This window comes from Acinetobacter sp. AOR18_HL, assembly GCF_027855145.1.
GTDB classification, from domain to species: domain Bacteria; phylum Pseudomonadota; class Gammaproteobacteria; order Pseudomonadales; family Moraxellaceae; genus Acinetobacter; species Acinetobacter pittii.
In genome coordinates this window covers 57672-112004 of sequence record NZ_JAKTIG010000085.1, presented here as the reverse complement: position 1 = coordinate 112004, position 54333 = coordinate 57672, and the positions used below count along the sequence as shown (strand labels likewise).

Here is a 54333-nt window from a genome sequence, read left to right as displayed (position 1 = left end):
GGCAGAGTAAAACTTGAAGTGCGACATAAACCACCTAATTAATTTAAAGGGTTTATGGAGTATATAAAATTGTCATACCATCATCTTAACTTTGAAGATCGTACTGCATTAATGCTTGAGTCAAGAAAAGAAGGCTTTTCAGCCAGAAAATTTGCTGAACTCATTAAAAGACATCCTAGTACGATCTATCGTGAGCTTAAAAGAAATAGCATCAATGACGTTTATCAAGCTCGATATGCTTCTGATAACACCTTCGCTAGACGTAGACGTGGTCACAGAAAACTCAAAATCGATTCAATCCTCTGGAAATTTATTGTTGAAGCGATCCGTTGTTTATGGTCTCCTCAGCAAATAGCAAAGCGTTTAAAGACATTTCCTGATTTGGATCAAACAATGAATGTAAGCCATACAACGATTTATTCAACGATACGAGCATTACCCAAGGGTGAGTTGAAAAAAGACTTATTATCCTGTCTGCGTCATGAAAATAAAAAGCGAAAAGCTAACGGTGAACCTAAAAAAGATTCTATATTACAGGATATTAAAACTATTCATGAGCGCCCAGCCGAAGTTCAAGAAAGAAAAATACCGGGTCATTGGGAAGCTGATTTAATTAAAGGTAAAGACAATAAAAGTTCGATAGCAACACTTATTGAACGAAATACACGGCTCTGTATCTTGGCAACATTACCTGATGCAAAGGCAGAATCAGTGCGCAAGGCTTTAACTGAAGCTCTGAAATATTTACCTGCAGAACTGCGTAAAACGTTGACCTATGACCGTGGACGCGAGATGTCAGAACATAAAATACTCGAAGAAGATTTAGGCATAGATGTATATTTCTGTGACCCACATTCACCTTGGCAAAAAGGCACATGCGAAAATATGAATGGTTTAATTAGGCAATATTTACCTAAAGGGATTGATTTAAATCAGGCAGATCAGCATTATTTAAATCAAGTTGCCATGTCACTGAATACTCGTCCTAGAAAAGCGTTAGATTGGCTTACACCATTAGAGAAATTTGCTCAGCTTGTTGATTATCATAAGACTTTTCAAACTGTCGCACCTCATGTTTGAATTCGCCCTGCCTTTAATCATTATCGACGAATAATCATGCAGGTTGCTGTTGCATAGGCGTACAGTTTACCTTCCTCATCAATAATCTTTCCTTCAGAAATAGCTAAATTTTTACTTAAATTAATAATATTGCCTGTTGCAATTAAAGTCTGATTTTTGGGAATAGGGCGGCACATTTTTACGTTAAGGTCGATTGTGCCGTAACCTACACCGGCAGGTAACATCGTATGTACTGCACAGCCAGTCACTGAATCTAGAACTGTAGCAGCAAAACCGCCATGTACGCCACCGAGTGGATTTAAATGGTTATGATCTGCTTGAGCTTTAAAAGTAACAGATCCTTCTGAAATTTCAGTAGGTTGCATAGGTATTGTTTTACTAATGCTGGCAGGTGGAATATGGCCTTCTACCATTGCTTGTAAAAATTCAAGGCCAGTCATTTCCATCGGATTTTTCATTTTTGGGGTCCTTTAATTCTTAAAGTTCTAAAATGGAACTTGATATTAGCCTATTATTAAGTTATCGATAAGTCAATTCTATAGTTAAAGATTGAACTGATAAGTTGAATCTTAAAAACTTGTCCAATTAATATAAAGTTCCTTTATTATAAAAATTGAATTAAATGAGTTACATAATGAATTAGATAGATAAGCGGGTCTTCTTATACACTATAAAAAATAACAGGAGCATAAGGACAATGCTTTTTAAAATTGCACTAGCAATGATGGGTTTTGCAGCGAATTCTGTATTGTGTCGTTTGGCTTTGGCAGGCCAACATATTGACCCAATGACTTTTAGCCTCATACGAGTAGCAAGTGGTGCAGTTGTTTTATTAGGACTGTTTTTATATTCAAAATCGTCTCAAACCAAAGTCCAATGGAGTTTAAAAAACGCATTTTTTCTAGCGGTTTATATTTTGGCATTTTCATATGCTTATCTTCAAATCGACGCTGGGATTGGTGCTCTTTTATTGTTTGGAGTTGTACAGCTGACTATGGTGCTTTATGGCTATTGGCAGGGTGAGCAGATTGGCATGTACCGTGGTATAGGCCTATGTATTGCTTTAGCTGGAATCAGTGTTTTGTTATTACCCGGTACTCATGTGCCTGATTGGGGATATGCTCTAATTATGGTGATATCTGGTTTGGCATGGGCGGGATACAGCATCGCGGGTCGCAATATGACGCAGCCTATTGGTAGTACGTTGGCAAATTTTACGCTAGCTGTGCCAATGGTTTTGTTGGCGAATGTATTACTTGCCCAAGATCGCTACATTGACGTGCAAGGATGGATCTTAGCGATTTTGTCGGGTGGTGTCACTTCAAGCGGGGCTTATGTACTCTGGTATGCGATTTTGAAGCATATTGATAGAGTGACAGCGAGTACAGTACAGCTAAGTGTGCCATGTTTGGCGATTATAGGTGGAAGCCTATTTGTAAATGAGAGTGTGACAGGGCGAGTGATTTTATCGAGTTTTATGGTTTTATTTGGAATTTTATTAGTTATTTATGTAAGACCTCAAAAAGCTAAAAATGCATAAGTGAATGAAAAAAAAGGGTTCTCTCAAGAGAACCCCTTTTATGCAAAATGCAGATTATTTCGCAGCTTTTTCAGCTTCAATTGAAGCGATAGCAGCGTCTACACCTTCAATTGAGTCAGCAGCTTTTTTGATACGAGCTAACGCATCAACGAGTACTTCGTCAGCTGTTGCATATGAAATACGCATAAAACCGCCTAAACCAAATGCATCACCAGGAACAACTGCTACGCCAGTTTCTTCTAGTAACCATTCAGAGAACTCTGTGCAAGATTTTAAGCCTTTTGCACGAATAAGAGGACGAATGTTTGCATAGGCATAGAAAGCGCCATCAGCAGGTAAGCAAGAGATACCTTTAATATCATTTAAGCCATTTACAACTAAGTCATGACGGCGTTTAAACGCTTCAATCATAGGTTGTAAAACGTCTTGTGGACCATTCAATGCAGCTTCAGCAGCAACTTGCGAAATAGAAGTTGGGTTAGAAGTTGACTGTGATTGGATCTTTTTCATTGCACCAATGATTTTCGCTGGACCGGCTGCATAGCCAATACGCCAACCTGTCATTGCATATGCCTTAGAAACACCGTTTAAAACAATCGTGCGGTCATATAAATCAGGTGCAACAGTTGCGATGTTGTAGAACTCATCTTCCCAACGAATCGGTTCATACATATCGTCAGATGCAACAAATACTTGTGGATGACGACGTAAAACTTCAGCTAAAGCTTCTAATTCAGCTTTGCTATAAATCATGCCTGTTGGGTTAGATGGGCTGTTTAATACAACTAAACGAGTGTTAGGTGTAATAGCAGCTTCTAATTGTTCAGGAGTGATTTTGAAGCGTTGGTCTTCGCCACATTTCACAATGACTGGAGTACCTTCAGCAATAATGACCATATCTGGATAGCTTACCCAGAAAGGTGCTGGAATAATAACTTCATCGCCTTTGTTTAATAGAGCAAGTGCCAAGTTAAAGAAGCTTTGTTTACCACCACAAGAAACCAAGATCTGGTTCGCTTGATAATCAAGATTATTATCACGCTTGAACTTAGCAATAATTGCTTTTTTTAACCCAGGAGTACCATCTACAGCCGTATATTTGGTGAAACCATTATTAATCGCTTCAATTGCAGCATCTTTGATGTGTTGAGGGGTATCAAAATCTGGCTCGCCAGCACCTAAACCAATCACGTTCTTGCCAGCAGCTTTAAGTTCAGCAGCTTTGTTTGTTACAGCAAGTGTAGGGGACGGTTTGATAGCATTGACACGATCAGAAAGACGTACGTCCACGGCAATATTCCTCTTATGGGATTAAAAAATAAAAAGCATACTATCTTATCGCAAAAATTAAGCAATTTGCGGATACGGGTATTTTTAGATGTAAAAAAGTTTAATTTAAGAAGATTCTTGTTGCTGTTTTACTCAATTGAAGCTTTTTTGAAAAGAAATGATAAAAATCATTTATAATAGGTCGCAATCGAAATTTCGAGAATGAATCATGACTGAGCAACAGCCAAAACAGAAAAAGGCTTTGGTGAAATTGCCATTCCCAATGCCGAATGAAAGCAATCAAGCAGATGATGCGGTACACAACCAAGTGCGTCCAAAACCAGAGCAATATGCGGATAGAACATGGATGCCTCCACGTGGTACGCGTCGTTCTATGGGAAAACGCTAATTTTTGAAAAACAGGCAATATGCCTGTTTTTTATTGATTGAATAAAATTTCTTGATAATAACTTTTTTTCTTTTGATACATGTGATGGTCTGCTCGTTTTAACATGTCCTCAATCTGTTCATTTGTTTGAGTGGTTGCATGTCCAATTGCAATAATTACTGGATGGCTTGAATAATATTGATTGTCGATATTAAAAAGCTCCTGAATCGTTTGAAGCATGATTTGAACGTGCGCTTCATCTGCACCTGGCATTAAGATCACGAACTCATCACCACCGATTCTGGATGCAGTATAGGCTGTATTTGAAATAGCCTGACTTAAAATATTTCCAACACGGCGTAATAAACCATCTCCAATATCATGCCCAAACTGGTCATTTGTTTCTTTTAATCCATTCATATCTAAAAAAATTGAAGAAACTGGTCGAATAATACTTCGGTTTAAGCGATTAAGTTCCTCTGTAAAAAAAGCACGGTTATATAGTTTGGTAAGAACATCGTGTTGCCCTAAATATTCGAGATAGTTTTCCGCTTTTTTCCGTGCAGTAATATCTGTCAGTGCAACTTGTACTAATCCCCAAGTCTCTTCATATCCCGGAAAAACGGTAAATTGAAGCAAAACATTTCTTATTTGGCCATCTAAAGCGTAGTTAACGGCTTCACGTTTATGATGGATATTGCCTTGCCATAACTCGATGAGTTGTTCTCGAAAGGTTTCAACCATTTCTTCAGCAAAAATCTTATGTGTATTTCTTAAAAGTGTCGACTTATCAGGAGCTTTAAATAAATCTATCGTGGCCTGATTAACATCTAAAATTAAAATATCTTCTACACACTGGCGGACAAACTCAGGATGAACATCTAGAAAAGTTCTAAAATCTTCAATTCCCAATAGCCTAAGTTGATCAATTCTATTCTTTATACGGCTGAAATCCTCGACCCACAGTGAAGTAGGTGAGTAGATAAACATAGATTCAGCCAGTCGACGATTTTTTTCTTCCTGACGGAGTGCATTTTGATAAGGGGTAATATCTTCTGTAGTAATTAATACACGTTCAAAGGTAGATTCAGAACCAGGTAAAATAGACCCTCTTAACTGAACATCAATACGTTTGCCTGATAAGGTGTAATTCACGGTAGTGCTTGAAAAATGGGTTTTGCCATTCCATAACGCTTCAAGCTCATAAATATGTGATTCGAACATTTCCTTTTTAAAAATAAGATTCAAATTTGAATATAGTTCTTCGTGGGTTGTTGCTTCAAAAAGTTCTAAAGTTTTTTGATTAACACGAATAATTTTAATTTTATGAGCACATTCAATAACTAAGTGTTTATTTTGATTTAAAAATTCATGGAGGTTTTCAATTCCTTGCTTTCTCCATAAATCAAATTGTTGTTTAACTTCACTGAAATCCTCAATCCACATTGGAATTGGGCTAAGGTCAAAAATCGAAGAATCTAAAGTTTCCATATGTTTCTTTAAGTATTCAGTTTGCCTTAAAGTATAATGAGAAAAATTAAGATTTGGGAGGATAAAGAGTTTAAATATATTAGAATAATTAAAAATAAAAGGATTAAATGTAATTAAAAATAAAATAATGAGAAAGCAGAGATTATCTGCTTAACTCATAAATTCATAAGAAAACTTAACGATTAATAGGGTGATCAATGTTTTTTTCACCACGCCATAACTTAATAAAATCTTGCTCATCAAAATCGTAAAGTTCCATCAGTGCAACAACAGCACTCACAAAAATCATGGCACCTTCAGAGTTTCCATGAAGATTGAAAATTTTACCGTTTAACTTCCCTAAAATATCACTAAGCTCATGATCACGGCCTCGTCCATAACGATCTCGTGGGTACAACTCTTCATTTAAGACAATAAGAGCTATTGCTTTTTCAGCATCTGATAAATCAGTTTTATCTAAAGCTTCTTCAAATGATTCACTGCCATGATTAAAGTAAAAAATAACTTCATCATTAATGAAACTTTGTACCATCTTTTGAGTTAAAGTCGGAAATTGAGATACTGCATTATCTTCTACATAGGGTTTAAAAGATTCCGGAAAGATAACGTTGTGATAAATCCCTTTAAAAAGAGGAGCGATTTCAGAAACTTTATAGCCTGCGATGCCACAACCTAATGCAGTAATGAAATATTTCATTTTAGGATGATTTTTTGTGTATATCTTAAAGTCTTCAACATAATGCTGAATTTGTGAAAGTGGCATTTGTTGAATGTGTTCATTTAAAGTTGGAATTGCAAAGCTTTGACCAGCCCAGCCACGACCTACACCTTCAACTGCTCCGAAGTGCTGACTTGCAACGCGCGCTGCACCACTACCGTGTTGTCCAGCAAGATTACTTCCAAATACAAAAACTGTATCTTCGGGAAGTTCAGTTACAATACTTTCATCATGATATTGATAGGTCATGGTTATACTTTTTGTTTAATGGATAGCTTCATGTTGCAACCGATTAGGGTATTGGTCAAGTGTTAAGATGCTTAATCTTTTACATTGAATTTTCAGCTCAATTTAGACTTTAAATTAAGATAAAAATCCCCATTAAAAGGGGAGACGTTAAATTCAATTTTTCATAAAGAGAGATAACTTTGAACGAAAATCAACCTTTTGATTTGGTCACTCATTATCAGCCAGCAGGTGATCAGCCACAGGCCATTGAAAAGCTGGTAAATGGTATCGAGCATGGTTTTCGTAATCAGTTATTGCTGGGTGTAACTGGCTCGGGTAAAACCTATACCATGGCGAATGTGATCGCTCAAACACAGCGACCTACAATTGTGATGGCTCATAACAAAACTTTGGCTGCCCAGCTTTATGGAGAGTTTAAAGCGTTCTTCCCTAATAATGCAGTTGAGTATTTCGTAAGTTACTACGATTACTACCAGCCCGAGGCTTACGTTCCATCCTCAGATACTTTTATTGAAAAAGATGCTGCCATTAACGATCACATTGACCAGATGCGACTATCAGCAACACGTGCTTTATTAGAGCGTCGTGATGCAATTATTGTGGCCTCGGTTTCTGCAATTTATGGTTTGGGTGACCCAAATGCTTATATGCAAATGTTACTGCATGTGGTTGAGGGCGACCGTGTAAGTCGTGATGAAATTATCCGCCGTTTGGTTGAAATGCAATATACGCGTAATGAACTTGAGTTCTTACGTGGTACATATCGAATTCGCGGTGAAATTATTGATATTTTCCCTGCCGAATCTGATCAACATGCGATTCGTATTGAACTATTTGATGACGAGGTCGACTCGATCCGTTGGTTTGATCCGTTAACGGGTAAAATGGTTCGTAAAGTTCCACGTGTTACGATTTATCCAAAAAGCCACTATGTAACGCCGAAAGATCATCTAACTCGTGCTATTGATACAATTAAAGATGAGTTACAAGATCAACTTAAATTCTTCCGTGAACATGACAAATTGCTGGAAGCCCAGCGTATTGAGCAGCGTACCCGTTATGATTTAGAAATGATGCAACAGTTGGGCTATACCAATGGTATCGAAAACTATTCAAGACATTTGTCTGGTCGTCCAGCTGGTGAAGCGCCTCCAACTTTATTTGATTATGTACCAGAAGATGCATTGCTGATTATTGATGAGTCACATGTTACAGTTCCGCAAATTGGAGCAATGTATAAAGGTGACCGATCGCGTAAAGAAAATTTAGTGAATTACGGGTTCCGTTTACCAAGCGCACTTGATAATCGACCAATGAAATTTGAAGAGTGGGAACGCATTGTGCCGACGACCATTTTTGTCAGTGCAACACCTGCTAAATATGAGCTAGAAAAGTCTGACCAAGTGGTTGAACAGGTGGTACGTCCAACAGGACTAATCGATCCTGAAATTGAAGTTCGTCCTGTATTAACTCAAGTTGATGATGTTCTTTCTGAGATCAATATTCGTAAGAACCTAAATGAACGTGTGTTAGTGACTACTTTAACAAAGCGTATGGCGGAAGATCTGACTTCTTATTTAAAAGAATATGGGGTTAAAGTCGCTTATTTACACTCGGATATTGATACGGTTGAACGTGTCAAAATTATTCATGAGTTACGTACAGGTGTATTCGACGTTTTAGTCGGTATTAACTTGTTGCGTGAAGGTCTCGACATGCCAGAAGTTTCTTTAGTTGCTATTTTAGATGCAGATAAAGAAGGATTTTTACGTTCAGAACGCTCACTCATTCAGACAATTGGTCGTGCCGCGCGTAACGTGAAAGGTAAAGCAATTTTATATGCTGACCGAATTACTGATTCTATGCAAAAAGCAATAGATGAGACTGAACGCCGTAGAGCTAAACAAATTGAGTTCAACGAGTTGCATGGTATTACGCCACGTAGTGCTGTTCGTCAGGTCATCAAAGAAATTGATTCAGGCGAAGTGCTTTCAGACGACGAAATTGATGAGAAGGTGCTTGAACAAGCACAAGCTTTAAGTGCTGACGAAAGACATATTCTCTCTGATCCAAAATTGTTTAGTAAGCATATTACTAAGCTTGAAAAAGAGATGTTAAAAGCTTCGAAAGATTTACAGTTTGAGCAAGCAGCACGGATACGTGATGAAATCATTCGACTAAAAGCGCAAATGTTGCAATAAACGAATACATAACGCTACATAATGTGTTTAAAAAACAAGCTACTGTAGATATTTGAGTTCTTTTGTATTCACAACTAATCGTTGAGGGCAACAATGGCATTTCGAAATAATGTTCCGCAAGCCAGCTGGCGTTTGGCTAAAATTGCGTTGGGCGGTGTCGTTCTGGCTGGTTTGGCTGTTGGAACCTATGTCTATGCCCAGCCGAAACCCTTACAAACTGTCTATAAAGTTGAACTAGACCGATATTTAGGTGTTTGGTATGAAGTCGCGCGTAAGCCTGCATTTTTCCAGAAAAAATGTGCTTATAATGTATCTGCAACCTACACCTTAAACGAAAATGGAAATGTAGTAGTAGATAATCGCTGCTACGATAATAGAAAACAATTACAGCAATCTATCGGGGAGGCCTTTGTGGTTAACCCGCCATATAACACCAAATTGAAGGTAAGTTTTTTACCGGAAGCTGTAAGATGGATTCCGGTAATCCGTGGGGATTACTGGATTTTAAAGCTAGATGAAGACTATCAGACTGTTTTGGTTGGGGAACCTTCACGTAAATACCTTTGGGTGTTATCAAGAGACCCTCATCCAGAGCAAGAAGTGGTAGATGAATATTTAAATTATGCAAAAACATTAGGTTTTGATATTCGAGATATTATTCGTACAGAGCATAAAGAATAGTGGTATATGTCTGTTTAAGAAAAAACCATGTTTTTACATGGTTTTTTCTTTTTTATAGTGGATAAACCAAGTATTGTAGTGAGTTATTTTTACTAAAGTCTAAGAGGTTTATGATGTTTAAGGGCGTGATCTTCTCTGTCATGGCATCATTCACTTTTGGTGTACTTTATTTTTATACTCAATTATTAAGCCAGCTAGATAGTGAGCAAACTTTTGGATGGCGGATTATTGCAACACTACCGTTCCTTACTTTATTTATGTGGTGGAGTGGTGATTTAGCTTATATCAAAAATATCTATCAACGTATTTTGGCTAAACCTTCTTTACTATTATTGTTAATCACAACCTCTATTTTAACCTCAGTACAACTTTGGCTTTTTTTGTGGGGGCCGATGCATGGGCGTGGGTTACAAGTCTCTTTGGGATATTTCTTATTACCGCTGGTTCTTGTCTTAGCTGGAAGTGTGTTGTATGGCGAAAAAATATCAAAATTTCAATGGGTAGCAATTATTCTTGCAGTCATTGGTGTTAGCCATGAGATATGGCGTTTAGGAAGTATTGCGTGGGAAACTGCATTGGTAGCAGTTGGATATTCTGCCTACTTTTTATTACGTAAAAAAATTAAAACAGATAATTTAGGGGGCTTTTGGTGGGATTTGGTCATTATTATGCCCGTTGCGATTTATTTAACGCATACAGGTTTGCTGCCATACAGTAAATTTATAGACCAACCAAGTCTTTCTTTGATCATTATTGGGCTTGGAATTTTAAGTGCTATTGGTCTGGGAAGTTATATTCTGGCAAGTCGCTTTCTACCTTTAGTTGTGTTTGGACTCTTAGGATATTTGGAACCTGTATTACTTGCTTTAGCTTCTTTAGTTTTAGGGGAGAGCATTGGTCAAGAAGAATGGTTCACTTATATTCCGATTTGGTGTGCTGTTTTTGTACTCGTTTTAGAAGGGGCAATTCATCTTTATCAACAACGGCAAAAAGCCCAAAATCTGCAACTTAATATCACGAAATATCAAAAAAGATTAAAAAATGATGAGTTCAATTAGGTTGTCAGAACCTAAAAAGTAAGAAAAAGCAAAAATTTAGCTGCTTTAAACAATAAGATAATAAAAAATAATTATAGGTATTTTATGAATTTATGATGAATTTTAGGAAAATCTAGTCACTAACGTCAGCTTTTGATTCATTCTTGCCAATAATTCCATTACAATTACGGGGTTTTAAAAATCACGCCTAGATATAATTAATTAGAGGACGTATCTGTGAGCAAAGACACTATCATCGCCCTGCACGCTGAACACCAAGGCCGTTGGAAAAACCGTGAAGAAATCGCGGAACGTATGATTGCATTAATCGGTCAATTATACCGTGAAAAAAATATTGTCGTATCTGTTTACGGTCGCTCTTTAATTAACCGTTCTGTTATCCAAATTTTGAAAACTCACCGTCGTACACGTGTTGTAGACGTTGAACTTTCTGTTGTAAACACATTCCCAATTTTAGAAGCTTTAGCAAAAGTTGAAAATATTGGTTCTGCAGAAGTTGATATCGGTAAACTTGCTGTTGAATACAAAGAAAAAGGCGGTGATGTTGATGCTTTTGTTGCTCAATCAGTTGAGTCAATCAAAGGTAGCGCAACTTCTGAACAACCTAAAGATGTAGTTCTTTACGGTTTTGGTCGTATTGGTCGTATCTTGGCTCGTTTAATCATTAGCCAATCAGGTTTAGGTCGTGGTTTAAGCCTTAAAGCAATCGTTGTACGTAAGTCTTCGGACGGTGACTTGGCAAAACGTGCTTCTTTACTTCGTCGTGACTCTATTCACGGTACTTTCGCTGGTACAATTTCTGTTGATGAAGAAAACGAAGCAATCATTGCTAACGGTAACTTCATTAAAGTCATTTATGCGTCTAGCCCAAGTGAAGTTGACTATACTGAATACGGTATTGAAAACGCACTTTTAATCGACAACACTGGTAAATGGCGTGATGCTGAAGGTCTAAGCCAACACTTGAAATGCCCAGGCGTTGCACGTGTTGTATTGACTGCACCAAGTAAAGGCGAAATGAAAAACGTTGTATTTGGCGTAAACAACACAGATATCTTAGATGAAGACAAAATCATCTCTGCTGCAAGTTGTACAACAAATGCAATTACTCCAATTCTTAAAGTATTGGATGACAAATATAAAGTTCTTAACGGTCATGTTGAAACTGTTCACTCATTTACAAATGACCAGAACTTAATCGATAACTACCATAAAGCAGATCGTCGTGGCCGTGCTGCTACTTTGAACATGGTAATTACAGAGACTGGTGCAGCTAAAGCAGTTGCTAAAGCATTACCTGCATTGAAAGGTAAATTAACTGGTAACTCTGTACGTGTTCCTACACCAAACGTATCTCTTGCAATCTTGAACTTAACGCTTGATAAAGAAGTTGATCGTGAAGAAGTGAACGAATACATTCGTCAAATTTCGATTAACTCTAACCTTCAAGGTCAAATTGGTTATACCAACTCGACTGAAGTTGTATCGAGTGACTTTATCGGTTCTCGTACAGCAGGTGTATACGATGCTCAAGCAACGATTACTTCTGGTAACCGTTTAACTGCTTACGTTTGGTACGATAACGAAGTTGGTTATAGCTGTCAGGTATTACGTATTGCTGAACAAATGTGCGGCGTAAGCTACAAAAAAATCCCAGCAGAATTGAATGCTTAAGATCATTTAACGATCTATAAAATATTTTCACAAAAAGACCCAGTTTAGACTGGGTTTTTTTACAACCGTACAAAATATATGCTGACTATTTTTTGTAAATAAATGAGAATACAAATTAAGGAAAAAAAGAAAATAGTAAGGGATAGGAATTGTCGCAGTTTAAACGTTTGTTGGTCGTTTTTGTATTCATCATTATTGCCAATTTATGTGGTGTACTCATTGCAATATGGGTATTTAAGCACTTTAATATTTATATTCCACTGAAAAATCAGGCAGTTGCTATTGATTTACAAGAGCCTCTACAGGTTAAGGTTAAAGTACAAGATGCTTTAAATGTGGATGTAAAGGGGCGCGTAAATGCCAGTATTCCAATTGATGAGAAACTGAATATTCCTTTAACACAAACATTAACTCCGCGTGTTTACTTCGATAATATGGTGCCGATTAGCACAACCATCCCGGTCAAAGAAACATTAAAAGTTGAACAAAATCTACCAATTGATACTAAGGTTCAGGTGCGAGTTTTAGGCCGTGATATTACGTTGCCATTAAAAGGAACGATTCCATTAAAACTTGATGTGCCAATTGATATTAATGTCCCGCTTGAGCAAAAGGTTCATTTAAAATTTGATGCCCCAGTACGCACGGTATTAAAAGAAAATCTACATATTCCTTTAAAAGCAAGATTAGACACGAATATCCCAATCGAAGGGAATTTAAATGTACCTGTTAAAACTGCATTAAATGCTTCGGTTGATGTGAAAAATACTTTGCCTGTTAAGATTGCAAATGGTGAGTTAAAGATTCCTCTGTCCACTATGCGATTAAATCGAGTATTAGGTTCAGAAACATCACAAAAGACAGCTGATCAATAGGGTGGATGCTAATGTTCCGTTCACTCAAGAGTATGTTAATTAGTTTCTTTTTAATGATGATACTTGCCGCTATTATGTTTTGGGTGTATCTCAATATTCAAGCAAATTTAGTCGTTTCGGCTCATAATGCCGATATTAGTTTACCTGACTCTTTAGAAACAAAAATTCAAGTTGGTAATACTTTGCAGGTTCAGTCTATTGGTAAACTTGATACAACTTTAGATATAGATCGCCAATTAACTTTACCCCTAAAAGGGAAATATTTGGCAGATTTAAATTTTGCTGTAGAAACACCTATTACGGTAAGTGTCGATTATTCAACGACTCTAAAAATTGATCAGGTTATGCCTTTAGAAACCACCACAGATTTGGTTTATCAAAGTAAGTTTTTACCAAAATTTCCACTTAAATTAGATATCCCTATTAAATTAGATGTGCCTTTTAATTTAAAACGTAGTTATACCGTTCCCGTTAAAATTGTTTTTGATGGTCCAGTTTATTTTGAATTCGATGAACCTGTAAATTTATCGGTGAAACATCAGTTTAAACCAAGCCTAAACGTAAATGATCCTATGGAAATGGGGAATGTCTCTTCATTTAATGCCATCATGTATAATTCTGTGCCAAAAACAAAAGCAAATCTTGATATGCAAATGACCTTACCTCTGCGCAATGTTCATCCTTGATAATTAAATAAATTGACTAAATTTTATTTTTTATAAGGATCCTATTTGCAAAACTAAAAGCATATGCTGGATTAAAGATAAAACAGATCATTATAAATGGAATTGTTCCATTTTCTATTCGAGAATTTTATGAAAATATGGCAGAATAGGCGGTTTTAGAGTTTTTAGAGGATTGGCAGATGCGCTTTGTTGATGAAGCAGTCATTACCGTAGAGGCTGGCGACGGTGGCAATGGCGTAGCCAGTTTTCGCCGTGAAAAATTTGTACCATTTGGTGGCCCAGATGGTGGTGATGGCGGACGTGGTGGAAGTATCTATATTCAAGCTGATGACGATACAAGTACGCTAGTCGATTACCGTTACACACGTAAATTCCGTGCTGAGCGTGGAAAAAACGGTGCAGGTGCTAACTGTACTGGACGTGGTGGTGAAGATGTGGTTTTAAAAGTACCCGTTGGTACAACAATTGTTGATACAGATTCAGGCGATATTATTGGCGATTTGGTTGAAGACGGCCAAAGAATTCTGGTTGCTGGTGGTGGTGAAGGTGGTTTAGGTAACACTCACTTTAAATCATCAACTAACCGAGCACCGCGTAAATGTACCACTGGTACAAAAGGTGAGTTCCGCGAAATTCGTCTTGAATTAAAAGTATTGGCAGATGTTGGTTTGCTAGGTATGCCAAATGCCGGTAAATCTACTTTCATTCGTGCTGTAAGCGCTGCAAAACCAAAAGTGGCAGATTATCCATTTACAACCATGGTTCCAAACTTGGGTGTAGTCGATGCTGACCGTCATCGTTCATTTGTAATGGCCGATATTCCTGGGTTAATCGAGGGTGCAGCAGAAGGTGCTGGTTTAGGAATTCGCTTCCTTAAACATTTGGCACGTACTCGTATTCTTTTACACATTATTGATGTACAACCAATTGATGGTTCAGATCCAGCGCATAATGCAAAAGCTATTATGAATGAGTTGGCTAAGTTCTCACCAACTTTGGCTAAATTACCAGTTGTTTTAGTACTCAATAAACTTGATCAGATTGCTGAAGAAAGCCGCGAAGAGTGGTGTCAGCACATTCTAGATGAACTAGAGTGGACTGGACCTGTCTTTAAGACATCGGGCTTATTAAGCGAAGGTACAAAAGAAGTTGTGTATTACCTGATGGATCAGATTGAACAACAACGTGAACGCGAAGTTGAAGATCCTGAATACGCAGCAGAAGTAAGAGCTTTCCGTGAACAACTAGAAGTTGAAACACGTGAACAAACCATTGCGGCAAAAGAAGCATATCGTGCAATGCGTCGAGCACAACGTCTCGAAAGCATGATGGACGATGATGATGATTTTGACGATGATGAAGACGACAATGATGTAGAAGTCATCTACGTTCGTGACTAGAAAACCGAGGGAAACATGATAGAAGTGGTCGATGGGCAACGTCAGCTCAGTGAGTGTAAACGAATCGTTGTTAAAATCGGATCATCTTTACTTACAGCTAATGGGCAAGGTTTAGATCTGGACGCTATTTCGCATTGGGCGAAACAGATTGCAGATCTGCACAATGCTGGACACGAGATTATTTTAGTGTCATCAGGAGCTGTAGCAGAAGGTATGGTTCGTATGAAGCTTGCGAGTCGACCCACCGATCTACCCAGTCTACAAGCCTGTGCTGCAATTGGGCAGATGGGCTTAATTCATACTTGGTCTAGTGTGCTTGAAAACCACGGTATTCGTACTGCTCAGGTTTTATTGACTCATGATGATTTGGCAGATCGCCGTCGTTATCTGAACTCGTGTGATGCTTTGCAAAACTTGATTGATTGGCGTGTGATTCCTGTTATTAATGAAAATGACACGGTATCTACTGACGAGATCCGTTTTGGTGATAATGATACCTTAGCTGCTATGGTGGCAGGTCAGGTTCATGCAGAATTGCTGATCATTTTAACCGATCAGCAAGGTATGTTTGACTCAGATCCGCGTCATAATCCTGATGCTAAATTACTCTCTACTGTTCGGGCTATGGATGATGATTTGTTCGATATGGCCGGCGGTGGTGGTGTGCTTGGGCGAGGTGGCATGGTCACTAAAGTTCGTGCTGCACGTTTAGCTGCTAAATCTGGCTGCCCAACCCTCATCGCGAGTGGCGAAAGTGATAATGTCTTATCACGTGCGATGGCAGGTGAGATGCTAGGCACTTTGTTTACTACAGATAAAGACCGCATGACTGCTCATCAACAGTGGCTCGCTGCTCATTTACAAACAGCAGGTCGTCTTGTGATTGATGATGGTGCTGTTGAAGCGATTAAATTGAAGCATCGCAGTTTGCTCCCTGTTGGAGTTAAAAATGTTGAAGGACATTTTGATCGTGGTGATGTGGTTGAATGTGTCGATAAACAAGGTAAACGTATTGCGGTAGGTCGAGTGAACTTTAGTTCACGATCAGCCGAAATTATTAAAGGCTTAGCCTCAGATAAGGTTTATCAAGTGCTTGGTGAAGCTCGTTCACTTGAAATGATTCACCGTGATCATATGGCAATTTATTAAGATTTACTCAAATAAAAAAGCTCGCTTTAAGCGAGCTTTTTTTCTGGTGTTAAACGAGGTAAAACACGGTCTTCACCTACCATATATGGATGTGTGGCGAGACTAAGCATGTCTAAGTCTTCCGAGCTATTACCATAAGCATAAATCTGGTGGTAATGCTGTAGCGTATATTGCTGATGTATTCTTAACTTCTTTTGTTCACTACTACAGTCTGGAGTGGAATAGTAACCCGTCATCATGCCGTTTTTAATTTGAGTTTCAGTACAAATTAATTCGATATCTAGTAACTTGCAAAGTGGAGCAAGATAGACATCAATTGAAGCTGAAACTAATACGACCTGATCACCACGCAATTGATGGTGTTGTAACTGATTAAAAATTTCAGGCGAAAGCACAGAGACTAACTCTTGTGCGTATTCTTCACCTAATTTTTGTAATTCGATTGCAGGCGTATTTTTAAACATGCTACGGAATAACTTGGCACGCATAGCATGGGCAGGATAAAAGTTAAGATAGTAGGCTTGAATCCATGGCAGAATTTTCAAGCCTTGCTTAACAATGTGACGCTTAGATAAAGCATAAAAGATGAACCCTGTAAAACTATCTTTACTACACAAGGTTCCATCAAAATCGAACAGGGCGAGACTTTTTATAGTCTTATTCGTTTCGCTCGTTGCATACATGTTTCATATCGTCCGTTTACGCGGGTTGCATACCAATTGGTATTATAATCACGACTTAATTTAGGCCCAGAAATTACCACTTGAGGCATAATTGCATAGAGTGGTTCTTTGCCAGTTTTTGATTTATAAAGTTTAGTCAGCGCAATATAAGTTTGAGTACTTTCAAACTTTTTCTCTTTTTCTAATTTAAGATCATCACGGATTTGTCGTGGGGTAACCAATACATTATTTTTTGCAAATACCGTGATCAGTTCTTTTTCTGACTCGCTTTGAACTGCGCGTGGATCACCATCTTTTGTATAAAGAAGTAGATCGCCATCAAGACTTATATCTTTATCGGTAAGTTCTTTTAGCATTTTTTGAAAAGCTGCATTACGGCTAGAGTACATACCAGAGTTATAATCCGCAAAACGATAAATGGCTTTATCGTAGTCTGCCGGATAAACCATTAAACGATGTATGCCGTAATATAAACCACCGTATTCAGTATATAGGTCATCGCGGAGCGCAGCAGTACTCATACTCGAACGCTTATTGGCTTTAGCATAGTTAATATGAACTTGCATCGAACCCAAAGTCGTAATAGGGTTCATCTTCTCGCCAATATCTTGACCAACCAATTTGGCTGCACCAGTTAAGGCACTCACATGATAGTGTTTAGCCATGAAGTCGAAAATTTCTCGGTAAAGTAAGTCGAGTTCTTTCTCGGTTTTAACCTTACGCATTTGGCTCATATAGTTGTTATCAGGAGAAGGCTGAGTTCTTAGAACTTCTTCAAAATAACCAGCAATTGTTCCACCAACGGTTTTGCCAAGTTTATCTTCAAATTTTTCATTTAAACGTGTACTAACTTCTTCAACTGCCTTTTGCCCCAATCCAGGCACCTGAGGGTTGGCAACAAAGTTGGATTCCTGATCCACTACAGCTACAATACTACAGACATTTTTCTTGGTTTTAGGAATATCCAAGTCTTTCATAATGTCATCAATATCTTTAGCCCATGACTCACGGTCATGCACACGTGATGGAATTAGACGTTTAATCTGTTGGCTTTCTAGTTCAGGCTCATCATTGTTTGACCACCAAGCTTTATCACCACAAGCAGCTAAACTCATGCATACGGCAGCCATGCCGAATGATTTTAATAAAAAACGGGAAGACAACGGTTTGTTCATGGCGAGGAAAGCACCTGCATAAAAAGATGAGCCGATTAAGCGGATGAAGTATACTATGTTGATCATCAATTGTATGAATATATATGTATATTGGTCCCTATCAACTGTCAAATAATTTAATTGTTGCTCCTATGGCCGGAGTAACTGACCGTCCATTTAGAACACTCTGCAAGTATTTTGGCGCAGGCCATGCAGTCAGTGAAATGATGACTGCTGATAAAACTTTGCGGATGAGCAAAAAGAGCCTCTACCGTGCGAACTTTGATGGTGAACTCGCTCCAATCTCTGCTCAAATTGCAGGTTCTGATCCTGAGCAATTGGCAGAGGCTGCACGTTATCAAGTAGCAAATGGCGCACAAATTGTTGATATCAATATGGGATGTCCTGCCAAGAAAGTATGTAATAAGCTCGCTGGTTCAGCGTTATTACAAGATGAAGACTTAGTGGCTCGAATTCTTGATGCGGTTGTTGCTGCTGTTGATGTTCCCGTGACTTTGAAAACCCGTTTGGGCTTTTTAAATGGCCAAGAAAATATTTTAAGAGTCGCAAAAAGGGCAGAAGAAGCGGGGATTGCCGCGCTAGCTTTACATGGCCGTACTCGCGAAGACATGTATCTAAATACAGCACGTTATGATTTGATCAAACACGTTAAAGAATTAATCAATATTCCACTTATTGCGAACGGTGATATTGATAGTCCTGAAAAAGCAAAATATGTACTCGACTATACAGGGGCAGATGCAATTATGATTGGTCGCGCTGCTCAAGGTCGGCCATGGATTTTTCGTGAAATTGCTCATTATTTAAAAACTGGTGAACATTTGGCTGCACCTAATATTGAAGAGGTGAAGCAGGTGTTACTAGGACATTTATCAGAACTTTATCAATTTTATGGTGAATACTCTGGCTGCCGTATTGCCCGTAAACATATTGCTTGGTACACCAAAGGATTACGCTCAAGTAACGAATTCCGCCAAAATATGTATAAAGTTGAAAGCACTGCTGAACAGGCAATAGTAGTCGAAAACTATTTTAATCAGTTATTGGCTGAAGGCAATTTGATGAGTGATGTGCAAGTTGAGCAGGTTAACTTACTAGAAACCCATTAAATAAAAAGCCAGTATATGATTACTGGCTTTTTAAGATTTATTCATCTTCTAGCATTTCTACAACTAACTGGTTAACCAGATCAGCAGCATCTAGCTCTCGTATTTGAGAGACATTACTACCCGCCCAAAAAGCGCCGAAGCCATAGTCTTTATTTTTGCTTGCAATTGCATTGAGTTGCTTAGCCAAATCATAAGTATATGGATATTCTGGTTGAGAAGGGCGATTTGGTAGATCAATTTGTGTGTGCCAATGGTTGAGCAATCCACGTGCAGGACGTCCAGAAAGACTGGCACTAATTTGTGTCACAGGCTCATTAAATAAAGCTTTACGATATTCGGCAGATGCGTTTGATGTATGGCATTGAACAAATGCTGTTCCGAGTTGAACAGCACTAGCTCCTAAGCTCAACATATGTCGTGCTTGTGCTCCATTCATAATACCGCCAGCGGCTACCACAGGTTGTTTGCAATGTTGGACAATCAGATGTACTAAATCACTGGTTTTAATTGCTGCATCAAAGGTTTTATTAAAAATTCCACGATGTCCGCCAGCTTCAATCCCTTGAGCAATAATAATATCAATACCAGCTGCCTCAATGGCTTGTGCTTCAACTAAATTGGTAGCAGATACCATCGTAATAATTCCGGCATCTTTTAATGCCTGAATTTGATGGGGATGGGGAATGCCAAAATGAAAACTGACCGCTTTAGGTTTGGTTTCTAATACGACATTTAAAAAATCATCATTATCAAGAAAACTTGGATAAATACAGTTTAAGTTTTGAGGAGGCTGTTCTCCGAAATTTTCAAATTGGGGGCGTAAATATTCAATCCATTGTGCTGAGGTTTGAGGGTTTAGTTGTTCGGGTTGATGGCAGAAAAAATTAACCTGAAATGATTTTTCTGTAAGTGTTTGGGTTTTTAAAATCTGTTCACGTGCACTTTGCGCCGTATTTGCACCTAGACCTAAGGATCCAAGACCACCCTGATTAGAAACTTCTGCTGCAAGTTCAGGTGTAGATACACCTGCCATAGGGGCAAGAAAAATTGGATGTTTAATTTCAAGTTGTTGTAATAGGTCCATTTTATTCACCTCATTTCTTTCTATTCACCATAGCGTGAAAACCGAACCAAGAGCAAATAATATTGGGCATTTAGTTTTTAAATATTTAGTTCTTAAACATTGATAAGTTCTGACTTTTTAAAGTGGAGTAACATGAAATAAAGAGCCGATCCAGCTTGAAAAGCCCATCGCTAAAATTCCCCACAAGGTAATGCGTAGACTCCCTTTAAGCTTGGAAGTACCTGCGAAATGACTTGATAGCGCTCCTAAAAAGGCTAATGAAATAATGCCAAATATTAAGACTGTTTTTTCGATCCATATATCTGGACTGAGTAAAATAGCCAGCATAGGAAACAATGCCCCAAATGAAAATGAGCCAGCTGAAGCTAATGCGGCTTGAATAGGGTTTGCTGCGGTATTTTCATGAATACCAATTTCATCACGCGCGTGAGCCCCTAATGCATCATGATTTGTAAGTTCAGTAGCAACTTGTAGAGCTAAGTCAGGTGCTAAGCCTCTGGATATATAAATTTGGGTGAGTTCGTCCAATTCACGCTGCGGATGCTTTTTGAGTTCTTGTTCTTCAAATTTTAAGTCGGCTTTTTCAATATCTTCTTGTGATTTTACTGAAATATATTCTCCTGCAGCCATAGAGGTTGCACCAGAAATTAAACCAGCAATACATGCAATAAGAAGTGTATGAGCAGAAGCCCCACTTGCAGCCATTCCCATAATTAGGCTAGTAACAGAAATAATTCCATCATTTGCCCCTAAAACGGCCGCCCTTAACCAACCTGAGCGGTGAATAAAATGATGTTCTGGATGCTGAGAAAAGGACATGTTTTCCCCTATTTGTAGTTATAAATTTTTATCTTATCCTATAAGATTATTTACAATAATACGATTAAAAAATGTGTCATTATAGGAAAAACAAACAGATAAGAACTTTTTTAAAACATAATATTAAAGGAGATAAAATGAACAATTTAAAGAACTCATCTACTTATATAAACAGTGTCATTTATGGGTTTAATTATAATACTTATTGATTAAATTTTAATTTGATTGCTACGCAAGCATTCTACCTATTTTACTCTAGAGGTCCCAATGAATAGCAAAACAATAAAATCTATAACCCGTTCCTTTATCGTTATTGGTTCGATCTGTCCAGCTTTAGGCCTCTTAAGTGTTGAGACTAGTTTTGCGCAAGAGATTGTTAATCAAGAATATAAACCAGGTAATCCAATTTATGATAAATGGGATCAATTTTATAAAATTGAAAAGACTCAACCTGAAAATGCCGAGAAGTTATTATTAGAACTTGGAGAGATGACACCACAAGATATTAAAGTATGGAAAAGTTTAACTTATTTACAGATTAGGTTAAGGAAACAAGATGCTGCTTTGCAAAGTCTAAGAAAAGCAGAGGCATTAGATCCAGCAGATGATAATTTAAAACTCCAAGAAGCTTATCTACTGAATTCTCAAAAACATAACAAAGAGGCTTTGGTAGTTTTTAAGGAGCTTACGCAATCTAAAGATGCGGATATTGCCAATAAGGCGACACAGGCCGTAAAGAATTTAAGTGGAGGGGAAGTCAAAACTTATTTCCGTGATGTGTATTTTGCACCTTCATATGAATCACGTTACGACGATGTAATTTTCCCACTTAAAGCTCGCTATGGTAAGAACCTCGATAATGGTCGAGCGCAGGTGTATGGCTTTTTAAATCTAAACCGCGATACTCAATCTCAAGGCGGAGTACGACCTGAAATTATTGATGAAAATGCAGTAACTCTAGGTGTCGGCGCTAATTATCAACCTTGGACTTCTATACCTGTACGCATGTATTTAGAAGTAGGTGGAAGCTATGATCTGATTGACCGAAATAGAGATAAATTTCGTGAAAGTGTTGTGGGTGGGATAGCAGGTTATCAAGAATGGTATTCTCAAAATAGTTGTAATCAGTCACTTTGTTTTAATGATTACTTCACTGATTTATATGGCAATGCTGCGACTTATTCTAGAGAAGATTATAACGTTATTGGCGATTTACGCTTACGTACGGGTTTGAATGTCTATAAGGGGGAAACGGGCACTGTACAGGCGTATATGAAATTGCATGGCTTAGCTGACAGTAAAGATGAGTATTACAATAATTTATTTGAATATGGCCCAGGTATTTCATGGCAGCCTTTTAATTATCAACCTATAAAATTACGTGTAGAACGACTATATGGCAATTACTTTAAAGATGTGCCAGTAAATACGAAAGATCATTACAACAATACTCGAGTAGAACTCGTTTTTTATAAGGATTTCTAAAGTGAATAAAGTTTTTATATCTATTGTATTTGGAACCCGTCCTGAATTAATCAAACTTGCCCCTGTTATTTTATTGGCAAAACAAGACCCTCGCTTTCAAGTTGAAGTGATTTTTACTGGACAGCATGACGAACTAGTAAGAGATGCGATAGATTTCTTTGGGGTTGAAATTGACCACCGTCTTAAAATTATGAATGCTGGACAAAGTTTAAATCAGCTCTTAATTCATGGTTTGAGCCAAATCGAGAATGTATACACTGATGGGCAAAAACGAGATGCAATTGTTATCCAAGGTGATACAACAACTGTTTTAGCAGCTGGCTTAGTCGCGTTTTCAATGAAAGTCCCTGTTGCGCATGTTGAAGCTGGTTTACGTTCTTATGATTTAGATCATCCTTTTCCAGAGGAGGGAAATCGTCAGTTGGTTTCACGTATTACTAAATGGCATTTTGCCCCGACTGAACAATCAAAAAGAAATTTACTCAATGAACAAATTCCGTCAGAGCTCATTACGGTTACAGGCAATACAGTTGTTGATGCGGTGTATTTAGGGCGTAAATTAATTGCTGAAAAATCTGATTTGAAGAACCGGCTTGAACCTTATGGAATTCAATTAAAGCAAGATGACAAAGTAGTACTTATTACTGCCCACCGTCGTGAAAATTTTGGCGGTGGAATTCAAAATATTTGCAATGCGGTTGAGCACTTAGCTCAAGCACATCCTGATTTACATTTCATTTGGCCTGTACATTTAAACCCAGCCGTCCATGACGTAGTCCATGATAAGTTTAAAGACCATTCCCAAATTCATCTTGTTAAACCATTAGACTACCCAAGTCTATTGGCAGTGATAGACCGATCTACTTTTATTTTGACGGATTCGGGAGGCTTACAAGAAGAAAGTCCATCATTTAATAAGCCAGTTTTAATCTTGCGGGACACTACCGAGCGACCAGAAGTGGTTGAGGTGGGGGCAGGCGTTTTGGTGGGGACAAATCAAGAAAAAATTATTGAAGAAGCTGAAAAGTTACTCACTGACCAACAGCACTATGAAAAAATGGCGCATGTAGAAAACCCATTCGGCGATGGGCAAGCAGCTCAACGTATTCTCAATCAAATTGCTAAATCTTATGAATTGGCATAATCATGATTTAAGGATCTCGTCTCATTTATGGTTTTGTTGGCATGACCATAAGTGAGGCGGTACCATAAGCTCACAATATTAACGCACCAGCGGCTCATGTAATGAGGACCATCAAAAATATAAACAGTTTTACCTTCATATGCTTTTAGCTGAGAAATAATTTCCCAAGGATATGCGGCTCTAAATTGCCCATTCTTTTTCACTCTAAAAGCTTCTAATACTATAATTACTTTGTCTTTTCCAAGTTTATCTTCAAGCTGATCTAAAATATGTTTGGCCTGTTTAGGTGATCGAACGCCTACGCCAACACCATCTTGGAAAAAAACTCCCGTATGGTCAGGCAGCCAGCTTTTAACCCATAAATCATAATTTTCAGGCTCAGTTTCGCCACTATAAATACTCACCCAGACTGGTGAAGGAAGCTTCGATAACACATGACCTAAAGCACTGACTCGTAGCCAAGTTGGATCTGCTTCTACCGGAAAGTAATAACCTTTAAATGCTGTTTTTTGCTCTTTTATAATTTGGGCAGATTTTTCGCCTAACTCAATGACATTAGCCCGAGCTTTAGGTTCATTATATTCACCGGCTAAGCCCAATATGAGATTTTTTGCCCAAGGTTCTTGTTTAATCTTTTCTAAATTAATAGCTTTTTCCCATTGTGGAAAATTTGATTCTTTCCACCAAGATTTAGATTCAACAACAGACCATTGGGGAACAAATGTATCAACACCTAAATAGTGCCAATTTCCTTCTGGAGGAGTAGTGTTATTGTCAGGTTGCCAGAAAACACCTTCAATATGAGGGGCTTGACCTTGATGTTTGAAAAGCCCCGCATATACGATGACACTACATATAATTAAAATAATAAAAGCAGCTATTTTAATTGGTATCTGTTTTCTCATTATTTCGTCTTAACCAGTACCACAAGAAGATAATTATTATCATAATTGCAGAGATAATCACAACTAATAAGAAGAAAGAAGACTGTTGGACTAGAGGCGCCTTTTGATTTCCGACAATGAGTTTTTGTAAAACATAGATATTTCCATTTTCTGAAACCAGCATTTTCGTCACGTTGTTTGGAATTTTATGTTGTATTTTTTCCCAAAGGTGCATAAACGTTTGTGCGCCACCTTGTGAGTCGGTAATCACATCAAAGCGGTTATTGTTATAACTGACAATAAAACCATTTTGGGCAGCAGGTGCATAAATAATATCCTGATGCATTAGTACTTGTTGTTGATAAATATCTTTGTTAACGCGGACATTTACAGATTGTGGCGCGCTCGGTGAATAACGGACTAGGTTGAGAGGCATTGGTGCTTGGGTTAAAAGCATTTTTTTCGCAGTTTGACCTAACACAATCGCGATATTTAATGCACCAGATTGACCATCAACCGCAATTGTGGGGGTTGTTGCTAAAGTCATTGAAATTGCGGCTACACCATTTTTAAGTTTATGAGGTAGCTTTACAGTAGATTTGGCTGTATCAATCCAAAGTGAACCATGTGCGTTAGGTAAACATTGGGAATTGGCTATCACTGAATTTTCCAGCTTTAGACTAAAATTTGTCGTATTAGAAATAGCTTTTGCAAAAATATTGAACTGACGGTTTACTGGGTCTGAAGCAAGGTCGGCTGTTTTCATGCTTCCAGCAAGTCCTCCATCAATCCAAGCTGTAATATTGGAACCTTGTAATAAACCACTTTGAATACGAAGTGCGATTTGTCCTTGCAAGATATCGGTTGGTTGCCATACCGCAGGGAAATCAAGAAATAAGTTTTTTTCAGCGTGATTTAATCTGAAATCTTGAATACCTAAATCGGCGAGTGTATCGATTTTTTTAAATTGAGCCCATGTTGGATTAGATATTGTATTTGGAAAAACTGCGTTTCCTGTACTCAATTGTTGTACATAAGAAGAATTAATTAGTCCATTTACTGCGCTCGTTAAATCTTGTTGAGTATGATAAGTAATTGATAAGGTAGGCACACCTTCTACAGGTTTTGCAATTTGTACTAGTGCTCCGCCTTTTAGTGGTGCTGCTGAGCGAATAACTTCAATAATAAAGTTTGTTTCAGGATTTAAATTGGTTTGTCCTGAATCAACCCATTCAACAGGTGTTATGGAGGTCCATGAACTTGCTAATCTGGCGAGCATGGAGGCTTCTATAATCTCTTTACGGTTGTATTTTAAAATACCAACAAATGGAGTAGGCCGTCTCGCTTGTGGGTTATATAAAGCATCTGGCAAATCTTTTAAGCGATATTCATTACGAATAGGTGTAAAGTCGAGCTGGGAATTACTTAAATAAGTTAGGTGATCAATATCTTCTGTACAGAATGTTTCTTTGGTTTGATTCAGCGTAGTCGGTTTCGCATATTGTTGAATAATAAAATCTAAACGGTGAAAACCACTCTGACTTGCTGGAATATCAAATTTGACTTGACCATCCCCACTTAGGGTAGTGTTATAAATGAGTTTATCATCATATTTTACAAGTAAAGTTGTATCGCTTTCAGTGGAATAATCACTTGAAAATTGAATGTTTTGCCACTGGGCACCTTTGCCAATATAGAAAAAATGAGGCTCGACTGTGTATTTAGTAGAAGTACTAATATCGTCCAGTTCCCATGTATACGCATGAGCAGACATGGCGAGCATAAGACTGGTGCTGGCAAGGAGCACTTGAGCTGTTTTGTAAAGATCAAAAGTCTTTTTCATTTATTTTTTCTCCTTGCTACGTTCCGTTTTGTACCATTGAAGGGAGTTGCCCTGTATTTTATTTTTAAGCATGTCATATGCGGCTTTAAAAACAATAAATAGAAATATTTGTGAGTAACTTACGTAAGATAGAACTGAATAAAAGTAGAGTTCTGGTTTAACTTTTTCGAGTGAAAGCGTAAACCACATTTGTGCCACATATAGGCAAAATGACAGTCCCCATAGAGTTGTGAATGGGCCTGGAACTGAAATACCCGCAATATCAAGTATGCCAAGGGTTAAGGTGATATGACTCCAGAATAAAGCGGGTACAAAAAGTATGTAGCACATAATGTTGTTAAGAATTTCAATTCCGATAGGAAAAGGCGTTCTTAATGCGACGGATAAATATTTACGAGTCACATAAAAATTACCTTGGGTCCAACGTGAACGCTGTTTAACAAACACACTCAGAGATGGAGGATCTTGCTGCCAACCAATTGCATAGGGCACCCATTTAATCCGTTTTTGACCAATGAAAATCCTAAAACTCATTTCTGTATCATCGACCAATGACTTTTCATCAAAACCGCCTAAGGTTTCTAAAGCATCACGCCAAATCACATAGTTAGTACCCATTAATGTCGATAGCTCAAAACGTTGCCAACGACCGCCTTGGAAAATCCATTGGAAAAAGATGAACTCAATGGCAATAAATCGGGTCAAAATACTATCTTGCCAATTACGTGTTCTTACTTTTCCATTAACGGCTACTAATTTTTTATCGGCAAGTAGGGTTTGAGCTAGCAAGCGAACACAATCGGGTTCTGGTGTACTGTCCGCATCATAGACAACAATCAATTCGCCTCTAGCATGGGGGAGGCCATTATTAAGCGTTCTAGATTTACCTTTACCCCCCATTCCTTTAGGAACATTAACAATCTTTATGCAAGGATAAATTTTTGCCAAATTTTCGGCGATTTCTAGGGTGTTATCCTTTGACCCATCATTAATGAGTAAAACTTCATATGCTTCGGCTGGGTAATCTTGTTGAGCAATTGCATGCAAAGTATCTTCAATCACAACACCTTCATTATAGGCAGGGATCAAGACACTCAAAACGGGCCATCTCTCTGGTATTGGAAGGTTTTGTAACTCTTTTTCTGCTGTTTTTGAATATTTCCAAGCTTGATAACTTAACCACGCCCAAAATGCTTGTGGAATCCAAATCCCTAAAAATCCAAATAAGAAGAGAATATCAATGGGAGCCATTTGATTTAACCCTCCTGATAATAGACGAGATGAGCAAGACTAATAAAATCAACCCGATTACAAGAGAGAACCATGAAATATAGCTACCAAACGTACCAAGGAGGTCAGGGTAGGTACTCGTCAGAATTAGATCGAGTGGAACTACAACAGTACTTAAACCGATAAAAATGTATCCAAGGAAATTAGTTTTTACATGCTCTGGCGTACTTATGTAATTAATCTTATTAAATTTCCAAGATATTCCGAGTTGAGGATATCGAATATTTGTTGTGGGTAGATCAGCAGGAGGATTAATAATAATTTCATACCCAGAAATATGACCGTTAAAACGTTTAGCCGAATAAAATAAATGCTGTTTTTGCTTAATTTCTCTAGAGGGTAACGGGAGCTGCGAAGGGTTAAATTGAATAATATAACTACCAGCGGTCTGTGAAATTAAATTTTCATCCCATCCCGTTGAGACAAAAGCAGCCATTGGGCGCAACCCAATTGCAGTTGAAAATGTGGCTTTAGCCGCAAAATATTGAGGTTGCTCTGATTTATAAAGTGCAATCGGAATCGCACCTTGGCTGACTGCTTCTTTGAGCAAGAAATAATGAGAAAAGCTAAAAACTTCATCCGGCAATATAATGCCAGGCTTGAACCCTTTATGAATAAGTCGTTGAAAGCTATCCGAGCTGATCTGGTCAATTGTAAAGATAGGCCACCATGTATCCTGATATGGAAAAAACATTGAAAGATCATCGGTACTCTGAACTTCTGTTTTTGTTTGTTCCGTTTTAATCTCACAATGATAATATTGCCGATAGAACTGCTGTAAAGTGGCATCAGGATACTGACTAGATGCAATAATAATTCCACAAATATTAAGAAGATTAGACATTAAGTAATCTCCTCTTCAGGTGGAATCTGAATAACTTTATATTCGACTTCAAGCCGCAAAGTCATAATTTCTTTTAGCTTTTTAATAAATTCAGGTTCTTCATCCGTTTTTTGCTTGCGAATTACAATGCTGTATATAGTTTCAAGATCATCATCAGCAAACTGGAAAACGATTTCTTGTGGATGATGTTGGCTCAAAATTTTAATCATTTCATTTTGAGTGGTTTTCCACACATCGTCGCCTAACATTTCTTTAATTAAGCTTCGGTTGAGAATTCTAATTTCAAAGACTTCATAGTCTTGAATGTGATGATGATCAAGAAGCTTAAAGAAACTGCGTTGAAAATACTTGAGTGCGCTAAGCGGGAAAATATCACGGCGATAATTACGGTCATAACTTTGAATATCGCGGTATTTTTGAACGTTAATTTCAATATTATGGCGAACAGCACTCAGAAAAAGAGGAATGAGGGGAATAATAAAAAGTAAAAGAAGCTGACGTTCAATATGCGTCTGAGCCCCTAAGTCGAGTAGAAAATATACTGCAACACCGATAAAAGCGAGTAAGCCCACAATTAAGGATGCACCAACTTGTAAAAAAGCTCCAGAAATTAAAAGAATGAGAATAAAAATCCAGCTTCCTCTAAAACTTACAGGCAACCACTCATACGCCACCATGCCCATAAATAGATGAGCTGCGATAATCCATAAGACGAGTGTTCTTCCAGGGTTCTTTTGTTGCATGTGAGCTATAGCTACCTTATTGTAATGTTAATTTTTTTATACTTTTATTACTAAATGTGAGACATTGCGAAGTTGTTGTTGTTTATGGCCTTTTTTAAGTATCTATTATGTCTATTTGTAGAACAAAGTCTCACTATAGTCAAATACTGTTATTATTTTTTAATTAAAAATAAACACTTAAGACGTAATTCTTATTTAAATACTCTTGAAAGTTTCAATTGCTTTAAGACGAGTTTCCTTTAAATCTACAATTGGTTTTGGATAATTTAACTGAATATTCGTTTTAGTCGAGTAGGGCTCATGAATGGCTTTATTGTCTAGATGAGCTAATTCTTCAACCCATTGACGAATATAATCTCCATTTGGATCAAATTTCTTTGATTGAGCAATAGGGTTAAAAATTCTAAAGTAAGGTACGGCATCAGTTCCGGTAGAAGCACACCATTGCCAGCCACCATTATTTGCTGCTAAATCCCCATCGATTAAATGCTCCATAAACCATTGTTCACCTACTCGCCAATCGATGAGTAAGTTTTTACATAAAAACATAGCGGTAATCATGCGAACACGATTATGCATCCATCCCGTTTTTAAAAGTTGACGCATTCCAGCATCAATAATCGGTATACCTGTCTGGCCCGTTTGCCATGCAATTAGGTGCTCTGGGTTGTGATTCCACTTAATTTTCTGAGTGTCTTTTTTAAACGGAATATGTTTAGAAACATGGGGGAAATCAAATAAAATATGTTGATAAAATTCTCGCCAAATGAGTTCATCTAACCAAGTCTGCTGGCCTTCATTTGTCAAATGAAAGTTGCCATGTTCAGCCCTAAAAAGAGCTTGCAGGCACTGGCGGATAGACAAAATCCCAATGTTTAAGTAGGGGGAAAGTTGGCTAGTTCCTCTTACATTGGGAAAGTCACGTTCTAATTTATAATCAGATAAATGATCTTTAATAAATATGTCGAGCTGCTCTAGAGCAAAATTTTCTCCAGCTAGCCATAAGCCTTGTTGCTCTTTAGAAACAGAAGGATCAAAAAAAGCTTCAATATCTTCTAGAGTTAAGCTGTTTATTTTTGAAAAAGACGCTGGATAGCTACTTTGCTTTTCAGGAATTGGATAGCATTGAGGTAAACCACTGATATCCAATTTTGAATAACATGCTTTTTTAAATGCACCGAAAACCTGATAGGGCTGCTGTGACTGATTGCGAATAGAGCATAAAGGAAAAATCGTACGGTCATGGAATAAAAAGAGCTCTTTACCTTGTTGATTTAAAAAATCTTGTACAGTTTTATCTCTTTTTAATTCATTAACGCCGATCTCTATATTTGAATAGACATTTTCAATATTAAGTTGAGTGCTAAGTTCACCAATATAATCAGCGATATCTTTCCAGTAAGGAATGACTTGGATAATAAGGGGAATATTAAGTTGTTCTAGTTCTTTTTTTAGTTGTTGAAGTTGACGTAAATAGAAATTAATTTTTATAGGCGCATCGTGATGCATTTTCCATTGTTCAGGCGATAAAATAATTAACCCAATACAAGGCCCTTGTTGAGAGGCATGCCATAAAGCAGCATGGTCTCGAACTCTCAAATCTTGACGAAACCAAATTAGCTGATTTACGTTTGACATGAAAATTGGCCCTTATAGAGTGAGGTGAGTTAAAGAATTATTATCAAAATATTATATAAAAATAAATATATAAAAAAAGCAAAGCCGAAGCTTTGCTCTTATCATCTTTAAAGATGAATTAGTGGTGATGACCACCAGCACCGTGTACGTGACCGTGATCTAATTCTTCTTGAGAAGCATCACGGATTTCTACGATTTCAACTTCAAAAGTTAAATCTTGACCAGCAAGTGGGAAGTTAGCATCAACAACAACGTTGTCGCCTTCAACCGCTTTAACAGTAACGATCTGTACGCCGTCATCTGTTTGAGCTTGGAATTGCATACCAGGTTGAATGTTCTCAACACCTTGGAACATTTGAGCTGGAACTTCTTGTACTAGGTCTGGGTTGTATTCGCCATAACCTTCAGCAGCTGGAACGTTAACAGTGAATTTTTCACCAACAGTTTTACCTGTTAATGCATTTTCTAAACCAGGAATGATATTGCCTGCACCGTGCAAATAGGCAAGTGGTTCACCTTGAGATTGATCAAGTGTTTCACCCTCAGCGTTTGTTAATTTGTAGTGGAATGAAACCACGTGGTTATTTGCAATAGCAGTCATGTTTTTGATCCATTCAATCAATTGAAGCGTACATCATAAAGTGAAAAATAAATTTTGTAGACTACAAAATCTTAATCTTTGGCACTTTTTCTGATGCGTTTTTATATAAATAGGGACGAACTTAAAAAATTCAACTTAATACAGCTTAATTTTTGGACGTACACGTCTTGTAAGTAAATCTTTCATTGTGAGTAGTCCAGCCTGAGTATATCCGTGAATCGTTGCTTGATGTAAACGATATAAAGAGACATACATTGTTTTCGCAATATAGCCTTGCACGCTTACATCTCCAAGTAATTCTCCAACGGCTTTATGACGACTTAAAGACACGAGAGAACCTTTGTCGTTAAATGTAAACATCGGCTGTGATCGGCCATTTAGTCGAGCAGCCATAGCATCGACTAAAAAGCTGGCCTGTTGGCTTGCAACTTGAGCACGGGGGCCAAGTGGAGGATGTCTTGCATCAAGTTGGCAATGAGCGCAGTCACCAAACGCAAATACATTTGGATCAGAATAGGTTTGCAAGGTTGCATAGACCATCAGGCGGTTAATATTATCGCGTTTAAAATCGGTAAAACTTTCTAATACCTTTGGTGCTTTTACGCCTGCGGCCCAAACGGTAATATCACTTTTGAGTTGGTTGCCATTGCTAAAGTAGATGCAATGCTCATCAATTTTTTCAACGCGGTGTTGAGTTAAAATTTCAACACCCATTTTTTTGAGTTGCCCAGCACTGTGTTCAGCAGTTTTATCGCTTAGAGCAGGTAAAATACGCTCAGAAGCTTCAATTAGTGTAATTTTGACTTGGTTTGGATGAATCTTCTTTAAACCATATAGATAAAAGTTTTTAGTTGTCTCAATTAACTCAGCTGCCAGTTCCACACCTGTTGCTCCCGCACCAACAATTCCAATATTTAAAGTTCGCTGATTGGGTTGATTCTGAGCTTCAATATAAAGATGTAATAAATCTTGCTGGAAAATATCGGCTTGCTTTCTGCTATCAAGGAAATGGCAGTTTTCACGCACTCCCGTGGTATTAAAGTCATTTGATACAGAACCAAGCGCTAAAATAAGTGTGTCATAACTTAGCTCTTGCGAATGATTCTGTTGATCCTTAGACACTTGAGGGGGCATTAGTTCAATTAATTTTTTATCTTTATTAACCCCAACTAATGTTCCGAGTACAAATTCGTAATGATGTTTTTCTGAGTGCGCAAAATAGTTAGTTTGTTCTTCGTGCGGATTTAAAGAGCCAGCAGCAATTTCGTGAAGCAATGGTTTCCAAATATGGGTAAGGTTTTGGTCAACCAATGTAATCTTTGCTTTACGGTTTTTCCCAAAAGTTTCACCGAGTTGTGTGGCCAGTTCTAAGCCGCCAGCACCACCACCAACAATTACAATATGATGTAAATTTTGGGTCATTTTTTCACCTAATTATTTTTCTATAAAAAAAGATGGCTAAATTATGCCATCTTTTATTTATAAAATTTATTGTGCGTCTGTGCACAATTTGATGTTTTTAGTGCGAATCTACAGGGTAGAGTTTTGCAGCACTATGTTCACTTGATGAAAAAATAGAGAAGAGGCTAGAAAACCACATTGCGATTTTTTGGAAAATATTGGCTTCTTCAATATGTACGTTATCTTCGATTTGAAGACTACGGATCAGTTGATTATTTTGATAAATCGATACTGTTGCCAAACTTACGACTTTCATTAATGGCGCAGTTAATTGTTTTTCATTGAGCTCAATGTTTACATGTGTTTGAGTCGTTTCAAGTGGAGCAATCACCTTGAGCTGTTGGTTACTATCGAGTACTTGAACGCGTTGGGTTGCATTATCAAAAGTATTTAGGTCAATTGGTGCTGGGTCTGCATATAAAGATGTCGTTACAATTGTTGGTTGCTTTGTTTCAACCTTAAACATTTTTAAAGTCGACTTTACAACAGGTAGTTCAGCAATTAATTTCTGCTCAGGAATAATCACTTCATCACGTGTATAGGCGTAAGCAAGATTCATTAATTTATCTGCAATCTCAGCGCGTTTTACAGCACTCGGTGTACCTAAAACAATGACTAATAAACGTCTTTGAGTTAAGTCAGATGAGAATGAAGGACGTGAAGCTGTGAGTGCCAAGTTATAACCTGCTGCTTTGGTATATCCCGTTTTAAGGCCATCTACATATGGATCATATTTGAGCGCAAGGTTTGTCGCATGATGGAAGCGTTGGTTATAGCTAAAGCTTGGCATTTTTGAATAATGTAAATATTCAGGGGTTTGTTTAATTAATGCCTGACTTAATAAGCTAAGGTCGTGTGCTGTAGTGAAATGGTCAGGCATCGTAATTCCGGCAGGATTACTAAAATGAGTATCTTTCATACCCAAAGCTTGAGCTTCCTGATTCATACGTTGCACGAAACGCGGAACATCACCAGAGATTTTTTCAGCTAAAGTCACGGCTGCATCATTAGCAGACATCACGATTAGACCTGCCAATAACTGATCAACTGAAATTTGTTCACCAGCTTTAAGATACATTTGTGATTCATCCCACTGCACAACACTAACCACTGGAGTTGCAGTAATGATTTCTTCTTTTTTCAGTTTTCCAGCTTTAATCTCTTTTAGGGCAATGTATGCAACCATCATTTTGGTTAAAGATGCTGGTGCGCGTTGAACATGGCTATTATGCTCAGCAATGATTTGACCCGATTGAGTATCTACAATAGTCCATGCAGCAGCTTCAACACTTTCAGGTGCAATATTGAGTAATGCAGCATTGGTTACGGTAGTACAAAAAATACTAAAGAGGGTAAAAAGAGATAGAAAAAATTTCACGGATGACCTTAACTTCACTGGCAAATACGGGACACAGATGCACAGCATGCTATGCCTTTTTTTCGTGGAAGGCTAGTGGGAATTGTTGCCAAAAAATACATCTACGCAAGACGATACAAAAAAGTGATAATCTAATGTGAAGCCGTTCTTATTTTAAATTGAAGAATTTATGTTGCATTATCAAATTGAGTTCGATGATTACAAACAGCACCTTGTTCACGTGACAATTCGTTTTTTAGCCAACCCGAATCAGGAACTTTGGTTACCAACGTGGATTCCGGGTAGTTATCTAATTCGAGAATTCTCAAAACATATTGAATCCGTTAAAGCTTATGATGAAGCTGGACGTCTGCTGGACATTAAAAAAACGAGTAAGAATCGCTGGCGTTTATTTAATACAGACCACGAATTAATGACGATTGAATATGATGTGTATGCATATGATTTGTCTGTACGTGGTGCGTATGTAGACCAGACACGCTTATATATTAATCCAGCATGTGTATGTTTAGCTTTAGAAGGGCAAGAACAGTCTGCTTGTGAAGTCGAAGTTTTCTTGCCAGATGAATTAAAGCATTTTCAGTTAGCAACGGGCTTAGCTTCAAAAAGCTTAGTTAAAGGTCGATTTACTTTAAAAGCAGATCATTATGATCAACTGATCGATAGTCCATTTGAGTTGGCTGATCAAACACGCTTTAGTTTTGAGACGAACGGCATTGAACATGAGTTCGTAATTTCTGGTTCGCACAATACCAATATTGATCGTCTAAAAGCCGATATTGAAAAAATTTGTGCAGCTGAAATTAATATGTTCGGTTCAGCACCATTTAAAAACTATACTTTTATGACCATGGCAACAGGGAATAGTTATGGCGGATTAGAGCATTGTAATAGCACAAGCTTGATTACACCGCGTGAGGATTTGCCAAAGTCGAATGAACCCACTGAACCTTCTAAAGATTATCAACGCTTTTTAGGCTTATGTAGTCATGAATATTTTCATTCATGGTTAGTCAAGTTTATCCGCCCAGAAAACTTTGCAAACTATAATTTGCATCAAGAAGGTTATACTTCTTTACTTTGGATATTTGAAGGCTTTACTTCATATTATGATGACCTGATTTTATTACGTAGCGGCGTGATTTCTCAGAAGTCTTATCTTGATTTACTCAAAGCACAAATTGACCGCTACTTGCAAAACCCGGGTCGTTTTGTTCAAACAGTTGCAGAGTCAAGTTTTGACGCGTGGATAAAATTTTATCGCCAAGATGAAAACTCGAATAATGCGGGTACCAGTTACTACAATAAAGGTTCGTTAGTTGCATTATGTCTAGATTTAGGTTTACGTCTACGTGGTTCTAGTCTTGATGCTTTAATGCGTCGGTTATATGAAAACACTCAAAATGGTATGCAAGTAAATGAAAGAACTATTTTTGATTTATGTAAAGAACTGACGGGTGATAGCTGGATTGAACAAATTAATCATTTGATTAATACCACTGATGAATTACCACTTGATCAACTGTTCCCTGAGTTTGGCTTAAGTTATAGAGTTAAAACTGACAAATCTTTGCCACTTGGTTTGAAACTTGTTGATAAGCCAGAAGGCGTACTCGTGCAAAGTGCTCGCCGCGATAGCACAGCAGCTAAAGCAGGTATTTCTGCCAATGATGTAATTATCGCAATTGATGGTTTAAAAGCGACCACTAAACTTGTTGAGAAGTATGCAAAACAGGGCGGTACTTATACTGTGTATGCTTTCCGTCGCGATGAGTTAATATCTTTTGAAGTTGAGTGTGCTACATCTGATTTAACTGAAGTTGAACTTATTATTGAAGATCAGGCTAAAACTGAAAAATGGTTAAAAGCTTAAATAACAGTTAAATAGTATATAAAAAACCGATGTTTTGTACATCGGTTTTTTATTTTTAAGTGCTACTAAAAGATGAAATCCGTTTTATCTTTGAGTTTGTTTTGAATGAAAAGTATAATAATTGTCAGAACTCTGAAAGATATCTCATGTAATTTAATCGTATTCAGTCCATAAAAAAGTAATGATGAATTATGTATTACTTAAAGTTGGGTATAGGAATATTATCAATAGATTTAAATTATGTATTATTTCGCTGCGAAATGTCGTTATCACTGGATATTTCGTTGACTGGAAGACAATGAGAGCCGATACTCTCAGGGTTTTATTTAAGCATATCGGTTCGTAGGCACTGGGCCACAAGCTCGGTCCTCAACACTCAATCAAACGGAAGGGGCTATATATGGCTGGTGAAAAGTCAACTATTATTTACACACTGACTGATGAGGCGCCATTATTGGCGACCTATTCGCTACTGCCGATCATTGAGACCTTTACCAAGCCAGCTGGCATCGAGATTATTAAAAGTGACATCTCTGTAGCTGCACGTGTGCTCGCAGAATTCGCTGATTACCTAAGTGAAGAGCAAAAGGTATCCGACAACCTTGCAGAGCTAGGTCGTCTTACACAAGATCCAGATACAAACATTATCAAACTCCCGAACATTAGTGCGTCTGTTGCGCAATTAACTGCATGTATTAAAGAGCTTCAATCAAAAGGTTATGCAATTCCAGATTATCCGGAAAATCCAACGACTGAAGAAGAAAAATCAATCAAAGCTCGTTATGGTAAGTGCCTTGGTTCAGCAGTAAACCCTGTCCTTCGTGAAGGTAACTCTGACCGCCGTGCTCCAGCAGCAGTTAAAAACTATGCGAAAAAACACCCTCATTCAATGAGCGAGTGGAAACAGTGGTCACAAACCCACGTTTCACATATGGAAGAAGGTGACTTCTACCATGGTGAAAAATCAATGACACTTGATCGCGCGCGTAATGTGAAAATGGAACTTATCACAAATAGTGGTAAGAGCATTGTTCTTAAGCCAAAAGTTGCGCTTCAAGAAGGTGAAATCATTGATTCAATGTTCATGAGCAAGAAAGCACTTTGTGATTTCTATGAAAAAGAACTTGATGATTGTAAAGAAGCGGGAATTTTATTCTCTTTACACGTAAAAGCGACAATGATGAAAGTTTCACACCCGATCGTTTTCGGTCACTGTGTGAAAATCTATTACAAAGAAGCTTTCGAAAAACACGGTAAGTTATTTGACGAATTAGGCATTAACGTTAATAACGGTATGGCTGGGTTGTACGAGAAAATCGAAACTCTTCCAACTTCGTTGCGTGAAGAAATCATTGAAGACTTGCATGCTTGTCAAGAACACCGTCCTGCACTTGCAATGGTTGACTCAGCAAAAGGCATCACAAACTTCCATTCACCAAACGACATCATCGTTGATGCTTCTATGCCAGCAATGATCCGTGCCGGTGGTAAAATGTGGGGTGCTGATGGTAAGCAGTATGATGCTAAAGCTGTTATGCCAGAATCAACATTTGCCCGTATTTACCAAGAAATGATCAACTTCTGTAAGTGGCATGGTAACTTCGATCCGAAGACTATGGGTACAGTACCAAACGTTGGTTTGATGGCTCAAAAAGCTGAAGAATACGGTTCTCACGACAAGACTTTTGAGATTTCAGAAGCTGGTATTGCAAATATTACCGATCTTGACACTGGTGAAGTGTTATTGACTCAAAATGTTGAAGAAGGCGATATCTGGCGTATGTGTCAGGTTAAAGATGCTCCGATTCGTGACTGGGTTAAACTTGCAGTAACTCGTGCACGTAACTCAGGTATGCCTGCAATCTTCTGGCTTGACCCGTACCGCCCACACGAAAACGAATTGATCAAGAAAGTACAAAAGTACTTAAAAGATCATGATACGACTGGTCTTGATATCCAAATCATGTCTCAAGTACGTGCAATGCGTTACACACTTGAGCGCGTAGTACGTGGCCTAGACACGATTTCTGTGACTGGTAACATCTTACGTGACTACTTAACTGACTTGTTCCCAATTATGGAACTTGGTACTTCTGCAAAAATGTTGTCTATCGTTCCGCTAATGGCGGGTGGTGGTATGTACGAAACTGGTGCAGGTGGTTCAGCGCCAAAACACGTACAACAACTTGTTGAAGAAAACCACTTACGTTGGGATTCACTTGGTGAGTTCCTTGCGCTTGCAGTATCTTTAGAAGAAATGGGTATTAAAGAAAATAATGCTCGTGCTAAGTTACTTGCGAAGACACTTGATGAAGCGACTGGTAAATTGCTTGACAATGACAAGTCTCCATCACGTCGTACTGGTGAAATCGATAACCGTGGCAGCCACTTCTACTTGTCACTTTACTGGGCTGAAGCACTTGCTGCTCAGAACGAAGATGCTGAGTTGAAAGCTAAATTTGCTCCTCTTGCTAAAGCTTTAGCTGAAAATGAAGAGAAGATTGTTGCTGAACTTGCTCAAGTACAAGGTAAACCAGCGGACATCGGTGGTTACTACGCAATTGACCCAACTAAAGTAAATGCTGTAATGCGTCCAAGTGCTACATTTAATGCAGCTCTTGCAACAGTTGAGGCTTAATTACTCACTCGTTAGTAAATAGCTTAAGAGCCGGTGCATATGCACCGGTTTTTTATTTCTTAAAAAAAGATATTAAAAAAGCCCACTGATGTGAGCTTTTAAAAGATTAAATCTTATCGACCATTGCGGCCACGACCACGTGGTGCTTTGGTATTTGGGCGAGTTGTACCATTGGTCTTACGACGTGGTTTCTCGCTTTCATCCATTTGCCAAATACGTTTTGTACCAGACTTTTTCGCAGAACCATCTTTGTTCTTGCGAACCATTGGTTTGCCACCAGCACCGCCTGGCTTTTTCACGTATGAACGCGAGCGATAAGGCTGTTCAGCTGGTACATCTTTAAAGTCAGGGTAGAGTAATGGTTCAATTTCTTTTACATCACCCGGTCTTAAGCCAAGTTGAACTAAGTCAATTGAGCCAATTTTAGTACGAATTAAACGTAAAGTTGGAAAACCTACCGCAGAAGTCATACGACGAACTTGGCGGTTACGGCCTTCACAAATTGAAATCTCAATCCAAGATGTTGGAATATTTGCACGGTAACGTACGGGTGGATTGCGTTCCCATAACCATTCAGGTTCACTTACTTTAATGGCTTTTGCAGGAAGCGTCATACCATCATTCAGTTCTACACCTTTACGAAGTTGCTCAAGCGCTTCTTCGGTTACATCGCCATCAACTTGAACTAAATACGTTTTGTATTTTTTATTTGCAGGGTTGGTAATGAACTGATTCAGACCACCATGATCGGTTAAAAAAACTAAACCCTCAGAGTCCATATCAAGACGGCCTGCCAAGCGCAAAGTCGGGTCATCAACAAAGTCAGAGACGGTCATGTGCGCTTCGTCTTTACGAAACTGGGAGAGAACGTCATATGGCTTGTTGAGAATCACAATTTTCATAAAAAATGGCTTCTTCTTTCAAATAACTAGAGAAAACATTGAGCTATATTTAAGTGGGAAATTTGCTTATTTCCCACATAAATCTCAAAAAGAATTAAATTCGATTAAGCTATTATGCGTTAATAAAAGTTGAAAGTATTGTTTATCGATAATTATTTTTAGTTAATTAAGTATTATAAAAGGGAGAATCTACACAATGGGTTATCAGAAGATCGTGGTTCCTGCCGACGGCGACAAAATCAAAGTAAATGCAGACCTATCACTGAACGTACCAAATCATCCAATTATTCCTTTCATTGAAGGCGACGGTATTGGTGTGGATATTACACCAACCATGAAAGCAGTCGTAGATGCTGCGATTTTAAAAGCTTACGGTGGCAAACGCTCAATCGAATGGATGGAAGTGTATTGCGGCGAAAAAGCCAATAAAATTTATGGCAACTATATGCCTGAAGAAACTTTTGAAGCACTTCGCGAGTTTGTTGTATCAATCAAAGGTCCTTTAACCACACCAGTAGGTGGAGGTATTCGTTCACTCAACGTTGCATTGCGCCAAGAATTAGATCTATACGTTTGCGTACGTCCAGTGCGTTGGTTTGAAGGCGTTCCATCACCCGTTCAACACCCCGAATTAACCGATATGGTGATTTTTCGTGAAAACTCGGAAGATATCTATGCAGGGATTGAATGGAAAGCTGATTCTGAAGAGGCAAAAAAAGTCATTAAGTTCCTTCAAGAAGAAATGGGTGTCACAAAAATCCGTTTCCCTGAAGGATGTGGCATTGGAATTAAACCTGTATCGAAAGAAGGAACACAGCGTTTAGTCCGTAAAGCCATTCAGTTCGCAATCGAAAATGACAAGCCTTCTGTGACGTTGGTTCACAAGGGCAATATCATGAAATACACCGAAGGCGCATTTAAAGAGTGGGGTTATGAATTGGCTCTAGATCGTTTCGGTGGAGAACTGATTGATGGTGGTCCATGGGTTAAAATTAAAAACCCTAGAACGGGTAAAGACATCATTATCAAAGATGTCATTGCAGACGCATTTTTACAGCAGATTCTCATGCGTCCAGCCGATTACTCTGTGATTGCCACGCTAAATTTAAACGGTGATTATATTTCTGATGCTTTGGCAGCGGAAGTCGGAGGTATTGGTATTGCGCCGGGTGCAAATATTGGTGGTGCTATTGCTGTGTATGAAGCAACGCATGGCACAGCACCTAAATATGCAGGTCAGGATAAAGTAAACCCTGGTTCTATTATTCTTTCTGCGGAAATGATGCTGCGTGATATGGGGTGGACAGAGGCTGCTGATCTGATCATTAAAGGAATTTCTGGAGCAATTGCTGCCAAAACCGTAACTTACGATTTTGAGCGCCTAATGCCGGGTGCAACCTTGTTACGTTGTTCTGAATTTGGTGATGCAATTATTAAACATATGGGAGAGTAATCTTCTATTAAAAAGCCCTCGGTTGAGGGCTTTTTTTATTGCATAAATTCGGGATGTTTCGGAGTTTTAATAAAGCCGATTTTCTTTTGATAACTCTGGTCTAGGGCTTGAATAACAAGAACGAAAGCAACTAGAAATAAAGGAAAGAGCAGAGTTTTCACGATTTGGTTTCTCCGAGAGTTGAGGTGAAAGAAGGGCGTAGGGGAATTAAAAGGCAAACCGCAAAGAGAAGAACGGTTCCACCCAAAAGAAAGAGATGTGCATAAGACCAATGCAAATGATGCAAAGTACTAATGACAACACCACCCAAAAGTTGAGTACTGGCAAAGCCAATGGTGGCAAGGCTCCAAAGCTTTTGATAACGGTGCTCATAAATCTGTAGCAGACTATAAGAACTAATAAATACGGTTGCGGGAGTCAGTAAGCCTGTCAGAAGCGAAGATAAGGCCAGTAAAGATGCGGTATGTGAAAGGAACGGCAAAACAACGGCTAAGCTGTAAATGGTATATAACCATTTAATGGCCTGTAGATATCCGATTAGTCTGCTTAAGCAATAAGCGACAAGTGCACCAATGCAGCTTCCCACTCCATAGAGAACCCAAAATAGATTTCTTTGCTGTAGGGGAAAATGCAGAGTTCCAGATAAATAATCCATCCAAAACAAAGAGTGTGGAATATATGCAAAGGCACTACACATATAGGCAATAATAATGACAAGGCCTAAACGTGATTTTTGTAAGGCTTGTATAGTGGTCGATTGCGGCTTAATAATCTGGGCAGTATTACGACTTAACAATCGATAAAGAGTTAAGCTTCCTAATAGAGAAAGACCCGCGAAAATATTCCAAACATAATGTACGGGCATATTTTTAAGTAGAGGAATAATAATAGTGGCGGATAAAACGCCGACACCAATCCCGCTAAATCCTAAGAAATTAACTTTTAATCTTTGCGTGTTGGGAGTGTATTTCATTGCAAAGCTAGGCGCCAAAATCATAAGTAAGCCGCCAGCAATACCTGAAATCGTACGCCAAAAAATGAACCACACCAAAGGCATATCCATAAATGAACAGCCTAGTAGGCTGAGGCTGCCAGCTATAGCCGACAAGACAATCATGGGTGGGATGTACTTTTCTTTAATACTTAAGAGCGCTAATAAGGCACCAATGAGATATCCCAATAAATTTGCGCTCCCTAAGTAACTGGCAAAATCGTGAGTCCATTGGTATTGCTCGATCATGATGGGCATAAGCGCAGTATAGGAAAATCTAAAAACACCAATTCCCAAACAAGTTGCCAAAAAGACAATTAAGCTCATTCGATAAAACGTAGACATGAGAGGACGCTCAATTTTTTTATTATTAAAAGCGAGTTTTTAAATCTTTAAAAATGATTTAATATGATAGTTATTATCTTGTTTTGAGATAGTGGTATGTTACTTAAGTCTCTAGAGTTTTTTTTAGCTGTTGCAGAGAGTGGAAGTTTTTCCTTGGCTGCACAAAAAATGTATACGGTGCAATCGAATATCACGAGCCATGTGAAAAAACTTGAAGAAGAGTTAGGGGTTATTTTATTCAATCGTAATAACCCTGTGACTTTAACGAATGCCGGACAACAGCTGCATAGTTATGCTGTTCAAATGATTGCTCTACATAATAAAGCGAAAAAAATCTTTCAAGAGGGTGATATTGACCCGAACGAAACCATTCGTTTGGGCAGTATGGAAACGACAGCAGCAATACGTCTACCTCAATTACTCAATCAATGTATGCAGCAATATCCGAATTTGCCGATTGAGCTGCAAACTCACCCGACACGATATTTGTTAAGCGCTGTGCAGCAAGGAGAGGTCGACTGTGCTTTTGTTGCTTCTAAATATTTAATTCCAGAGTTGTATAGTTTACCTGTTTGGCAAGAACAATTGGTTTTGGTTTGTCCGAAACAGCAAACTCACTTTCCAGATGTTGCCAAGCTTGCAAAGACCCGATTTATTGCGTTTCGACAAGGTTGTTCTTATCGTCATGCAATCGAGTTATTTTTAAATGATCACAGTGTTCCGCCTTCACAAATTATGGAAATGGGCAGTCTGGACGGGATTGTAAGCTGTGTGGAATTAGGCGTTGGTTTTGCTTTATTGCCAAAGTCATATCTAAACAAAGTAGTCGAGAAAGTGTCATTAAGTTGTTTTGAACTTAATACTGAATCCGCTCATTTTACTACCTACTTGGTTGCCCAGTCGCCTGAAACATGGGGAAGCAATTTAAAGCAGTTTATTCATTTTATTGAGCAACAATTTGAATTAAATGTTGCTTAGGTTGTGATTGATTTTCATACGTAAATATCCAACTTAATTTATAAATTAAAAGTGATATATATGTATGAAAAAGTCATTTTATATTCTCACAGAGGTTTGTAATCATCTTGATGCTATAAAATTGTGGAAAAGGGTAGTTTATATAGGCTGGCTATGGTCAAATATGCCCCCTTGAAAGATGACACAAGCAATAATTTGGAGTTTGGGAATGAATATACCCTTAATCATCAATATTGTGGTTTTTGTCGGGTTAATATTTTTACTCGCCCAAACACGTAAAACGGACTGGAGCTTATCTAAAAAAGTACTGGCTGGCTTAGTTCTAGGTGTGGTGTTTGGTTTAGGACTACATTTGATTTATGGCGGTGGCCATCCGATTCTTGCTGAATCTATTAGCTGGTTTAATATCGTTGGAAACGGCTATGTAAAACTTTTACAAATGGTCGTGATGCCTTTGGTATTTGTGTCTATTTTGGGAGCGGTTGCAAAATTACACCAAGCCTCATCTTTAGGCAAAATCAGTTTTTATACAATTGGTACTTTACTCTTTACAACACTGATTGCTGCACTGGTAGGGGTATTCGTTACTAATCTATTTGGCTTAACTGCAAAAGGTTTGGTGCAAGGTGCTGCTGAAACTGCACGCTTAACTGCCATTAATACGGACTATGTAGGTAAAGTTACCGATTTAAGTGTACCGCAGTTTATTCTCTCCTTTATTCCAAGTAACCCATTTGCTGAATTAACTGGTGCAAACCCAACTTCAATTATTAGCGTGGTTATTTTCGCCGTCTTTTTAGGTATAGCAGCGCTTAACCTAATGAAGGACGACGCAGAAAAAGGTCAACGTATTCTTACTGCGATTCAGACGTTGCAGTCATGGGTAATGAAGCTCGTTCGTCTCGTGATGACACTTACGCCGTATGGTGTATTTGCGCTTATGACCAAAGTTGTGGCTAGTTCAAATGTCGCAGATATCTTAAATCTAGGCGGTTTCTTGGTGGCGTCTTATTTAGGCTTGGCGATTATGTTTATCGTACATGCCATTATTTTGACGCTTACAGGCGTTTCTCCTCTTAAATTCTTTAAGAAAGTTGCTCCAGTTTTAACGTTCGCATTTACTAGTCGTTCAAGTGCAGCAAGTATTCCACTGAGCATTGAGACGCAAACTCGTCGTTTGGGTGTGCCTGAATCTATTGCAAGTTTCTCTGCTTCTTTTGGGGCGACTATTGGTCAAAATGGTTGTGCAGGTTTGTATCCTGCAATGCTCGCGGTGATGGTTGCACCAACTATGGGTATCAACACCTTAGACCCAATGTGGATTGCATCGTTAGTTGGTATTGTGACTTTAAGTTCAATTGGGGTTGCCGGAGTGGGTGGTGGTGCGACTTTTGCTGCGCTGATTGTTCTTCCTGCAATGGGTTTACCTGTAACATTGGTTGCGCTTCTTATTTCAATTGAACCCCTCATTGATATGGGACGTACTGCATTAAACGTAAATGGTTCAATGACTGCGGGTGTAGTGACGAGTCAATTCATGGGCCAGACTGATAAAGAAATATTAAACAGTGAAGATGAAATTGAATTAACTCAACATCATTAAAGATCAGTAAAAAAACGGCTCTCTATTCTAGATGAGCCGTTTTTTTATATGCATAAATTATTACTGTGATGTTAATTTAAAAAAAACTGTATCTGTTTTTCTTTTAAATAATTTTCGAAAATGAGTCTATTACAAAAGAGAGCACTATCATGAAAATGTATCAAGTCGATGCTTTTACAAAAGAGCTATTTCGTGGAAATCCAGCCGCTGTCGTTGTTGAAAAAGAGTGGTTAGATGTAGATTTAATGCAGAAGATAGCACTTGAAAACAACTTATCTGAAACTGCTTTTGTAAAAATTATAGACTCTGAAAACTATGAAATCCGTTGGTTCACTCCAACGATCGAAGTTGATTTCTGTGGGCATGCCACACTTGCCAGTGCTTTCATATTATTTAAAGATTTTACCGAGAAAAAGACTCTTAATTTTCATGTCAGAAATTTAGGGCTTTTTATTGTTCACCAAGATGAAGACGGTAAAATTAGAATGGATTTTCCAATTCGCAAAGCTCATCAAGTTGAAGATTATCCAGCTCTTTTACGTCAAGCATTAACAAAACCCTTTAAAGCGGTTTATCAAAATGTTCAAGCCTACATTGTTGAGTATGAATCAGTGCAAGACGTGTTAGATGAGCAGCCTGACATGAACTTACTTAAAGCCTTAGGTAAACGGACTGCGATTACCACTGCAGGGATGGATGTTGCAATCACCTCAAAAGCTGATCAACAATATGATTGTGTATCGCGTTATTTTGCACCTGTCGCGGGCATTGAGGAAGATCCAGTTACGGGTTCAATTCATACGGCAATAGCACCATTATGGGCAGAGAAACTCGATAAAAATAATATTATGGCTTATCAGGCTTCTAGCCGTGGAGGCGTTTTATATTGCAATATCCTGAATCAGGAACGTATTGAAGTTTCAGGGTATGGGAAGCTTTATATGCAAGCTGAAATTTTTCCTTAAAATATAAGGCCGTTTAAATAAACGGCTTTTTTTCAAAACTTTACTATGAAAGTCAGCTTAAATTTCCTACTATAGTCCCACAACTATTGATTTTTTATTATTCAAATTAATTGGTATTTATATGTTTATGCAGTTTAAACAACTGACACTCTCCCTATGTATTCTTGGTTTAAGTGCTGCGTCTTGGGCACAAACTACACTAGTAAAAAGTAAGCAAAATATTGAGGAATATAAATTAGATAATGGTTTTCGGATTGTACTTGCGCCGAATGACAAAGAAAATAAAATCTTTATTAATACCATTTATTTAACAGGCTCATTAAATGACCCGCAAGGTAAAAGTGGCTTAGCTCATTTGCTTGAGCACTTGGCTTTTAAGGGGACACAAAATGTTAAAGGGGAAGAGTTCCAGCGTCGTTTAGATCAATATACATTGATGACAAACGCCAGCACCGATTATTATTCAACAAAATATACTAATATCGTTCGTCCAGAAAAAACTGCGCTTGATCAGGTACTGTATCTTGAATCTGAGCGTATGGATAAATTAGTTCTTCAAGAAAAGTTTGTTCCTTCCGAGATTGAAATTGTAAAGCGTGAACGTGAAGTCCGTATGGATCAGCCTTTTGCTGTGCTGATGGATCAAATGTGGAAGTCAGCTTATGGTAACCAATATTTAGGTCGTTTACCGATTGGTGATTTGCCTGAGCTTAAATCTATTAAGATGCCTGAACTGAACCAGTTTTATCGTAGCTGGTATGCACCCAATAATGCGGTTATGGTGATTTCAGGTAAATTTGATAAGACTGATGTCTTAAAAACAATAGATCAATATTTTAGTCCAATTGCGGCAAGAGCGGTTCCTAAAACTGTACAGATTCCTGTGCTTGACTCTACAAAAATGAAAAATCGTCAATTCATAGTGAAAAAGGGGAGCGATCTCGCTAAATTCCATATCTATATGAATGGTAAAAATACCAAAATTCAGCCAACACTCGCTTTAGCACCTTTGTTATATACCATGCAGCCAAGTGGTCATCTATACCAGAATATGGTTGAAACAGGCATTACCACAAATGTTGATGCAAGTACGTGGTTAGACCAAGATTTTAATGTGGTGTTTTTGGGTGCCATTTATTCACCAAGTAATGACCCTAAAAAAGTTGAAAGCTCTCTGCTAGCGGGTATCGAGAAAGGAAAGCCTTTTACTGAGGTTGAATTAAATCGTGTTAAGAGTTTAATGAAAACTCAAGGTGATTTAATTACTAAAGATGCGGTAGCACTTGGGTCACGTTTAAGTGATTACACTGTCGCTGGCGGTCAGTGGGATCAATATTTTAAAGATTTAGATTCAGTAGAAAACGTTAAGTTAGACCAAGTGAATCAAACTTTAAAACAATTCCTTGTGGCTGAGCATCGCATTGACGGTGATATTTTACCAACACCTGAAGATCAGAAAAAAGCTCAACAGCAAAATGCAAAAGAAGCACCTAAAACTCTAGATCAGGTAGAAGCAAAGGCAGAGCCTTTAAAAGATCCAAAGGTGTATCAACAAGAAGTTGCGGAGTTTTTAAAAACTTCTAAGCAATATGTTGAAAGCAATGAGAAAAAGATTATCCGTGGAAAACTGAAAAATGGAATGAAGTACGCTTTATTCCCAGTTGAAACACGTGATGATCGTACTTATGCAACGATTACGATGGACTTTGGAACAGAAAAATCTTTATTTAATAAGGGTACGGTCGTTGATTTAACTTCATATCTATTGCTTCGTGGTTCTGATAAATACAGTTTGCAAGATATTGCCGATAAATCGATTGATGCGGGCGGCGCGGCTTATGCAAGTGCTGACGGCAATGGCATGACCATTAATATTCAGTCTAAATCAGAAAAATTTGATGAGTTTTTCGAGTTTGTTCTTGATGTGATGAAAAATCCGAAATTTGAGCAATCTCAATTTGATTTAATTAAATCGCAAAGTTTATCAAGCCTTGATCGTCCTTATACCGAGCCAGATGTCGTGGCTGGCTTAACACTTTCACGTTTGCTTGAAGAATATCAACCGGGTGATTTGCGTTATCACTTTGAACCTGAACTGGCAAAACAGCAGTTGAAAAATGCAACTCAAGAGCAAGTGAAAGAGTTATATGAGCGTTTCTTTGCAATGAACCATGCTCAAATTGCTATTACAGGCGAATTTGATGCGAAAAAAATGCAAAAATTACTGAATCAGGAATTTGGTCGTTGGAACGGTAAGCAGCCATATCAAAAAATCTTGATTGATCACGTTGATTTTCCAGCACAGCAAGTTCATGTTTTATCTGAACAGCGTGAATTTGGTAGCTACCAAAGTGTGCTTTCAATTCCAGTTGGGAAAAACCATCCAGATGCATCTGCTCTCATTTTAATGAACTATATTTTAGGTGAGTCTCAAATTTCATCACGTTTAGCTCAAGAGCTTCGTGAGAAAAATGCGCTGGTGTATGGTTTTGGAAGTGGGCTACAACTTGACCGTGATACGAATGTAGGGGCCTTAAGCATTAGTGCAAATTATACTTCAGGTCGCTCAGCACAAGTGTCTGCTTCAATACACAAAGTGTTAAATGACTTGGTTAAAAATGGGGTAACTGAGCAAGAGCTTGAAGCTGCTAAAGCAGATATCATGAAGAAACGAGTTACGGCATTAGAAGATGAGCGTAATATTCATGGCATGTTAAATCTACAGCTTGAAACAAACAAAACATTGCAAGACCGAATTCGTCATGATCAAGAGTTAACTAAATTGACTGTTGCTGACGTTAACAGAGTAATTAAGAAGTATATTAAACCTGAACATTTGGTCGAAGTGATGGCTGATCAATATGGTCAGGCCGCAAAGAAATAAAGTCTTCTCGCAAATAAAAAGCCACTCAAATGTGGCTTTTTATTTGGGTCTTTAAATCACATTAATGATCATGTTTGTGCGCGTGAAAATCTTCATTTTTACGGAAACGTAAATAATTTTCGAATTGTTCACAATATTCATCGAAGTTATCTTCAAGCATCATTTGAAATTGCTGAAGAAGGTAAGACATAACCTGATCTTTCGCATCACGCATTTCATTACCATCTTTAAAGTTATTTGCTGCTACCCATGTATTGAAGCGGGCAGTAGCAAATAACATTGCAGCACTCACTTGACCACGTAGCTCAGCTGGATCAACTTTTTTATCTTTTGGCGGGCGACAAAAATCATTAGCCTGTTTAATAAATTCATCCGCACGCTCAAAGAAAACAGCATTTAATGCTTCTTCTTCAGTAATATCTGTTGCATTAATCTTTTGAGACATGACTTATTCCCGCAAAAATAGAGCTGCTTATTATAGGCAAACGCTTGCGGAAACAAAACCTTTGACTTAGTCTGTAAATAGCCTAAGTATTGGTAGGAGAGACTAATATGCAAGATGCAATTGCGATTCAAAGTTTAAAGACAGATATTGCTTTATTACGCCAGCATGTTTTCCCACCCCAATATTTAGAGCATGTTGAAGGGCTACCGATTTATTATGGCTTGCAACAAGAAGTCGAAAATTATTACCGTCAATGGCAGGGCTTAATTGAAAGGGCACAAGAGCTTTTTCAGCCATTTATGGAAGATGAATTACCAGATGTCATTCATCTGCCAAGTCATTTAAATTTACCGCTATTCTTTTTTCACGTAGACCGAATAAGGATTAATAAAACACGCGCAAAAGAATCTAAAACTTTCCGCGGTGTAGCGAGTCTTATTGAAAAATGCGGACAGTTTGAAACAGACCAGATATTTACAATGCAAGAATGGTTGCAAAGCGATGATACCGCGGCTTTGGTTGCTCACCGTGAATTCATTGATTTAAGAACCTATGTGTTTCAACATGGGCAAAGCGAATATACTCGTTCACGGTTTTATACGAATGGGATTGTGCTAGGGGTTGAGCCGCATTTTAAATTGGTCGATGCTCGGGATAAGCCAAGAAAGCAACGTAGTGATAGTTATAGTGATCCGTTAGCAGATAACGGTGTGTGGAAAGTATTTGGTAAATACCGATAAAAAGTCGCTGCACGTTTACAGCGACTTTTTATAAATTACCAGAAAGTTTCAGCCTGACTAAAAGTCTGTAAAGCTTTTGCTGAGCGCTTTTGTAATTGTGGCTGTTTGGCTTTGACCCAACCTAGAGCAAACCAAAAAGACGGATCTTGTTCAACCACATTGTTAAAAATACCTTCTGCAATAAACAAATCGTTATATTGACCTAGGGTATTTTGCACAGGTTGTAGCTGTTTTAAATATTGCTGTACTTTTTTATTTGGATAAAGACTAGAAATAAACTCAACACAATAACGTAACTGCTTAGCTTGCTTTCTTATTTTGTGTTGTTCAGTCACTTCAAGCTCAGAGAAGTGTTCAGCATTACTAATCACTTTATGATGTAACTTATCTAAACTCTTTTTAATATGTTTTTTTAAGCTGCCTTTTGGGGACTTGGAATCTTCTTCTGAATAAGCAAATGCTAATAAATTGAGTAACAGCTTAATCGTATCCGCAGAGGTAAAGATTATTGAGAGCTCTTTTGAGGGCTGGGCTGAAACTGGTAGTAAAAGCTCAGGTGATCCATGTTGTTGAATAATAGGTAACACTTCGGTGCGAATAGCATCTTCATCACGAGTATCTCCAAGTTTACGGAAAAGCTCAGCAATTTGTTCTTCCCAAACAGGATTTAGCTCGCCTGACCAACCTGTAAAATGCTTAAGGGCACTACGTAAACGACGTAGACTCACACGTGCTTGGTGAATATGCTCAGCTTCAGCAACGCCATCGGCAATTACAGCCATATTTGGTAAAAATTGTTCTAAACAGATTTCGACAATCTTTTTGAGAGCCTGTTGAGCAGTAATATCTTTATTTAGTTTCAGAGCTTTGGCATGAACAGCAGGTGAGGCAGCTTGTCCTAGTGCTAATAAGTTGCCACGTTCGGCTTTACTTCTTACATCAAGCCAAAGTGCGTAACGATTAATCCATTGCTGCGTAAACTGAATTAGCGTTTTCACAGCCCCTTGTTTGAGTTCAAATTCGACTTCGCAAATTACACTTTGTGCATCTGCTGTTTTTACGACACCATCATCTAAGCAAACTTCAATCGCTGTATTATCTGCTTCAAACACATGGTAGGTACGATGTACATCAGTCTCAAACTGCAAACTTAATTTTTCAGCTTCTGTTCCTAAAGCCGTATTAATTAAATCAGTTACCACTTTATTATCTTGATATAACTCAAGGTTTAAGTCAGGTTCTTGGTCACACACACCTAAATGAATTTCTTCTTCAACACGGTGGAGATGGCTTTGACCTGCGGCTTTAAATGTTTGTACCCATTGATCATCTTCTTTACGTAAACGTAAGGCCATACCGTTTTTTGCAAGTAATCGATCAGGAGTATCGTAATACTTTGCCTGTAAGTGAATGTTCTTTGCTTTGTGTTTTTTTAAGTATTGCTGGACAGTTTTTTTCTTCGATTCAGGTAACTGAAACTTTAGTTCGACTTCGACCATAATATATCTCCCTGAATCAGGTATTTAGACTATCTTGAATAAGTATAATAGCTTAGCTCTAAAAATAATGGTTTTGATAGAGAAAGTTACAATCAAACATATGACGCTACACTTTTATTTAGGTGTACAATCAGGTGACGTTTTGATCAAATAAAAATCAGGAAGATGATCGTGAATGCACCAGTAAACTTTAGCCATGAAGCTCAGCCAGAGTTTGAATTGCCGATTAAAAATTATCAGGAATTTTATCGTTTTTATTTAACTGAACACCGTAACATTATGAGCAGACGCTTACACGTGGTGGGTAGCAGTATTGGCATATACTTTTTTTCAAAAGCAGTCCGTAAGAAGCAAGCCAAATATGTACTCTATGGTTTGGTAGCAGGCTACGCAAATGCTTGGGTTGGACATTTTGTGTTTGAAAAAAATAAACCTGCCAGTTTTAAACAACCTTTCTATAGCTTTATTTCTGATTGGCGAATGCTGTCTGACGTAGCGACTGGTCGATTAAGTTTGATTGACCGTAAGCACGATAAAATACCAAGTTAATTTTACTTTCTATTCTTAATATACCGATTGGTACTGTTAAGCCTATATCAATCGGTACTTATGATGTCCTATAAATCCGTTATACTAGCGAAGTTTTTTAAAGCGAGAGTAGAGTATGCGCGGTTTATACCTCATTACCAACGATGACCCAATCCAACTATTATTAGAAAAACTAGATGCCGCACTCGCAACTCGTCAGGTCGCAATTTTACAGTACCGCCGTAAGAAAATAGACAAAGCAGACCAACCCGCTGAAGTCGAACAAATCAAATTATTGTGTGAAAAATATCAGGTTCCTTTTGTCATTAATGATGACTTAAAACTTGCCGCTCAGTTTGGTTTAGGTGTGCATTTAGGTCAAAGTGACGGTGAAATTACCGATGCAAAATCGCAATTACCAGAAGGCGTCATTATTGGTCGTACTTGTCTGAATTCTTTAGAGCTTGCACAAAAAGCAATTGCAGATGGCGCGACTTATATTGCATTTGGTGCAGTCTATGCGACCTCTACAAAACCTGAAGCAGGTAATGTGGGTATTGAAGTAATTAAGCAAGCAGCAGCCCAATATGATTTACCAATTTGTGCTATTGGTGGTTTAACTGTTGAAAACTCAAAATCTGTGATTGAGGCTGGGGCTGACCTCTGTGCAGTCATTAGTGATATATTAGGCCGATCAACTGCTGAAATTCCTGCCCGTGTACAGGCCTGGGCACAATTATTTTCTTAAGCTTTCAAAATTATTTTTTAGATATTTAAGACGAGCATTTCCATGAGTTTATCTCCAAAGCAAGAACAGTTATTTAAACAAGCCAGCAAACACATTCCAGGTGGTGTGAACTCTCCGGTACGTGCCTTTAATGGCGTTGGAGGAACACCGGTTTTCATCGAGAAAGCAAAAGGTGCTTATTTATGGGATGTCGATGGTAAGCGTTATGTTGACTATGTTGGTTCTTGGGGACCAATGATTTTAGGTCATGCTCATCCAGAGATTATTAAGGCTGTACAAACAGCAGCAGAAGATGGTTTAAGTTTTGGTGCACCAACCGTACACGAAACAACACTGGCAGATATTATCTGTGAAATCATGCCATCAATTGAATTGGTGCGTATGACTAACTCGGGTACAGAAGCGACCATGACCGCTATTCGTTTAGCGCGTGGTTATACTGGCCGTGACAAAATCGTGAAGTTTGAAGGTTGTTACCACGGCCACTCAGACTCACTTTTAGTAAAAGCAGGTTCAGGTTTACTCACTTTAGGTGAAGGTGAACCGACTTCGAAAGGTGTTCCTGTTGATTTTGCTAAACATACTTTAACGCTGCCGTATAATGATATTGCTGCATTAAAAGAATGCTTTGTAAAATTTGGTCATGAAATTGCGGGTGTTATTATTGAGCCTGTCGCGGGTAATATGAATATGGTGAAACCAATTGACGGTTTCTTACAAGCCATTCGTGATATTTGTGATGAATATAAATCTGTATTCATTATTGATGAAGTGATGACAGGCTTCCGTGTTGCTTTAGGCGGTGCGCAATCGGTTTATAACGTTAAGCCAGATTTAACAACTTTAGGCAAAATTATTGGTGCGGGCTTACCTGTTGGTGCATTTGGTGGTAAGCGTGAAATCATGGAATGTATCGCGCCCTTAGGCGGTGTATACCAAGCAGGTACATTATCTGGTAACCCACTTGCTATGCGTGCTGGTATTGAAATGTTTAAACATTTACGCCAACCTGACTTTTACAGCAAATTATCTGCTCAACTTGAAAAGCTACTTGCAGGCTTACAAGCTGCAGCTGATGAAGCGGGTATTCCATTTAAGACT

At 38.2% G+C, this 54333-nt stretch carries 47 protein-coding genes (1 of these 47 cut by a window edge); 25 read left to right on the top strand and 22 right to left on the bottom strand.

From position 1 onward, the window contains the following. Positions 1-54 precede the first annotated feature (54 nt). A complete protein-coding gene (locus MKL51_RS20915; RefSeq protein WP_079265503.1) occupies positions 55-1080 on the top strand; it encodes an IS30-like element ISAba125 family transposase in 1026 nt (341 codons plus the stop codon). A 20-nt stretch (positions 1081-1100) separates the two neighbouring features. Here the strand turns inward: MKL51_RS20915 and MKL51_RS20910 are convergent, their stop codons facing one another. Next, positions 1101-1538 (bottom strand): PaaI family thioesterase, encoded by a 438-nt coding sequence (locus tag MKL51_RS20910; protein ID WP_032007007.1) that lies wholly within the window; start codon positions 1536-1538, stop codon positions 1101-1103. Positions 1539-1777: 239 nt separating this feature from the next. Between MKL51_RS20910 and MKL51_RS20905 the strand changes: the two genes are divergently transcribed. Continuing rightward, on the top strand, positions 1778-2620 hold the full coding sequence (locus tag MKL51_RS20905; RefSeq protein ID WP_032007008.1) for a DMT family transporter: 843 nt from the start codon (positions 1778-1780) through the stop codon (positions 2618-2620). 54 nt (positions 2621-2674) lie between these two features. On the opposite strand, the gene MKL51_RS20900 is transcribed toward MKL51_RS20905, so the two are convergent. Beyond that, positions 2675-3910: a pyridoxal phosphate-dependent aminotransferase gene (locus MKL51_RS20900; protein WP_002118408.1), complete on the bottom strand. Its 1236-nt coding sequence runs from the start codon at positions 3908-3910 to the stop codon at positions 2675-2677. A 208-nt stretch (positions 3911-4118) separates the two neighbouring features. On the opposite strand from MKL51_RS20900, the gene MKL51_RS20895 reads away from it, so the two are divergent. Continuing rightward, the gene (locus tag MKL51_RS20895) at positions 4119-4298 is read left to right on the top strand and encodes a hypothetical protein (RefSeq protein WP_002118942.1); all 180 of its coding nucleotides are present in this window, start codon (positions 4119-4121) and stop codon (positions 4296-4298) included. 30 nt (positions 4299-4328) lie between these two features. Here MKL51_RS20895 and MKL51_RS20890 read toward each other — a convergent pair whose 3' ends face one another. Then, complete coding sequence (locus MKL51_RS20890) at positions 4329-5768, bottom strand: sensor domain-containing diguanylate cyclase (protein ID WP_032041973.1); 1440 nt, start codon at positions 5766-5768, stop codon at positions 4329-4331. A 175-nt stretch (positions 5769-5943) separates the two neighbouring features. Then, positions 5944-6735 (bottom strand): A1S_2505 family phage non-structural protein, encoded by a 792-nt coding sequence (locus MKL51_RS20885; RefSeq protein ID WP_002118650.1) that lies wholly within the window; start codon positions 6733-6735, stop codon positions 5944-5946. Positions 6736-6914: 179 nt separating this feature from the next. Between MKL51_RS20885 and uvrB the strand changes: the two genes are divergently transcribed. From uvrB to proB, 8 genes are all read left to right on the top strand, one after another. After that, positions 6915-8936: an excinuclease ABC subunit UvrB gene (gene uvrB / locus MKL51_RS20880; protein WP_002118463.1), complete on the top strand. Its 2022-nt coding sequence runs from the start codon at positions 6915-6917 to the stop codon at positions 8934-8936. A 93-nt stretch (positions 8937-9029) separates the two neighbouring features. Further along, positions 9030-9617, top strand: a complete 588-nt coding sequence (locus tag MKL51_RS20875) for a lipocalin family protein (protein WP_017402788.1) — start codon at positions 9030-9032, stop codon at positions 9615-9617. Positions 9618-9727: 110 nt separating this feature from the next. Beyond that, the gene (gene rarD, locus MKL51_RS20870) at positions 9728-10675 is read left to right on the top strand and encodes an EamA family transporter RarD (RefSeq protein ID WP_080973528.1); all 948 of its coding nucleotides are present in this window, start codon (positions 9728-9730) and stop codon (positions 10673-10675) included. A 216-nt stretch (positions 10676-10891) separates the two neighbouring features. After that, entirely contained in the window at positions 10892-12349 is a 1458-nt protein-coding gene (locus MKL51_RS20865) for a glyceraldehyde-3-phosphate dehydrogenase (RefSeq protein WP_002118702.1), read from the top strand. A 149-nt stretch (positions 12350-12498) separates the two neighbouring features. Beyond that, on the top strand, positions 12499-13224 hold the full coding sequence (locus MKL51_RS20860) for a hypothetical protein (protein ID WP_017399267.1): 726 nt from the start codon (positions 12499-12501) through the stop codon (positions 13222-13224). 11 nt (positions 13225-13235) lie between these two features. Then, on the top strand, positions 13236-13910 hold the full coding sequence (locus tag MKL51_RS20855; protein ID WP_005073191.1) for a hypothetical protein: 675 nt from the start codon (positions 13236-13238) through the stop codon (positions 13908-13910). 179 nt (positions 13911-14089) lie between these two features. Beyond that, a complete protein-coding gene (cgtA, locus tag MKL51_RS20850; RefSeq protein ID WP_002118576.1) occupies positions 14090-15310 on the top strand; it encodes an Obg family GTPase CgtA in 1221 nt (406 codons plus the stop codon). Positions 15311-15325: 15 nt separating this feature from the next. Further along, on the top strand, positions 15326-16459 hold the full coding sequence (proB, locus tag MKL51_RS20845; RefSeq protein ID WP_002118789.1) for a glutamate 5-kinase: 1134 nt from the start codon (positions 15326-15328) through the stop codon (positions 16457-16459). 26 nt (positions 16460-16485) lie between these two features. On the opposite strand, the gene MKL51_RS20840 is transcribed toward proB, so the two are convergent. Together MKL51_RS20840 and MKL51_RS20835 are read right to left on the bottom strand one after the other, a co-directional pair. Continuing rightward, positions 16486-17142 (bottom strand): HAD-IB family hydrolase, encoded by a 657-nt coding sequence (locus MKL51_RS20840; protein WP_005067866.1) that lies wholly within the window; start codon positions 17140-17142, stop codon positions 16486-16488. Further along, positions 17109-18317: a DUF1615 domain-containing protein gene (locus tag MKL51_RS20835; RefSeq protein WP_049069290.1), complete on the bottom strand. Its 1209-nt coding sequence runs from the start codon at positions 18315-18317 to the stop codon at positions 17109-17111. Before MKL51_RS20835 ends, MKL51_RS20840 begins: the two co-directional genes overlap by 34 nt. An 83-nt stretch (positions 18318-18400) precedes the next feature. Between MKL51_RS20835 and dusB the strand changes: the two genes are divergently transcribed. Then, positions 18401-19426 carry a tRNA dihydrouridine synthase DusB gene (gene dusB, locus MKL51_RS20830; RefSeq protein WP_005067871.1) on the top strand — a complete coding sequence of 342 codons (1026 nt, stop codon included), beginning with the start codon at positions 18401-18403 and terminating at the stop codon, positions 19424-19426. A 37-nt stretch (positions 19427-19463) separates the two neighbouring features. Here dusB and MKL51_RS20825 read toward each other — a convergent pair whose 3' ends face one another. Continuing rightward, a complete protein-coding gene (locus MKL51_RS20825) occupies positions 19464-20510 on the bottom strand; it encodes an NAD(P)H-dependent flavin oxidoreductase (protein ID WP_005073201.1) in 1047 nt (348 codons plus the stop codon). Between the two features lie 117 nt (positions 20511-20627). After that, positions 20628-21329: a VIT1/CCC1 transporter family protein gene (locus tag MKL51_RS20820; RefSeq protein WP_002118524.1), complete on the bottom strand. Its 702-nt coding sequence runs from the start codon at positions 21327-21329 to the stop codon at positions 20628-20630. A 267-nt stretch (positions 21330-21596) separates the two neighbouring features. On the opposite strand from MKL51_RS20820, the gene MKL51_RS20815 reads away from it, so the two are divergent. Together MKL51_RS20815 and wecB are read left to right on the top strand one after the other, a co-directional pair. Next, positions 21597-22814 carry a tetratricopeptide repeat protein gene (locus MKL51_RS20815; RefSeq protein ID WP_002118409.1) on the top strand — a complete coding sequence of 406 codons (1218 nt, stop codon included), beginning with the start codon at positions 21597-21599 and terminating at the stop codon, positions 22812-22814. 1 nt (position 22815) lies between these two features. Then, a complete protein-coding gene (wecB, locus tag MKL51_RS20810) occupies positions 22816-23958 on the top strand; it encodes a non-hydrolyzing UDP-N-acetylglucosamine 2-epimerase (RefSeq protein ID WP_032006957.1) in 1143 nt (380 codons plus the stop codon). Here the strand turns inward: wecB and MKL51_RS20805 are convergent. The 9 genes from MKL51_RS20805 to MKL51_RS20765 form a co-directional block, all read right to left on the bottom strand. After that, positions 23943-24863 carry a hypothetical protein gene (locus tag MKL51_RS20805; RefSeq protein ID WP_017386261.1) on the bottom strand — a complete coding sequence of 307 codons (921 nt, stop codon included), beginning with the start codon at positions 24861-24863 and terminating at the stop codon, positions 23943-23945. The two genes, wecB and MKL51_RS20805, sit on opposite strands and share 16 nt — an antisense overlap. Beyond that, positions 24841-26685 (bottom strand): hypothetical protein, encoded by a 1845-nt coding sequence (locus tag MKL51_RS20800; protein ID WP_002118983.1) that lies wholly within the window; start codon positions 26683-26685, stop codon positions 24841-24843. The genes MKL51_RS20805 and MKL51_RS20800 overlap by 23 nt, the downstream gene beginning before the upstream one ends. Beyond that, entirely contained in the window at positions 26686-27936 is a 1251-nt protein-coding gene (locus MKL51_RS20795) for a glycosyltransferase family 2 protein (RefSeq protein ID WP_032006958.1), read from the bottom strand. Continuing rightward, a complete protein-coding gene (locus MKL51_RS20790) occupies positions 27923-28819 on the bottom strand; it encodes a hypothetical protein (protein ID WP_002118561.1) in 897 nt (298 codons plus the stop codon). Before MKL51_RS20790 ends, MKL51_RS20795 begins: the two co-directional genes overlap by 14 nt. Further along, a complete protein-coding gene (locus tag MKL51_RS20785; RefSeq protein ID WP_002118735.1) occupies positions 28819-29562 on the bottom strand; it encodes a hypothetical protein in 744 nt (247 codons plus the stop codon). Before MKL51_RS20785 ends, MKL51_RS20790 begins: the two co-directional genes overlap by 1 nt. Positions 29563-29757: 195 nt before the next feature. Continuing rightward, a complete protein-coding gene (locus MKL51_RS20780) occupies positions 29758-31200 on the bottom strand; it encodes a cryptochrome/photolyase family protein (RefSeq protein WP_032006960.1) in 1443 nt (480 codons plus the stop codon). Positions 31201-31318: 118 nt separating this feature from the next. Beyond that, complete coding sequence (locus tag MKL51_RS20775; protein WP_002118581.1) at positions 31319-31801, bottom strand: FKBP-type peptidyl-prolyl cis-trans isomerase; 483 nt, start codon at positions 31799-31801, stop codon at positions 31319-31321. A gap of 135 nt (positions 31802-31936) precedes the next feature. After that, positions 31937-33223: an NAD(P)/FAD-dependent oxidoreductase gene (locus MKL51_RS20770; protein ID WP_032006961.1), complete on the bottom strand. Its 1287-nt coding sequence runs from the start codon at positions 33221-33223 to the stop codon at positions 31937-31939. 97 nt (positions 33224-33320) lie between these two features. Further along, positions 33321-34640, bottom strand: a complete 1320-nt coding sequence (locus MKL51_RS20765) for a D-alanyl-D-alanine carboxypeptidase PBP6B (RefSeq protein ID WP_017480597.1) — start codon at positions 34638-34640, stop codon at positions 33321-33323. Between the two features lie 169 nt (positions 34641-34809). On the opposite strand from MKL51_RS20765, the gene MKL51_RS20760 reads away from it, so the two are divergent. Beyond that, the gene (locus tag MKL51_RS20760) at positions 34810-36513 is read left to right on the top strand and encodes a M61 family metallopeptidase (protein WP_017480598.1); all 1704 of its coding nucleotides are present in this window, start codon (positions 34810-34812) and stop codon (positions 36511-36513) included. A gap of 400 nt (positions 36514-36913) precedes the next feature. Then, the gene (locus MKL51_RS20755) at positions 36914-39151 is read left to right on the top strand and encodes an NADP-dependent isocitrate dehydrogenase (RefSeq protein ID WP_002118624.1); all 2238 of its coding nucleotides are present in this window, start codon (positions 36914-36916) and stop codon (positions 39149-39151) included. 113 nt (positions 39152-39264) lie between these two features. Here the strand turns inward: MKL51_RS20755 and MKL51_RS20750 are convergent, their stop codons facing one another. Further along, the gene (locus MKL51_RS20750) at positions 39265-40053 is read right to left on the bottom strand and encodes an rRNA large subunit pseudouridine synthase E (RefSeq protein WP_032006962.1); all 789 of its coding nucleotides are present in this window, start codon (positions 40051-40053) and stop codon (positions 39265-39267) included. A gap of 196 nt (positions 40054-40249) precedes the next feature. Here MKL51_RS20750 and icd point away from each other — a divergent pair, with 196 nt between their 5' ends. After that, positions 40250-41506, top strand: coding sequence for an NADP-dependent isocitrate dehydrogenase (gene icd / locus MKL51_RS20745; RefSeq protein ID WP_005067916.1), 1257 nt, complete (start codon positions 40250-40252; stop codon positions 41504-41506). Between the two features lie 35 nt (positions 41507-41541). Here the strand turns inward: icd and MKL51_RS20740 are convergent, their stop codons facing one another. Together MKL51_RS20740 and MKL51_RS20735 are read right to left on the bottom strand one after the other, a co-directional pair. Then, positions 41542-41667: a hypothetical protein gene (locus tag MKL51_RS20740; RefSeq protein ID WP_017399280.1), complete on the bottom strand. Its 126-nt coding sequence runs from the start codon at positions 41665-41667 to the stop codon at positions 41542-41544. Further along, positions 41664-42842 (bottom strand): YbfB/YjiJ family MFS transporter, encoded by a 1179-nt coding sequence (locus MKL51_RS20735; protein ID WP_032041975.1) that lies wholly within the window; start codon positions 42840-42842, stop codon positions 41664-41666. The genes MKL51_RS20740 and MKL51_RS20735 overlap by 4 nt, the downstream gene beginning before the upstream one ends. A gap of 96 nt (positions 42843-42938) precedes the next feature. Here MKL51_RS20735 and MKL51_RS20730 point away from each other — a divergent pair, with 96 nt between their 5' ends. The 4 genes from MKL51_RS20730 (at position 42939) to MKL51_RS20715 (ending at position 49272) form a co-directional block, all read left to right on the top strand. Beyond that, positions 42939-43820 (top strand): LysR family transcriptional regulator, encoded by an 882-nt coding sequence (locus MKL51_RS20730; protein WP_017399282.1) that lies wholly within the window; start codon positions 42939-42941, stop codon positions 43818-43820. A gap of 208 nt (positions 43821-44028) precedes the next feature. Next, on the top strand, positions 44029-45423 hold the full coding sequence (locus MKL51_RS20725) for an L-cystine transporter (protein ID WP_032006964.1): 1395 nt from the start codon (positions 44029-44031) through the stop codon (positions 45421-45423). 149 nt (positions 45424-45572) lie between these two features. Then, a complete protein-coding gene (locus MKL51_RS20720) occupies positions 45573-46388 on the top strand; it encodes a PhzF family phenazine biosynthesis protein (protein ID WP_032006965.1) in 816 nt (271 codons plus the stop codon). Positions 46389-46509: 121 nt separating this feature from the next. Next, positions 46510-49272, top strand: a complete 2763-nt coding sequence (locus MKL51_RS20715) for a M16 family metallopeptidase (RefSeq protein ID WP_032006966.1) — start codon at positions 46510-46512, stop codon at positions 49270-49272. Between the two features lie 61 nt (positions 49273-49333). Here the strand turns inward: MKL51_RS20715 and MKL51_RS20710 are convergent, their stop codons facing one another. Further along, positions 49334-49717 (bottom strand): DUF3144 domain-containing protein, encoded by a 384-nt coding sequence (locus MKL51_RS20710; protein WP_002118682.1) that lies wholly within the window; start codon positions 49715-49717, stop codon positions 49334-49336. Positions 49718-49824: 107 nt separating this feature from the next. On the opposite strand from MKL51_RS20710, the gene MKL51_RS20705 reads away from it, so the two are divergent. Further along, positions 49825-50457, top strand: coding sequence for a hypothetical protein (locus tag MKL51_RS20705; RefSeq protein ID WP_032006967.1), 633 nt, complete (start codon positions 49825-49827; stop codon positions 50455-50457). A gap of 35 nt (positions 50458-50492) precedes the next feature. Here the strand turns inward: MKL51_RS20705 and MKL51_RS20700 are convergent, their stop codons facing one another. After that, entirely contained in the window at positions 50493-51956 is a 1464-nt protein-coding gene (locus MKL51_RS20700; RefSeq protein ID WP_032006969.1) for a CYTH and CHAD domain-containing protein, read from the bottom strand. A 165-nt stretch (positions 51957-52121) separates the two neighbouring features. On the opposite strand from MKL51_RS20700, the gene MKL51_RS20685 reads away from it, so the two are divergent. The 3 genes from MKL51_RS20685 to hemL all read left to right on the top strand — a co-directional run. Beyond that, complete coding sequence (locus tag MKL51_RS20685) at positions 52122-52505, top strand: DUF962 domain-containing protein (protein ID WP_080749846.1); 384 nt, start codon at positions 52122-52124, stop codon at positions 52503-52505. Positions 52506-52620: 115 nt separating this feature from the next. Next, positions 52621-53232 (top strand): thiamine phosphate synthase, encoded by a 612-nt coding sequence (gene thiE, locus MKL51_RS20680; RefSeq protein WP_014207324.1) that lies wholly within the window; start codon positions 52621-52623, stop codon positions 53230-53232. A gap of 42 nt (positions 53233-53274) precedes the next feature. Then, on the top strand, positions 53275-54333 hold the 5' portion of the coding sequence (gene hemL / locus MKL51_RS20675; protein WP_014207323.1) for a glutamate-1-semialdehyde 2,1-aminomutase. Its footprint extends 240 nt past the window's final position; the window shows 1059 of its 1299 coding nt (coding positions 1-1059); its start codon is at positions 53275-53277; its stop codon lies beyond the right edge, outside the window.

Coding starts and splice junctions, on each gene's coding strand:
- MKL51_RS20875 (WP_017402788.1), top strand. CDS start 9,030: ATGGCATTTCGAAATAATGTTCCGCAAGCCAGCTGGCGTTTGGCTAAA.
- MKL51_RS20735 (WP_032041975.1), bottom strand. CDS start 42,842: ATGTCTACGTTTTATCGAATGAGCTTAATTGTCTTTTTGGCAACTTGT.
- MKL51_RS20785 (WP_002118735.1), bottom strand. CDS start 29,562: ATGCAACAAAAGAACCCTGGAAGAACACTCGTCTTATGGATTATCGCA.
- MKL51_RS20795 (WP_032006958.1), bottom strand. CDS start 27,936: ATGGCTCCCATTGATATTCTCTTCTTATTTGGATTTTTAGGGATTTGG.
- MKL51_RS20705 (WP_032006967.1), top strand. CDS start 49,825: ATGCAAGATGCAATTGCGATTCAAAGTTTAAAGACAGATATTGCTTTA.
- MKL51_RS20775 (WP_002118581.1), bottom strand. CDS start 31,801: ATGACTGCTATTGCAAATAACCACGTGGTTTCATTCCACTACAAATTA.
- MKL51_RS20820 (WP_002118524.1), bottom strand. CDS start 21,329: ATGTCCTTTTCTCAGCATCCAGAACATCATTTTATTCACCGCTCAGGT.
- MKL51_RS20855 (WP_005073191.1), top strand. CDS start 13,236: ATGTTCCGTTCACTCAAGAGTATGTTAATTAGTTTCTTTTTAATGATG.
- MKL51_RS20835 (WP_049069290.1), bottom strand. CDS start 18,317: ATGAACAAACCGTTGTCTTCCCGTTTTTTATTAAAATCATTCGGCATG.
- MKL51_RS20885 (WP_002118650.1), bottom strand. CDS start 6,735: ATGACCTATCAATATCATGATGAAAGTATTGTAACTGAACTTCCCGAA.
- MKL51_RS20840 (WP_005067866.1), bottom strand. CDS start 17,142: ATGTATGCAACGAGCGAAACGAATAAGACTATAAAAAGTCTCGCCCTG.
- MKL51_RS20700 (WP_032006969.1), bottom strand. CDS start 51,956: ATGGTCGAAGTCGAACTAAAGTTTCAGTTACCTGAATCGAAGAAAAAA.
- MKL51_RS20790 (WP_002118561.1), bottom strand. CDS start 28,819: ATGTCTAATCTTCTTAATATTTGTGGAATTATTATTGCATCTAGTCAG.
- cgtA (WP_002118576.1), top strand. CDS start 14,090: ATGCGCTTTGTTGATGAAGCAGTCATTACCGTAGAGGCTGGCGACGGT.
- MKL51_RS20905 (WP_032007008.1), top strand. CDS start 1,778: ATGCTTTTTAAAATTGCACTAGCAATGATGGGTTTTGCAGCGAATTCT.
- MKL51_RS20750 (WP_032006962.1), bottom strand. CDS start 40,053: ATGAAAATTGTGATTCTCAACAAGCCATATGACGTTCTCTCCCAGTTT.
- MKL51_RS20760 (WP_017480598.1), top strand. CDS start 34,810: ATGTTGCATTATCAAATTGAGTTCGATGATTACAAACAGCACCTTGTT.
- MKL51_RS20915 (WP_079265503.1), top strand. CDS start 55: ATGGAGTATATAAAATTGTCATACCATCATCTTAACTTTGAAGATCGT.
- proB (WP_002118789.1), top strand. CDS start 15,326: ATGATAGAAGTGGTCGATGGGCAACGTCAGCTCAGTGAGTGTAAACGA.
- MKL51_RS20895 (WP_002118942.1), top strand. CDS start 4,119: ATGACTGAGCAACAGCCAAAACAGAAAAAGGCTTTGGTGAAATTGCCA.
- MKL51_RS20780 (WP_032006960.1), bottom strand. CDS start 31,200: ATGTCAAACGTAAATCAGCTAATTTGGTTTCGTCAAGATTTGAGAGTT.
- MKL51_RS20825 (WP_005073201.1), bottom strand. CDS start 20,510: ATGGACCTATTACAACAACTTGAAATTAAACATCCAATTTTTCTTGCC.
- MKL51_RS20725 (WP_032006964.1), top strand. CDS start 44,029: ATGAATATACCCTTAATCATCAATATTGTGGTTTTTGTCGGGTTAATA.
- dusB (WP_005067871.1), top strand. CDS start 18,401: ATGTATATTGGTCCCTATCAACTGTCAAATAATTTAATTGTTGCTCCT.
- MKL51_RS20805 (WP_017386261.1), bottom strand. CDS start 24,863: ATGAGAAAACAGATACCAATTAAAATAGCTGCTTTTATTATTTTAATT.
- MKL51_RS20720 (WP_032006965.1), top strand. CDS start 45,573: ATGAAAATGTATCAAGTCGATGCTTTTACAAAAGAGCTATTTCGTGGA.
- MKL51_RS20715 (WP_032006966.1), top strand. CDS start 46,510: ATGTTTATGCAGTTTAAACAACTGACACTCTCCCTATGTATTCTTGGT.
- MKL51_RS20755 (WP_002118624.1), top strand. CDS start 36,914: ATGGCTGGTGAAAAGTCAACTATTATTTACACACTGACTGATGAGGCG.
- MKL51_RS20800 (WP_002118983.1), bottom strand. CDS start 26,685: ATGAAAAAGACTTTTGATCTTTACAAAACAGCTCAAGTGCTCCTTGCC.
- MKL51_RS20685 (WP_080749846.1), top strand. CDS start 52,122: ATGATCGTGAATGCACCAGTAAACTTTAGCCATGAAGCTCAGCCAGAG.
- MKL51_RS20710 (WP_002118682.1), bottom strand. CDS start 49,717: ATGTCTCAAAAGATTAATGCAACAGATATTACTGAAGAAGAAGCATTA.
- MKL51_RS20815 (WP_002118409.1), top strand. CDS start 21,597: ATGAATAGCAAAACAATAAAATCTATAACCCGTTCCTTTATCGTTATT.
- MKL51_RS20730 (WP_017399282.1), top strand. CDS start 42,939: ATGTTACTTAAGTCTCTAGAGTTTTTTTTAGCTGTTGCAGAGAGTGGA.
- icd (WP_005067916.1), top strand. CDS start 40,250: ATGGGTTATCAGAAGATCGTGGTTCCTGCCGACGGCGACAAAATCAAA.
- rarD (WP_080973528.1), top strand. CDS start 9,728: ATGATGTTTAAGGGCGTGATCTTCTCTGTCATGGCATCATTCACTTTT.
- thiE (WP_014207324.1), top strand. CDS start 52,621: ATGCGCGGTTTATACCTCATTACCAACGATGACCCAATCCAACTATTA.
- MKL51_RS20770 (WP_032006961.1), bottom strand. CDS start 33,223: ATGACCCAAAATTTACATCATATTGTAATTGTTGGTGGTGGTGCTGGC.
- MKL51_RS20910 (WP_032007007.1), bottom strand. CDS start 1,538: ATGAAAAATCCGATGGAAATGACTGGCCTTGAATTTTTACAAGCAATG.
- MKL51_RS20890 (WP_032041973.1), bottom strand. CDS start 5,768: ATGGAAACTTTAGATTCTTCGATTTTTGACCTTAGCCCAATTCCAATG.